The sequence below is a fragment of the Kitasatospora sp. NPDC002227 genome (assembly GCF_040296285.1).
In the GTDB taxonomy this organism is placed as follows: domain Bacteria; phylum Actinomycetota; class Actinomycetes; order Streptomycetales; family Streptomycetaceae; genus Kitasatospora.
In genome coordinates, this window is the sequence record NZ_JBEOWY010000003.1 from 170,012 (window position 1) to 224,661 (window position 54,650).

Here is a 54,650-nt window from a genome sequence, read left to right on the forward strand (position 1 = left end):
TGCGGCGGGTCGAAGCGGTGCTCCACCGACAGGTCCGGCTGGTCGGCGGGCGGCACCAGGGGCCGCGAGCGCAGCCCCCGGGCCCGCCGGTGCGCGGCCGCCCCGACCGGCCCGAACCGGTCCGCCACGGCCCGGCCGGGCAGCGCGGCGAACTCGCCGACCGTCGCCAGCCCGAGCCTGGTCAGCAGCTGGGCCAGCGGCTCGTCCCCGAGCGCCGCGACCGGGTACGGCGCCAGGAACTCCGGCGTCCGGCCGGCCGGCACCAACACCCCGGCGCGGGCCGCCAGCACCGCGGCGAACAGCCCGTCCGCCACCCCGACCTGCCCGTGTGCGACGGCCCGCCCGGGCGTGGGGGCCTGGCCGGATGCGGGAGTCTGGCCGTGCTCAGGGAGCCGCCCGAGCACAGCGTCCCGTCCGGGCGCGGGAGTCCGTCCGGGCGCGGGAGTCCGCCCGTGCCCGGCGGCCCGTGCGGACGCACCGACCCGCCCGGGTGCACCGGCCTGCCCGGGTGCACCGACCCACCCAGGCGCACTGGTCGGCCCAGGCACACCGGTCGGCCCAGGCGCTCCGGTCTCCCGGGCCAGCACCTGCGCGACCGCCGCGTGCACCTGCGCCGCCAGCGCCTCCTCGCCGCCGAAGTACCGGCTCGGCCCCTTCACCGGGATGGCGCACATGCCGGGCCGCAGCACCTCCACCCGGGGCGTGAACGCGGCCACCGCCGCGACCACCGGTTCGAACAGCCGGGTCTCCGCCTCCTCCTCGCGTTCGCGCAGCTCGAGCTGCGGGCAGAGCCGCTGCGCCAACCGCAGCAACTGCCCGCGCCGCACCCCGGCCGCCCGGGCCGCCGCCGAACCGGCCAGCACCCGGCCCTCCGCCGCGACCGCCACCGCCGCCTCGGCGTCGGCACCCACCGCGACCACCGGCCAGTCCGGGCACCACACCACCAGGACCCGGGCCGGCCCCGTCTCCCGCTCCGTCTCCGTCATCGCCGCTCACCGCCGCCCGTCTCAGACCGCCGCCAGCCGCACGGCCGGCTCGTCCCGTCCGACTGCGGCCGACTCGTCCCGTCCGACGCCTGCGGCCGCTTCGACCGGGCGGGCCTCGCCGTGCTCGTCCGGGAGCCAGAGCCGCGCCGTCCGGGGGCGGGTCGCCGCGCCACGGCCCTGGGCCATGACCTCGACCTGCCGCCCCTGGAGCTGCCCGTGCCCGGCCCCCAGCCCGAACCACCGGGCGGAGCCGACCTGCAGCCGCAGCACCGCCCCGGGCCAGGGCCCGGCGACCAGCAGCGCGCAGCCGCCGCGCCGCAGCACGGCGGTGAGGCGGGCGGCCAGCTGCGGCGGCACCGGCGCGTCGGGGCGCAGCAGGATCAGGCCGACCGCTCCGGCCAGCGCGGAGACCACCTCCGGCCAGTGCGGCCCGGGGGCGTCGACCAGCAGCAGCCGGCGCAGGTCCAGCCCGTACCCGGCCGCCGCGCCCAGCCCCAGCTCGGGCAGCCCGACGGCCGCCACCCACTCCCCCGCACTCCCGCCCGCCAGCGCCAGCAGCAGACCGACGTCCCCGACCACCGACACCGCCGCCCCGCGCCGCAGCCCACCTTCGGGCAGCAGGCTCTCGAACACGGGCAGCACCGGCACCGGCCCCGGTTCCTCCCGGTGCCCCAGAAGCGCGACGGGGCCCCCGGCGGCGGGCCGGAGCACGGACCGGAGCGGCGACACGGATTCGGAAGTGGACACACCCCCAGCATCGAACATTCGTTCGGAAATATTCAAGTCCGAATCCGCCCAGCTCAACGCCGGGACGCGACTGGGCACGGCTGGGCCCGACCGGGCACGACCGGGCACGACTGGGCACGGCAGATGTCACCAGGGTGTGCGATTTGCCGTCGGCAAGATCACCCGGCAGGGGGCGCTGCGCCCCGGCGCGCCGCTGGGCGGACGGACGGGCGGACGCGCCGACGGGCGGACCGGCGAAACCGCTCGGGCTATCCGCCGGCGCGGTAGCGGCCCGGGGTCGTGCCGACGAGGTCGGTGAACGCCGTGATGAAGCTGCTGGGGTTGGCCCAGCCGCAGGCGTGCGCGGTGTGGGTGGTGTCATGGCCCTCGGCCAGGAGTACCAGTGCGTGGTGCACGCGCAGTTGCGTGCGCCACTCGTAGAACGTCATGCCGAGCTCGTCGCGCAGCAGCCGGCTCAGGGTGCGGGCGCCGGCCCCGACCTGCCGGCCGAGCCCGGCCAGCGTGGTCGTGTCGGCCGGCGTACCGGACAGGATCCGCTCGACCGCCCGCAGCCGGTCGTCTCGCGGGTGCGGCAGGTGCAGGGGCTGTTCGTCGGCCTCGCGAAGCTCCTCGACCAGCACCCGCAGCAGGCGCTGACGCGCGGCGCGGCCGTACCGGGGCACCGCCTCACCCCCGCCGCCCGCGTCGTCGTGGCCGTTGCGGCGCGGGTCGGTCAGGGCGAGCAGGACTTCCCGGGCCAGGCCGGAGACCCGGAACACCACCGGACGCTCCGGCACCAGCCGGGCCAAGGACGGCGACAGGAAGACGATGCGCATGTCCGTTTCCCCGTGGGCACGGTGACGGTGCGTGAACCCGGCCGGCGTCCACGCGACCCGGTTGGCCGGCACGATCGACGTCCCGCTCTCGGAGTGCAGCACCAGGACACCACTGGCCGCGTACACCAGGTGCCCGCGCGCGTGCACCCGCGCCTCGCTGCTGCCGCCCGAGGGCCACAGGTGGCGCCCGCCGGAGGGCCAGGTCAGCGACGTGGCGCCGGCGTCCGGGTGTGCTTGGCGGGGAACGGGCATCGGTTGGCATCCTATCGGTGGCCCGCCATGACGCGGGCCGATGAGACTCTCCGTCATGAGCGGTGGCCCGGTGCCACGGCCGAGCAGATGAGGGGGAAGTCCCATGGCAACGTTCGTTCTCGTACCCGGCGGCTGGCACGGCTCCTGGGCGTTCGAGCAGGTGGTCCCGCTGCTGGAGCGGGCCGGCCACACCGTCCACGCCCTGACCCTGACCGGCCTGCGCCCTCATGACGCCCCCGCCACGATCGCCGCCGCCAACCTCGACACCCACGCCGACGACGTGCTGCGCCTGTTGGAGGGCGACCGCCTCGACGACGTGACGCTGGTCGGTCACAGCTACGGCGGGATGGTGATCACCGCCGCCGCCGACCGCGCCGACGGCCGGATCGGCCGGCTGGTGTACCTGGACGCCTGCGTGCCGCGCGACGGCGATTCCTGCTGGTCCCTCATGAACGAGGGCTACCGGCAGTCGTTCGTAGCCGGTGCTGCCGGCACCGGCTACGCCGTCCGACCCCCGTGGCGGCCGGACGGCGACCCGCGCCGCCGCCCCCACCCGCTCGCCGCCCTCCTGCAGACGGTCCGCCTCACCGGCGCCCACGCAGACGTCCCCCGCCGGGAGTTCGTCTACTGCTCGGGCTGGGAGGACCGCACGCCGTTCGCCGCCCAGCGCGCCCGGCTGCTCGCCGACCCACGATGGACCGTCCACGACCTGCCGACCGGTCACAACGCGATGCGTGAGGCCCCCCGGGCGGTCGCCGCGCTGCTGCTCGCCGGAGCGGAAGCGCCCGGCGCGCACGTCACCGCGGGAAACCGTTGGCGGAGCACGGCCGGGCGGTGCTAACTTGCCGGTGGCCGTGCGAGAGAACGAGGAGGTGGTACCCGTGAACGCAGTACTGACATGGGTGCTCCCCTCCGGGGTCACGGTCGGGCGGTAGGTCGCCCGGGAGCGCCGTCACGAGCACTCCCGAAAGGCACCACCGTGCACTTCACCTCCGAGCAACGCCTCGAAAACGGCGTCCTCGAACGCGAATTCACCCTCGACGGCATCCCCGGCATCCTGTGGACGCCCCCGTCCGCAGCCGCGCCGGCACCAGCACCGCTGATCCTGCTCGGCCCGCCGCCCCTCGGACTGCGCAAGGCGTACCCCCGGCTGGCGGCCCGCGCCCGGCACGCGGCGGCGGACGGCTTCGCCACGGCCACCCTCGAACTTCCCGGCACCGGCGACCGGCCCCGGCTCCCCGAGCTCGAACAGGCCCGCGCCGACCTGCGCCGGGCGTTGGCGGCCGGCGAGCCGGTCGGCGACGAGATCACCGGGGCCCTCATCCTCCCCCTGGTGGACAGGGCCGTCCCGGAGTGGCGGGCCGCGCTGGACGCCCTGCTGGCCCTGCCCGGGATCGGCGGCCCGGTCGGGTACTCGGGAGGGGTGATCTCCATCGGCACCCGGCTGGCGGCGGTCGAGCCGCGCATCCGGGCCGCCGTCCTGTTCGCCGGCAGTTACGTGCCCCGCGTCATGTTCGAAGAAGCCCGCCAGGTCACCGTCCCGCTGCACGTCCTGCTGCAGTGGGACGACGAAGGGAACGACCGGCAGGCCGCCCTGGACCTGTTCGACGCCTTCGGCTCCGCCGAGAAGACGCTGCACGCCAACATGGGCGGGCACACCGGCGTCCCGCAGTTCGCGGGGGACGCCGCGGGCCAGTTCTTCCTCCGGCACCTGCGCTGAGCACGGCCGCCACCCCCGGACGCCCTCGGACGTCCGGGGGCGGCGGTTCAGCGGACGCGGTTCAGCGGACGCCGCGCGGTCGGAACTGGATGCTGATCCGCGGGCCGACCGGGCGGGAGCTCTTGGGGATCGCGTGCTCCCAGGTCCGCTGGCAGGAGCCGCCCATCACGATCAGGTCCCCGTGCCCCAGGGCGTGCCGCACGGTCGGGCCGCCGCCGAAGCGGGGCCGCAGCAGCAGCGGGCGCGGCTCCCCCACCGAGACGATGGCCACCATGGTGTCCTCGCGGTCGCCCCGGCCGATCCGGTCGCCGTGCCAGGCCACGCTGTCCCGCCCGTCGCGGTAGTAGCAGAGCCCCGCCGTGACGAACGGCTCGCCGAGCTCCTCCGCATAGTGCGCGCTCAGCTCCTCCCGGGCCCGCCCCAGCACCGGCTCCGGCAGCGCCTCACCCTCCCCGTAGTACGCGAGCAGCCGGGGCACGTCCACCACCCGGTCGTACATCTCCCGCCGCTCCGCCCGCCACGGCACCTCCCCGACCAACCGCTCGAACACCGCATCGGCCCCCGCCAGCCACCCGGGCAGCACGTCGATCCAGGCCCCGCTCCCCAGCACCGTCCGCCGCACCTCCCCGAGCGGCCCGAGCCCGACCGTGTCCACCGCCCCGAACAGCGAGCCCTGCAGTTGGAAGTCCATGCCTCCACCATAGGCGCTGTTCGAATATTAGTTCGAGTCGATTCGACTGCCGACGCCTCGCCCGGCACGGGCATGCAGCTCAGCCGCGCCCGGAGGACGAGAAGCTGTGCCGCTCGAAGTGCCGGGCGACCGAGAACGGGTGCCGGTCATCGGTGAGGACTCGATGGACGAACTCCGTGGTCGAGCCCTCGAACCACGCCCAAATGTCACCGTCGTCGTTGCAGGCGACGACCGGCCACCGATCGGGGTCAGCGTTGCCGGTGAGCCAGAAGAACTGGTCCCCCTGGACGGAGTCGGCCCACTGCAGCAGTCCGCCCGGCGCAGGGAAGAGCCGGTACGGGCTGTGGAGATCCCTGCTGCCGGGATCCGCCGAGGCGAGCTCCCCGGCCTTCAGGGCCCGCGTGACCAGATCGTGCCGGCCGGCCGGGGAGTCCGGTGTGCAGAGGCCGAGGAAACCGTCGAACTCGCCGGAGCCGAATCTCTCCGCCAGGCGCTGGTAGTCGGTGGGCAGCGGGCTGCCGAGTCTTGCCTCCACCGACGGCCAGTCGATGGACCGGGCCTGAGGGGTCTCCCAACCGGTCACCGCGGCGAGTCTCTCCAGCCACGTCGTGCCCGCCCAGTCACGGCCGTCATCCGGCAGGCAGCGGAGCGCCGGGTCGACGCGATCGCCGACCACTGCGACCAGGCGCAGCTGCGAGCCGGCTTCGTCGCGGGCGATTCCGCATCCGACCCAGCGCCTCCGGACCGCCCAGCCACACATCTCGAGCAGGAGACCGCCGAACGGGGTCACCAGCGACAGGCCGCGGTCCTCGTCGAGCGACGGGTCGGCGAAGCCTCCCAGCACCAGGGTCCGCGGGTCGCCCCAGCGCTCCCGCAGGGCGTCGACCAGGCCGCGCAGCCCTTCGGCGAGCGCCTCGTCGGCCATGCCCGCGGGCCCCGTCTCCAGTTCCACGACGGCGGGGCCACGGCCAGGGGCCGCAGGCGACGACGTCGCGTTCGGACGGGCGAGGAGCTCATCGACCTCGCGGAGACGGACGGCGGTGTGCATGGCAGGGAGTAGACCGCAGGGCGCTGACAAGCCGGCCGACGGCCCTCAGAACGATCGCCGCCGACCGATCGACTTGGCCTGGGCGAATGGTTAGAGTGCGGTGAAGTCACCAGCTTTCTCGGGGGGTTGAGTTCGATGACTGTTGCGCGCAGGTCTGTCCTCAAGGGGTCGGCGGCGGCCGGTGCCGCATTGATCGCGGGGAGTGCTTCGCCCGCTCGGGCCGAAGAAGCCTTACCCGGTGCCGGGCCGCTGCTCCAAAGCACGCCCCACCGGCTCGGCGCGCCGAGCGTGAGCGGGCTGCACCTGCAGTTCGGTACGGACGCGTCGTCGGAGGTGGTCGTCTCGTGGATCACCCCGCAGTCGGTGCGCCGCCCGCACGTGCGGCTCGGCAGCCCGGACGGCGGGCTCGGCCGGGTGGTGGAGGCCCAGACCCGGACCTACCGGGACGCGCTCTCCAAGGAGGAGGTGTACGTCCACCACGCCCGGCTGACCGGACTGCGCCCGGCGACCACCTACCTCTACGCGGCGGGCCACGACGGGGCGACCCCCGAGACGGGCTCGCTGACCACCGCCCCGCGCGGCCGGGCCCCCTTCACCTTCACCAGCTTCGGCGACCAGGCCGCCCCCAACCTGCGGCGCCAGGTCACCTTCCCCGACGGATTCCCCGGACCGCTGGGTCAGTACCCGGTGTTCACCAGCAGCCAGGTCGGCACCGCGCACTCCGCCGACATCGTGGCGGCGGTCGAGCGGGTCGGCCCGCTCTTCAACCTGGTCAACGGCGACCTCTGCTACGCCTCCTACAGCGGCCGCCACGGCCAGAGCCGCACCGCCACCTGGGCGGACTGGTTCATCAGCAACAGCCGCTCGACCCGGCTGCGGCCCTGGATGCCCTGTGTCGGCAACCACGAGAACGAAGGCGGCAACGGCCCGCTCGGCACCCTCGGCTACCAGGCCTACTTCACCCTGCCCGACTCGGCGGCCTCCTCCGACGAGGAGACCCGGGGCATGTGGTACGCCTTCACCGCCGGTTCGGTACGGGTCATCAGCCTCGCGAACGATGACGTGGCGATCCAGAACAGTGGTGACACCTACCTGCGCGGCTACTCCGGCGGGGCCCAGCAGCGCTGGCTGGAGCGGGAGTTGAGGGCGGCCCGGGGCAGCCGGGAGATCGACTGGATCGTGGTCTGCATGCACCAGCCGATGATCTCCAGCTCCATGCACGGCAGCGGCAGCGACCTGGGCATCCGCGAGGCCTGGGGCCCGCTGTTCGACGCCTACGGGGTCGACCTGGTGCTCAGCGGCCACGAGCACTACTACGAGCGCTCCCACCCCGTCCGCGGCACCCTGCCGAACGACACCCGCACCCCGGTGCCCACCAGCACCGACAAGGACCTGGTCGACACCGGCCGGGGCACCGTCCACATGATCATCGGCGCGGGCGGCAACGCCGCGACCACCCAGGACGACCTGTTCGAGCGGCCCTTGGGCCGGGTGGTCGTCGGCCTGGAGGCCGTCAAGAACCCGCCCGGGCCCTACCGGGAGTCGGTCTGGGTCACCGAGGACGCACCCTGGGCCGCCGTCCAGGACCGCAAGCACACCCACGGCTTCGCCGCCTTCGACGTCGACCCGGGCGACCGCCGGAGCGGGCGCACCCGGATGCGGGTCACCTACTACACCTTCGACGGACCGCACGGCGACCTCACCCCGGTGGACACCTTCACCCTCGAACGCGACCGCTCCGACCGCTGGGGCTGACACCGCGTCCGGCTGCCGCAGCAGCTCTGGCGGCAGCCGGACGCGGCTGCCAAGATGCGCGCGGGGTGACGTTCCACCCCGAAACGAGCACAACTGACCTGAGGAGACAACGTGTTCATGGCACTGAAGGGCCACGGCCGCCTGCTCGCAGCCGGTCTTGCTCTCTCCGCCGCAGCGGTGGCGTTCCCGGCCTCCGCCTCCGCCGCACCGCAGACCACGACCAAGTCCGGCTCCGCGCAGCCCATGACCAACTACTGCTGGCGCACTTCGGCCATACCGGGCTCGACCTTCATCGACTCGTTCGACTCCTGCAGCGGCTGCCACGACGAGGCCAACTGGAAGGCCCTGTGGGACGGCAACACGTACTACTTCTACTGCACGTACAACCCGAGCAACGGGCTGTTCGATCTGCAGAGGATCCCCTGGTGACGGAGGCGGCACAAGAGCCGTAACGGTCTCGCCACCCGGCCGGTTCAGCCGGCCAGGTGGCGGCGCAGGCCGCGTTCGCCGCTGCGCGCGGCCAAGGCGTGGTTGGCCAGGAACAGCGGGCGCGCCAGCGGGGCCAGGCGGCGCAGCAGGGGGCGGCCGGCCCGTACTTCCTCCTCGAGGAGCACCCGGGTGCCGGGGCCGTGGGCGGTCGTGGTCCACCGGGACCACCCGTCGAGATCCCCGTGCAGGGTGGCTTCGAGCACCCCGGCCGCCTGGTCCTCGCGGCTGCGCCGCAGGGCGAACGTGAGCGAGTACGGCAGGCGGGAGCGGATCACGACGGCGCTGACGTCACCCCCGACCGGCCGGACGCTGCGGACCTCCCGCCACCAGAGCGGATAGGAGCCGACGTCCCGGAGCGCCGCGTAGACCGCGGCGGCGGGCGCGTCCAGCTCCCAGACATGCCGGAAGCGGTAGTGGTTCAGGTCCATGGCCAGGCCCATCCTAGGAGTGACCCCCCGGCTCCGGAGTGCAACCGTCACCGACAAGTCGAATCGCCTTGACAAATTTTCTTGTCGGCCGGACACTGAAGGGGTGCTGGAGATCGCCGTGATCGAAGAACCCGCCGCGGCCGAGGCCTCCCTGGATCCGATCCGGTCCGGGATCCTCGCCGCCCTGGCCGAGCCGGGCTCGGCCGCGATGCTGGCCGGGCGGCTGGGGCTGCCCCGGCAGAAGGTCAACTACCACTTGAAGGAGCTGGAGCGGCACGGACTGGTCGAGCTCGCCGAGGAGCGCCGCAAGGGCAACGTGACCGAGCGGATCTACCGCGCCTGCGCCGCCTCCTACGTGATCTCCCCGGCCGTGCTCGCCGCCGTCGGCCCGGACCCGGCCCGCTCTCCCGACCAGCTGTCGGCCCGCTGGCTGCTGGCCCTGGCGGCGCGGCTGGTGCAGGAGGTCGGCCAGCTGGTGACCGGCGCCGCGCGCGCCGGGAAGCGGGTGGCCAGCTACGGCATCGACGCGGAGGTGCGGTTCGCCTCCGCCGCCGACCGCGCCGCCTTCGCCGACGAACTCGCCCAGGCGGTGGCCGCGTTGGTCAGCCGCTACCACGACGAGACCGCGCCCGGCGGCCGCACCCACCGGGTGGTGGTCGGCCTGCACCAGAAGCCCGCCCCGCACGCCACCTCGCAAGCCGAGCAGGAGAGCCCGCGATGACCCACCCGTTCGAGATCGAGCTGGAGACCAGCCTGCCGGCCACCCCGGACCAGGTCTGGGAGGCGATCGCCACCGGGCCGGGCCTGGACTCCTGGTTCATGGGCCGCAACGAGGTGGACCCGCGCGAGGGCGGCACCGCAGCGATGGAGACCGGCGGCCACCGGCAGGAGGCCCTGATCACCGGGTACGAACCCGGCAAGCGGTTCGCCACCCGCACCCCGACCGGCCCGGACGGGCGGTTCATGGCCTTCGAGTACCTGATCGAGGGCCGCGACGGCGGCAGCACCGTGCTGCGCGTGGTGCACAGCGGGATGCTCGGCGACGACTGGCAGGACGAGTACGACGCGCTGCGCCGCGGCTGGCCGTTCCACCTGGGCACGCTGCGCCAGTACCTGGCCCACTTCGCCGGCCGCACCGCCGTCCCGGTCTTCGCCGTGGCGCCGACCGGCGGACGGCCCGACCCGGAGGTCCGCACCGTCCTCGCCGACGCGCTCCGGATCGCCGCGCCGGTGCGCCAGGGCACCCGGGTGCACGCCGAGCCGGACGGTCTGCCGCCGCTGGACGGCGAGGTGGCCTGGGCCGACGACGAGCGGTTCGAGCTCCGTACCGCCGACGGGCTCTACACCTTCCACCACGGCCGCGGGGTCGCCCTGCTCTTCCACCACCTCTTCGGAGCCGGCCCCGACGGGGCCGAGACCGCCTGGCAGCAGTGGCTGTCCGGTCTGCTCACCTGATCCACCGACCAACCACCCCACACACCCTTGGGACCAACGATGCGCACTCTCATCAGCACCGCCTTCATCTCCCTCGACGGCGTCGTCGAGGCCCCGGGCGGCGAGCCCGGCTACCGCAACTCCGGCTGGACCTTCAAGGAGGTCGAGTTCCTCCCCGAGGCCTTCGAGATCAAGGGCCGCGAGCAGGAGGAGTCGACCGCGATGCTGCTCGGCCGGGTCAGCTACCAGTCCTTCTCGCCCGTCTGGCCGGACATGCCGGAGTTCGCGCACTACAAGGCGCTGCCCAAGTACGTCGTCTCCACCACTCTCACCGAGGACGACCTGGTGTCGAACTGGGGCGAGACGGCCATCCTGCGCACCCTCGACGAGGTCGCCGCGCTCAAGGAGACCGAGGGCGGCCCGATCATCGTGCACGGCAGCGCCGCGCTCAACCAAGCCCTCTCGGACGCCGGGCTGATCGACCGCTACCACCTGCTGGTCTTCCCCCTGCTGCTCGGCGCCGGCAAGCGCCTGTTCAGCAGCACCGACAAGGACACCCAGAAGCTCGAGCTGGTCGAGCACGCGGTCTACGCCAACGGCCTGCAGAAGCAGGTCTTCGACGTGGTCCGCTGACCGCGCGGAGAACGGCGAGGGCCCCGGTCGCCCGGGGCCCGCACGCTGTGGTGTGCCGTCAGTCGATCCAGCGGACCACCAGCACCGCGGCCAGCGCCACCGCGACGGCGACCACCCGGAAGCCGGAGTCCATGGCCGCGCTGAGAGCCGCCGCCGAGGCGCCCGTACCGGCCGCCGTGGTGCCCAGCGCCGTACCCATGGCGGCCACGCCGAGGGCCGAACCGACCTCGCGGGCCGCGCCGTTGAGGCCGGAGCCCATGCCCGCGCGGTCCGGCGGCAGGGCCGTCATGATGCCGCCGGACAGCGGGGGCAGCGCCAGGCCGAGCCCGGCCAGCGCCAGCGAGGGGCAGAGGATGTACAGCGGGTACGGGGTGTGCGAGTCCACCACGGAGAAGGCGGCGAGGCCGCCGACCAGGGCGGTGAAGCCCATGGCGACCACCCGCTTGGCGCCCAGGCGGCGCACCAGCGCGGTGGAGCGCCGGGAGGCCACCGTCATCGCGACGGCGATCGGCGCGATCGCGCAGCCCGCGAGCGCCAGCGAGTAGCCGTGCGCGACGGTCAGGTACTGGGCGTTGACGTAGAACATCGCGAACGCCCCGGCGAAGGCCACCGTCACACCGAGCGTCCCGGCCCGGACCGGGCGCAGCGCGAACACCCGGGGGTCGAGCAGCGGGTGGCGCCGGCGCAGCCCGACCAGCACGTACACCACCGTGATCAGGGCGGCCGCGGCGAAGGAGCCGAGCACCCAGAGGGAGGTCCAGCCGCGCTCGCGGCCCTCGATCAGCCCGTTGAGCAGCGCCACGATCGCGGCGGCGAGCAGCACCGAGCCGGGGGCGTCCAGCGGGGTCGGGCGGCGGGGAGTGCGGGGTGCCCGCAGCGCGGTGAGCGCCAGCAGCAGCGCGCCCGCCGTGCCGAACACCCAGAACAGCCCCTGCCAGGGCAGGAATTGGAGCACCAGACCGCCGACCACGTTGCCGAGGATGCCGCCGACCGCGAGCGAGGAGGTCCAGGTGGCGACCGCCTGCGGGCGGGCGGGCGGTGCGATGACCAGCATCAGCAGCCCCAGGGTGACCGGCAGGGCGAGTGCGGCGCCGGCGCCGGCCACCAGCCGCCCGGCGATCAGCACCGGCACGCTCCCGCCCAGGGCCGCGACCAGGCTGCCCGCCGCGAACAGGCCGAGGCCGGTGAGCAGGACGCCCTTGCGGCCGAACCGGTCGGCCAGCGCGCCGCCCGGGATCAGCAGGCAGGCGAAGGCGATCAGGTAGGCGTCCACGATCCACACCAGGGCGGTCGGGCTCGGGTGCAGCGTGCTGTGCGCGATCGAGGGCACCGCGAGGTTCATCGCGGCCGCCATCGCCTGAAGTGTCCCCGCGCACAGGGACATCAGGACGAGCACCTCCCGGCCGCGCGGGTGGCTCTCCGGCGTGGCCGGCGGTGCGGTGACGGCCTCCCGTTTCACTGAGTGCCTCGTCTCCATGGCGTCCCCTCCAGTGTCGAATCAGAACGCGACCGACGCTAGGAGAGGCATGGCATAACATCAAATGCAGTCATCTGAAGAATAAGTTGCATCGAACGCAATGATGCAGGTGGGAGGCCATTCCGTGAGCGCCACGGCCCGGGACATCGATCTGAATCTCCTCGTCGCCCTCGATGTGCTGCTCGACGAGTCCTCGGTGACGGCCGCCGCCGACCGGCTCGGCCTGTCCGCGCCCGCGATGAGCCGCACGCTGGCGCGGATCCGCACCGCGTTCGCCGATCCGATCCTGGTGCGGTCCGGGCGGACGATGGTGGCGACCCCGCGGGCGGAGGCGGTGCACCCGGAGGTCAAGGCGCTGCTCGACCGCTCGCGCGCGCTGTTCGCCGAGGGGCGGCCCCTGGACCCGGCCCGGCTGGAGCGGACCTTCACCGTCATCAGCAACGACCTGCTCTCGCCCGCCCTCGCCACCGGACTGCTGCCCCGGCTGCGGGAGCAGGCACCGAGGGTGACCGTCGTGCTGCTGTCCGAGGGGCACCACCCGGACGACCTGGTGCTGCGGGACGGGCGGGCGGACCTGGAGGTACGGGTGATCACCGCACCCGCACCCGAGACCCGGGTCGAGCCGCTGCTCACCGACGCGATGGTCGCCGTGGTCCGGCGCGGCCACCCCCTCACCCGGGCCCCGCTCACCCCGGCCGCGCTGGCCGGCGCCCCGCACGTGATCACCTCCCGGCGCGGCCGTCTGCGCGGCCCGCTGGACGAGGCACTGGCGGGGGCCGGCCTGAAGCGCCGGGTGGTCGCCACCATGCCGACCTTCGCCGCCGCGCTCCAACTCGTCGCCACCACCGACCTGGTGAGCCAGGTGCCGGACCTGACCGGCCGCCCGCTCACCTCCGCCCTCGGCCTGACCACGCTGCCGATCCCGCTGCCGCTGCCGCCGATCGAGATCGCGATGGCCTGGCACCCCCGCCACGACAACGACCCGGCCCAGCGCTGGTTCCGGGCCCAGGTCCGGTCGGCACTGGACCTGCGGAATCAGGCCGGGCGCAGCGTGCAGGGGTAGGTCAGGTACGGGCCCAGCCAGCCCTCCTGGTCGCCGCTCTTGAAGGCGACGGCCCGGCCGGTGAGCCGGCCGTCCTGCTCGGCCCGCACCGCGAGAGCGAAGCTCGGGCTGTTCAAGCGGGCGTCGGCGGTGGGCAGTTGGAGCGGGGCGCTGACGACCAAGTCCCACTGCCGGGTGGCGAAGGCGGCGGTGGTGACCGGCGGATGGTCGGCGAGGCGCAGCTCTGCCTGACCATCCGTCATGACCACTGTGGTCACCGGGATTTGGCCGTCCGCCGTGTCGATCCACCCGGCCCACTCGCCCGGGGCCTGCTCCATCGGGCGGACCGGGTCGCTGTCCGGGGTGACCAGGCCGGCGTGGAAGCCGGGGGCCAGCGCGCCCACCAGGTGGTCCACGACGGCGTCCCGGGCTGCCTTGTCGGTGGAGTTGGCCAGCACCGCCACCGCGAGCTCCCGCTCGGGGATCTCGATCATCATGGTGGCGACGCCGCCCATCCCGCCGCCGTGACTGCGGACCACCGGGCCCTCGCCGTGCGAGACGATCCGGCCGAAGCCGTATCCGAGCAACTCGCCGATGGGCAGCGCGTCGTGCATCGCCGCCTCGGTGGCGGGCTTCAGCAGCCGGTGGCCGCCCCGGGCGAAGCGCGCGATGTCCGCCGCCGTCGCCCAGCCGGCTCCGGCGGCGGGGTGGCCGCTGTGACAGGTGGCGTAGCGGCGGCCGTCGGCGGTGTACCGCTCGGCGACGGGGCCCGGGCCGGAGTAGGCCGAGCCGAGGCCGAAGCCCGTCAGGCCGAGCGGCTCGGCGATCCGCTCGCGCAGGTGGTCGGCCAGGCCCTGCCCGGTCGCCGACTCCAGCAGCCTGCCCAGCTCGTGGTAGCCGAGGTTGGAGTACTCGAACCCGGTGCCCGGCTCGCGGACCAGCGTGCGGTAGCGGTCGATGTCGATCGGCAGCGTGCCGTCGTCGCCGTAGTGGAAGTTGTAGAACGCTGGGAAGCCGCCCCGGTGCTGGAGCAGCTGACGCGGCGTCGGCGCGGTCCACGGGTGATCGCCCGGGACGGGGGCGTCCAGGTCGATCAGCCCCTCGTCGGCCGCCAGGCAGACGGCGGTGGCGGTGAACGCCTTGGTGACGGAGGCCAGCCCGTACACCGTCTCCGGCGTGGCCGGCCGGCCGCTCTCCCGGTCCGCCAGGCCGTAGGCCCGGGCCAGCACCAGTTCGTCCCGCTCGACCACCGCGACCGAGACCGACGCACAGCCGTGCTCGGCCAGCGCCTGCTCGCAGACTTCGTCCAACCCGTCCACCATGCGGTCGACCTCCCCTGTCGGTTCTGCTGTCCGGTCGGACGATAGCGCTCCGCTCCCGAACAACCGTCAGCGGGGGCGGCCGGTCATCTGGGCAGGCATGGGACAGGGGTCAACACCGGCACGAAGCGGAGAGGGTGTCCGCCACTTGCACCTCGGCCCTTTCCGATGGCGACACGGGTTCCTATCGTTGAGGGCATGACAACTTTACGTCTGGCCATGGCCGCTGCCCTCACCGCCCTCACGCTCGCGGCCCCGGTGACCGCCGCCCATGCCGGTGACACCGCCACCGGCGCGGCTGCCGCCGTCACCGCCCAGCAAGCCCTGGCCCAGGTCCAGGCAGCCGCCACCGCCCACCAGGGACAGCGCACCGCCACCGGGGTCACCGCCCACGACTCCGCGCCGTTCTTCTTCCACGTCCGGGCCTACGGCGACGGGTACTGCCTCGACAACTTCGCCAGCGGCGGCGGCGCGAACAACTCACCCGTCGGGTTCTGGGCCTGCAACGGCGGCCCCACCGAGCTGTGGCGCTGGCGGCAGTACAACTCGGGCACCTTCTACGGCTGGGAGCTCGTCAACAACGCCTCCGGCCGCTGCCTCGACTACCCCGAGTCGTGGGGCAACACCGTGGGCGGGCAGTTCAACGTCTACGACTGCAAGGACGGCGCCGCCCCCGGACAGACCTTCCATGCCTACGTCAGCGGCAGCAACATCTCTCTCACCTCCCCCAAGACCCCCAGCGTCGTCGCCCTCGACGGGTACTCCTCCTACTGGCACGGCAACGGGAGCCCGGTGGGCCTGTGGTACGCCGACACCGGCAACTTCAACGCCTGGCAGACCTGGTACTGAGCGGCCCCGGCCCGGTACGGCGCACCGCTCAGCGCCTGCGGGCCAGGAAGAGGTCGCTGACGTGCAGCAGGTCGATGCCGCCGCCGCGGGCGTCGAGCAGTCGGGCGGTCTCGGCCATCACCGCCTCGCGGGCCTCGGGCGCGAGCACCCGGTAGGTGGAGATGGAGGAGAGGAAGCCGAGGTAGCGCTCGGTGTCGTAGTGGACCTGCCGGCGGAAGCGGTGGCTGCGCAGGTCGGTGAAGCGGCCGTCCCGGCCGGCCTCGGCCGCCGGCCAGTTCTCCGCGTCCGCAGCCGAGCCGGTGCCGGGCGCGCCGTCGTACCAGTGGGCCAGCTGACCGTGCGGCGAACCGGCCACGCCGTGGCGCCGGTCGATCTCGCCGAGCCGGCGGAACAGCTCCTCGTCGAGCACACCGTGCGGGTTCCAGAACAGGGCGACGGCGCCGCCCGGCCGCAGGCGCTCGTGCACCAACTCCCAGCGCCGGTCGGGGTCGAACCAGTGCCAGGCCGTGGCGGCGTAGAGCAGGCCGAAGCTCCGCCCGCCCGGCTGCCACTCCTCGAACCCGCCGACCTCCACCCGGACCTGCCCGTACCCCTCGGTGTTGCGGCGCAGCACCTCGGCCATCCGCGCGTCCGGCTCCACACAGACCAACGGCACACCGCGCGCGGCGAACAGCGTGCTGGCCTTGCCGGTGCCCGCGCCGAACTCCACTGCCGAACTCCCGCCCAGTCGCGCGTAGTCCAGCACCTCGGCCACCAACTCGTCCGCATACCCGGGCCGGTTGGCGTCGTACACCTCGGCGACCTCGCCGAACACCCTGGCCGGAACCACCTCGGCACGCTCCGCAGAACTCATGGACCCCCGCTTCCTCGCTCGAAACCGGTGGGCACCGTACTGGGCCCGCACCGGCCCGGGCCACCGGATTTCTCCGCGGCCCCCGGCGGTGCGCAACCTCCGCCGCCCGGCACACGTCTCAAGCTGCGCCAGCCCCGCCACCGCCGCCCGAGGAGCACCGTGCACCGGACCGCGCTCACCGCCGTCACCGCCCTGGCCCTGCTCAGCACCGCCGGCTGCGCCGCCACCCCGGCCACGGCGCACCCGGCGCCACCGGCACCCCCGGCCACCTTGGCGCTCTCGGCGACCTCGGCGCCTTCGGCCGCGAAGACGGTCTGGACCGGGCAGTTCACCGGCTACGGCACGGCCCAGTGGCGGCAGAAGTGGGGCGTGGCCACCCAAGGCAGCTGGGGCGAGCCGGACTTGAGCCTGGTGAACGACCCGGGTGCGCCGGGCGGCGGGGCGGCGCTCCAGGTGACGTACGGCACCGGGTCCTCCTCGAACCAGTGCACCGACTGCCCGCACCCCGGCGGCGGCCAGTTCTACACCGACCTGGCCTCGCTCGGCCTCGGCCCGGTGGCGAAGAGCACCACGCTCGACCTGAAGTACCACCTGAAGTTCCCCGCCGGGCGGGACTGGGGCAAGGCCGGCAAGCTGCCCGGACTGTACGGCGGGCGGATCGGCGAGGAGTCCGGCGGCAACCACGGGCAGGGGTGGTCGACCCGGTACATGTGGCGCGGCGCGAACGGCTCCCCCGACAACGGCGAGGTCTACCTCTACACCCCCACCGACTCCGGCCCGACCGGCTACGGCGTGGACGAAGGCCTGGGCACCTGGCACTTCCAGGGCGACGGCCGCTGGCACAGCATCGAGCAGCTGGTCGACCGCGCCAAGGGCAGCGTCACCGTCTGGTACGACGGCCGCCAGGTGTACTCCGCCCCGGCCGTGGCCTCCGGCATCGCGGACATCCCCTTCTCCGGCCTCCTCTTCTCCACCTTCTACGGCGGCCACGACACCAGCTGGGGCCCGAGGACCACCCAGCACGCCTGGTTCGCCGACTTCTCCCTCGCCACCGGGCCCCAGCACTGATTCTGGCCCGATCGGGTGGTCCTCGGGCCCGGGCCGAGCGCCTGCCCGCTGTCGGTGGGGGCGGCCATGATGCTGTCAGTCGACAACCTCCGGAGGTGCTCATCATGCCCCAGCCGCCCCGACCGCAGGTCTGGCCCAGCCTGCGGGCCCATGACGCCCGCGCGCTGATCCGCTTCCTGGTCGACGCCTTCGGCTTCGAGGAGACCGTCGTCTACGGCGAGGGCGAGCGGGTGGATCACGCCCAGCTCGACTGGCCGCTCGGCGGCGGCATCATGCTCGGCTCCGCCCGCCCGGCGGACGACCCCGACGACCCCTGGCCGCTGCGCCCCGGCACCTTCGGCGCCTACGTCGTCACCGACGCCCCCGACGAACTGCACGCCCGCGCCCTCGCCGCCGGAGCCGAGATCACCGCTCCCCCGCACGACACCGACTACGGCTCCCGCGACTTCACCGCCCGCGACCCCGAGGGCAACCGCTGGTCCTTCGGCACCTACCCGGGCGCGCCCCGCGGCGGCTCCGGGAGCTGACAGTCGATCATTGACCACCCTCCGTGCCGCCGCCTACAGTCTGGACGACCCCGGCAAGAAGGACAGCTCCCCCATGAACCGGCACGCCTGGCTGGACCGCATCCACGCGCTCGATCCCGAGACCGAGTACACCGAGATCTACCGGATCAGCAGCCTGCACGAGTTCCCCTGGGACACCAACCAGTCGCTGGGCTTCGCGCTCTACCGCACCTACGCGGTGCCCAGCATCGGCCGGCTGCTGGCCCGGACGGGCGAGTTCACCGGCCGCACCCAGAAGCGGTACGACGACACCGTGCTGATCCTGGAGGCGGTGCTCGAGCACGGCTTCGACTCGCCGCAGGGGCGCGAGGCGATCCGCCGGATGAACCAGATGCACCAGCGGTACGAGATCAGCGACGAGGACTTCCGGTACGTGCTGGCCACCTTCGTGGTGGTGCCCAAGCGCTGGCTGGACGACTACGGCTGGCGGCCGTACTCGGCGGCCGAGGTGCGGGCCAGTGTCAACTACTACCGGGAGCTCGGCCGGCACATGGGGCTGCGCGACCTGCCGGAGAGCTTCGGGGAGTTCGAGCGGCTGCTGGACGAGTACGAGCGGGCCAACTTCGCCTTCGACCAGGGCGGCCGGAGCGTCTCGGACTCCACCCTGGACCTGATGGCCTCCTGGTACCCCGCGCTCACCCGTCCCGCGATGCGGCTCTCCAGCATCTGCCTCCTCGACGACCCGCTGCGCGAGGCCTTCGCCTACCCGGCGCCACCGGCTCTGCTGCGCAAGGCCGTTCGGGCCGGGATGCGGCTGCGCGGGCGGTTCGTCCGGCTGCTGCCCCCACGCAGGGAGCCGCACTACGCGCGGGACGGCCGCCAGGTCCGCGGCTACCCGAACGGGTACGAGATCTCCGAGCTGGGCACCTTCGGACCGGCCGCGAGGCCGTCCGCCTGTCCGTTCGGGGCCGCGGCACCGGAGACTGCCGCGCAGAAGGCGCCCGGCACGGCGTCTTGACGCAAAGCGATCAAGCGTCGACGCTTGGTGCGCACCGAGCGGCCTCGCCCGGTACGCCCAACGGCACCCGCACCGACGGAGGTTGAGCACGTGACCGCGCCCCAGCAGCTCTCCCACACCCCGGGCAGCACGGACGAACCACTGCTGACCTGCACCATCGGCGAGCGGCTGCGCCAGGTGGCCGCGGCCTGGCCGGGCCGCGAGGCCCTGGTGGACGTACCGAGCGGGCGCCGCTGGACGTACGCCGAACTCGACCGGGACGTGGACGAGTTGGCCCGCGATCTGCGGGCCCGCGGAGTGGCCAAGGGTGACCGGGTCGGCATCTGGGCACCGAACTGCCCGGAGTGGGTGCTCGTGCAGTACGCCACCGCCCGGCTCGGCGCGATCCTGGTCAACATCAACCCCGCCTACCGCACCCACGAGTTGGGGTACGTGCTGAACCAGGCCGGGATCAGCCTGCTGATCTCGGCCACCAGCCACAAGGACAGCGACTACCGGGCCATGGTGGCCGCCGCCCGGACCGACTGCCCGGCGCTGCGCGAAACGCTCTGGATCGGCGACCCGCAGTGGCAACTGATGGACAGTGACGCCGAGTTCGAGCACCTGGACTGCCACGATCCGATCAACATCCAGTACACCTCGGGCACCACCGGCTTCCCCAAGGGCGCCACCCTCTCGCACCACAACATCCTCAACAACGCGCACGGCGTTGGCGCCCTGCTCGGCTACACCGAGCAGGACCGGATCTGCGTGCCGGTGCCCTTCTACCACTGCTTCGGGATGGTGCTCGGCAACCTCGCCGCGCTCAGCCACGGCGCCTGCGTGATCATCCCCGCCGCCGGCTTCGACCCGGCCGCCACCCTGCGCGCCGTCGCCGCCGAGCGGGCCACCTCGCTCTACGGCGTGCCGACGATGTTCATCGCCGAGCTGGCCCTGCCCGGCTTCGACGGCTACGACCTCTCCTCGCTGCGCACCGGCCTGATGGGCGGATCGCCCTGCCCGGTCGAGGTGATGAAGCGGGTCACCGTGGACATGCGGATGGCCGGGGTGGCCATCGCGTACGGGATGACCGAGACCTCCCCGGTCTCCACCCTGACCAGGCACGACGACGACCTGGAGCACCGCACCGGCACGGTGGGCCGGGTCATGCCGCACGTCGAGGTCAAGATCGTCGACCCGGTCGGCGGGCGCACCGTGCCGCGCGGCACCCCGGGCGAACTCTGCACCAAGGGCTACTCGGTGATGCTCGGCTACTGGGACGAGCCCGAGCGCACCGCCGAGGTGGTCGACGCCGAGGGGTGGATGCACACCGGGGACCTCGCGGTGATGCACGAGGACGGCTACGTCGGCATCGTCGGCCGGATCAAGGACATGATCATCCGGGGTGGTGAGAACGTGTACCCGCGCGAGATCGAGGAGTTCCTGCACAGCCACCCCGAGATCGTGGACGTGCAGGTGGTCGGTGTCCCCGACGAGCACTACGGCGAGGAGATCTGCGCCTTCGTCATCCTCCGCGACCCGGCCGCCGACCTCAGCCAGCCCGAACTCGCCGAGTACTGCCGGGGCCGGCTGGCCCACTTCAAGACCCCGCGCCACGTCCGGGTGGTCAGCTCGTTCCCGATGACGGTGAGCGGCAAGGTCCGCAAGACCGAACTGCGCGACCTGGCCGCCCGGTCACTGGCGCAGGACTGACCGGCGGTCAGTGCAGCGGGAGGGCGTAGACCGGCTCCGGTCCGAACGGGGTGAAGCCCACCTTGCGCAGGATCGGGCCGGAGGTGGTCTCGTTGGCCTTGACCAGGGCCATCGCGGCGCCGTGCGTCGCCGCGTAGGACAGCCGGGCGTCGAGCAGCGCCCGGTACACGCCCCGGCCCCGCCAGTCCTCGGCCACCACACCGCCGGTCAGGCGGGCCACTCCGTCCACCAGTACGACGCCGCCGGCCCCGACCGGCTCGCCGTCGACGTAGGCGACCACCCGGCCGCCCTCGCCGGCCGGGAAGGCCTTCGCGTCGCGGCCCGCGGCCGCCTCGATCCGCTCCTCGGGCGGGAGCGCGCCGCCGAAGCCGGCGGACTCGACCGCGATGCCGTCCCGGGTGGTGGCCAGGTCGGTGGCCCAGCGCAGCGAGACGTCCACCGCCGGGGGCTTCAGCCGGGGCGCGCCCTGGCTCAGGTCCGCCGCCAGCACCTCCAGGCCGAGCTTCACCCGGCCGCCGCGGGCCGTCAGTTCGTCCGCGAGCCCGGCCGGGTGGCCGATCAGCACCTGCCAGTCGAGCACCGGCGGCCCGCAGGCCTTGGCCCGCTCCAGCACCGCGTCGACGGCCGCCGGGAGCGGGCGGTTCGGCGTGAAGGAGACCACCGAGAGGTCGAAGGAGTAGTACTCGGGCAGCCGCAGGATCGTGTACTGGTCGTCGGCGACGACCTCGGCGTCCGGCGGCAGCCAGACCCAGGCGGCACTGGCGGCGGCGACGGCAGAAGGTGACAGGCTCATAACGCCCAGCCTAGGAGCGGCCCCGGAGCGCCTGACAGGCAACCGAAGCCGCTGTTACAAGATCAAGACGTCAACGGGCCAGGCGCCGGGCCAGCGCAGTCAGGCCGATGGTGGCCACCGTCAGCGCGGCAGCGACCAGCAGCGTCGTCCGCAGGCCCAGCAGGGAGCCGCCGAGACCGCCCGCGAGGGCGCCGGCCGCGGCGGCAGCCTGCATGGCGGTGTTGGCGAGGCTTCTCCCCGAGAGCGGGTGCGCCCGGGGGCGGACTACGCTGGTGTGGTGGCCTTCCGCCCTCCTCCGGAGGGCACCGGACTCCCTTCGGACACTCCCATGACGAAGCCTTCCGCCGGCCGGCTCACCGGCCTTCCCGTGGTCGACCTCTCGCTCGCCGACGGCTCGCCCGCCGACCGGGCCCGGCTGCACGAGACCCTGCGGCACGCCGCCACCGAGGTCGGTTTCTTCCAGCTGACCGGCCACGGCGTGCCCCCGGCCGAGACGGCCGCCCTGACCGAGGCGATGCGCGCCTTCTTCGCCCTCCCCGAGCCCGACCGGCTGGCGGTGAGCAACCTCAACTCCCCGCACTACCGCGGCTACACCCGCACCGGCGACGAACGCACCGGCGGCAGCCAGGACTGGCGCGACCAGCTGGACATCGGCGCCGAACTCCCGCCGCACGTGCCCGGCCCGCAGGAGCCCCCGTACTGGTGGCTGGAGGGCCCCAACCAGTGGCCCAGCGCCCTGCCGGAACTCCGGCCGGCCGCGCTCGGCTGGATCGGCAGCCTGGGGGCCGTCGCCGAGAAGCTGCTGCACGAGCTGCTCACCGCGATCGGGGCCGACCCGGGCTTCTACGACTACGCCTTCGCGGGCCATCCGCACCTGCGACTCAAGCTGGTCCGCTACCCGGGCACCGCGCCGGACGGCGCCGGGCAGGGGGTGGGCTCGCACAAGGACTACGGCTTCATCACCCTGCTGCTGCAGGACACCGTGGGCGGCCTGCAGGTCGAGCGGCCGGACGGCAGCTTCCTGGAGGTGCCGCCGGTGGAAGGTGCCTTCGTGGTCAACCTCGGCGAACTGCTCGAGGTCGCCACCGACGGGTACCTGAAGGCCACCAGGCACCGGGTGATCAGCCCGCCGGGGGCTCGCGAGCGGTACTCGGTGCCGTTCTTCTACAACCCGCGCCTGGACGCGCACATCGAGCCGCTGGACTTCCCGCTCGCCCACCACGCGCCCGGCGCGACCCAGGACCCGGCCAACCCGCTGTTCGCCGAGTTCGGCCGCAACGAGCTCAAGGGGTACGTCCGGGCCCACCCCGAGGTCACCCGGCGGCACCACCCGGAGCTGGCCGCGGCCTGAGCCCCTAGTGGCCCCGGCCGCCGAGGAAGAAGAGCAGCATCACGAAGCCGGCGAAGAGGTGGGTGCCGGCGATGTAGATCGACGCCCGGACCAGCATCGCCTTGCGCCGGGATTTCTCGTCGCTGGTGGCCGCGCCGCCGCTGCTCATGGGTACCGCTCTCCTGTCGTGGGCTCCCACCGAGTGTAGGCGGCCCGGAAAACAGGGCGTCGGGAAGGCGTCGCTGGCCTATCCTGCCGAAATGATCAAGCCGATAGAACTCGTGATCTTCGACTGTGACGGCGTCCTGGTGGACAGCGAGAAGATCGCCGTCCGGGTGCAGGTGGAGCTGGGGGCCGAGTTCGGCTGGCCGCTCACCGAGCAGGAGGTGATGGAGCGGTTCATCGGCTGCTCCGGCCCGACCATCTGCGCCCAGATCGCCGAACGGCTGGGCGAGGAGACGGCCGCCCGGTGGTGGGAGCGCTTCACCGTCCGCCACGTCGAGGAGGTGGACGCCGGCATCGAACCGGTGGACGGCCTGCCCGAGGCGCTGGCCGCGCTCTCCCTGCCCAGCTGCGTCGCCTCCAGCGGCGCGCACGAGAAGATGCGGCACACCCTCGGCCTCACCGGCCTCTACCAGCACTTCGAAGGCCGGATCTTCAGCGCGAGCGAGGTGCCCCGCGGCAAGCCCGCCCCGGACCTCTTCCTGCACGCCGCCGCCCGGATGGGCGTGGACCCCGCCGCCTGCGTGGTGGTCGAGGACAGCCGGTACGGGGTGCAGGCCGCCCGTGCGGCGGGCATGCGCGCGTTCGGCTACGCCGGCGGGCTCACCCCCGCGGAGTGGCTGACCGGGCCGGGCACGGTGGTCTTCGAGGACATGCGGGAGCTGCCGAAGCTGCTCGCTGCCGCTGACGCCCAGGTCACCGCATGATCGGGTTGCTGACGCCCGATCCACTCCGACGGTAGGTTGGGGCCAGGCGGAGACACCGTCAGTTCCGGGTGGCGGCAGGGGTGACGGGGAGTGCGGTGGAACAGCTGATTCGCGTCCCGGTCGGGCCGGAGGCGGCCGACTGGGCCACCCGGGCGGGGTGCCGCCGCATCCTGCTGGTGGTCCACAACGTCACCTCCGCCACCCGGCTGCTCGACGTGCTCCCGCTCTTCCGCGACGACCTGCGCGTCCAGCTGCTCGCCACCTGTACCGGCTCCTCGCCCTTCCAGCACGGCGTCCCCGAACTCCTCGCCTCGCTCGGCCTGCCGGTCCTACCCTGGCGCCAGGCCGTCGAGACCCCGGTCGACCTCGCCATCGCGGCCAGCCTTGGCGGTGAACTCCACCTGCTGCAGGGCAAGTTGGCGATACTGTCGCACGGCGTTGGCTACAATAAGAAGCTACGACGGACGACGGACGACGGACGACGGACGACGGACGACGGACGACGGACGACGGACGACGGACGACGGACGCGGAGTCGGTGTTCGGGCTCTCGGGCGAGTGGCTGCTGCACGACGGGGTGCCGGTCGCGGACGCGATGGTGCTCTCCCACCCCGAACAGTTGGACCGGCTGCGGGCCTCCTGCCCGCCCGCCGCGCCGACCGCCGTCCTGGCGGGCGACCCGTGCTACGACCGGATCCTCGCCGCCCGCGGCGAGCGTGAGCGCTACCGCCGGGCCCTCGGCGTCCGGGCCGGCCAGCGGCTGCTGGTGCTGAACTCGACCTGGAACGGCGACTCCCTGTTCGGTGACGCGGGCGAGCAGGACATCCTCCCGCTGCTGCTCCCCCGGCTCGCCGAACTGCCCCAGGACGAGTACCGGCCGGCCGCCGTGCTGCACCCCAACATCGGCCACGGCCACGGCCCGGGGCAGGTCCGGCTCTGGCTCGACCGGGCCCGCCGGGCCGGGCTGCTGCTCGTCGACCCGCTGGACGGCTGGCGGCAGGCCCTGATCGCGGCGGACGCCGTACTCGGCGACTTCGGCTCGGTCAGCTACTACGCGGCCGCGCTCGGCACCCCCGTGCTGCTCGGCTCGGCCTCACTGGCCGCCCTCGGCGCGGACTCCCCCGTCGCCGCCTTCGTCCGCTCGGCGCCCCGCCTGGACCCGCACGCCCCGCTCGCGCCCCAGCTCGACCGGCTGCTCGCCGGGCACCGGCCGCTGCCCGGCCCGGCCGAGTGCACCAGCTCCGACCCGGGCAAGGCGGCGCCGCTGCTGCGGTCCCTCTGCTACGGCCTGGCCGGACTGCCCGAGCCCGACTGGCCCGCCCTGCTCGACCCGCTGCCGCTGCCGCCCTACCAGCCCGTCGAACTCACCGCTCCGGTAAGGGTGTTCAGCCGTACCACCACCGACGGGGAGGTCGAGCTGCGGCGGCAGGCGGCGGGCGAACCCGCCGGGGATTGGACGGGCCACCTGTCCGTCCACGAGGAGACCCTCGACCCCGGGGTGCTCGCCCTCGCCGACCTGATCTGGCGCTCGGGCCCGCCGTACGACCCCCGGCTCGGCCACCCGGCCACCTGGGCCGCCGAGGTGCTGGCCCGGCACCCGGGGTGCGCCATGGCGGCCTACCTGACCGGGCCGGACACGGCCGTCGTGGCCACCCGCCACGGGCTCCGGACCCTGACCACCGGGCCCGGCGGCCTCCACCCCGCCGCCGCGGCCTCCGCCCTGCTCGCCGCCGGGCCGGGCCTGCCCGCCCGGCTGACCGTACGGACGGGTGGCCAACGGCACACCGTCCAGCTCGGTGGCCTGGCGGCGCCGGACTAAAGTGGGGACTTCCCATACCTGTCGTGCCCGAGGAGCAAGCGTGACCGACCTGGCGTCCACGTCCACCCAGCAGGAGATCGCCCGGGATCTCCAGGTGACCACGGACTTCGACCCCCGGCAGGAGATCGAGCGGCGGGTGGCCTTCCTGGCCGAGCGGCTGACCTCCTCCGGGCTGCGGTCGCTGGTGCTGGGCATCAGCGGCGGGGTGGACTCCACCACCGCCGGGCGGCTGTGCCAGCTCGCGGTCGAGCGGGTGCGGGCCGGCGGGCAGGAGGCCACCTTCTACGCGATGCGGCTGCCGTACGGCACCCAGGCCGACGAGAAGGACGCCCAGCTCGCGCTGGACACCATCAAGGCCGACCAGGTCCTGACCGTGGACGTGAAGCCCGCCAGCGACGCGGCGCTGGACGCCGCCCTGGCCGCCGGCCTCACCTTCCGGGACGCGCACCACCAGGACTTCGTGCACGGCAACATCAAGGCCCGCCAGCGCATGGTCGCCCAGTACGCGGTGGCCGGTGCGCAGGACGGCCTGGTGGTGGGCACCGACCACGCCGCCGAGGCGGTCTCCGGCTTCTTCACCAAGTTCGGCGACGGCGCGGCCGACGTGGTGCCGCTGACCGGACTGACCAAGCGCCGGGTGCGCGCCGTCGCGGCGGAGCTGGGCGCCCCGGCCGAGCTGGTCTGGAAGACGCCGACCGCCGACCTGGAGACCCTCGACCCGGGCAAGCCCGACGAGGACGCCCTGGGCGTGACCTACGACCAGATCGACGACTTCCTCGAGGGCAAGCCGGTCGGCGAGGAGGCCTTCGCGGCCATCGTCCGCCGCTACCGCCTCACCGAGCACAAGCGCCAGCTGCCGATCGCTCCCTGAGTCTGCCGCACCGCCTCAGCCCCCGGCCGGCGCCTGGCCGGGGGCTGAGGCGTCCCGGTAGACGATGCGCTCCACCGGTTCGGCATGCGGGAAGTACTTCGGCACGCCGGGCGGCAGGACCGGGGCGAGCGCACGGAACACCGCCGTCCAGGCCTCCGGGCCGTAGTCGCGGTAGTGATCGGTGGCCTGCAGGCGGAGGGCACCCGAGGGCAGCTCGGTCACCTCGTGGAACGCACCCGTGACCCGCAGGGCGTCCGCCCCGCCGAGCCGCCCGGCGAGTTCCTTCGGGCAGAGGGTCCACCAGTCGTACCCGCGCAGCGCCTGACGGCTGGTCGGGACCGTCTCGTACGGGAACCGCCACGGCGGGCCCAGGGTGCGCTCGAGACCGGTCTTGCCCAGGCCGTCACGGTAGGTGATGTTGCCGTAGGAGGGGTCGAGCCCGTCGGTGATGCCGTGCAGGAAGCCGAGCACCGCCTCCTGCCGCCCGGGGTCGAGCAGGTCCGCCTCGGGGATCTCGAAAGACAGCACCGTCCAGTCGATCGCCTCGCGGGGGTCGAGCAGCTCCGGGTGGTCGACGGTGATCCGCAGCGGGCTCGGGCCCGGGTACCCGTGCTCGTCGAGCACGGAGAGCCCGATCGTCGCCGTCCGGGGCGGGTCGGCCAGTTGGCGCAGGAACCAGGCCGTGCTCCGGTCCGAGATCACCCGGCCCGAGCTGCGCAGCCGCCGCCCGTCGTGGCGGGCGACCGAGACGAAGCCCCAGGCGGCGTGCGGCGGCCCGCAGGGCATGCTGCGGCGCATCGCCTCCGGCGGCAGCGCCGGCCCGGCCGCCAGCGCCTGCCGGTGCGCGCCCGCGAGCGCGGTGAAGCCGCCGTCCAGCCAGCTCCGGGCCAGCTGCTCGAAGGCGGCCGGCTCGGGGCGCTCCACGTTGATCTCGGCGTACAGGGTGCGGCGTCTCATGCGGGCATCTCAGCACGGGCCGCCGACAGGGGCGTACACCGAGCTCAGGCGCAGCGGGCGAGCAGCGACTCCAGGTGGGCGAGGTGACCCGTGGCCTGCTCGGCCCGCAGCAGGGTGGCCGCCTGGTCGATCAGCGGGCGGGCGGCGGCCGGGGAGCCGGCCAGCAGGTGGGTCTCGGCGAGGTCGGTGAGAGTGCGGGCCGCGTTGTAGTTCTCGTGGTTCTTCTCGAAGTACTCCAAGGCGGTGGCGAGTTGGGTCTGCGCCTCGGCGAAGTGGCCGAGGCCCCGGTGGGCCCGGGCCTGGTGGCGCTCCAGCAGGGCCAGGGCACGCGGCACGTCCTGGTCGCCGTCCTCGCCCGGGGTGATCTCCCGTAGGAGGGCCACCGCCTGCTCGAAGCACTCCAGCGCCTCGGTGTAGCGCCACTGGCGCAGCCGCAGCAGGCCCAGCGACTCCACCGCGGTGGCCTGCCCCCGGCGGTGGCCGGCCTGCCGGTCCGCCTCGGCGGCGGCCCGCAGCTCGGCCTCGGCCTCGGTGTCGAGCTGCAGGTCCATCAGGGCGAAGGCGAGCTGGGTGTGCATCCGGCCCGCGATCCGGCTGCCGGGGTGGTGGGCCTCGGCGGCGCGGACGCCGATCCGCAGGGCGGGCAGCAGCACCTCGTTGTGGCCGGCCTTGAGCTGGAGCGCCCAGAGTGCCTCCACGCACTGCCAGACCGTCTCCGGGTCGTCGAACTCCTCAGCGGTGCGCACGGTTTCGACCAGGTTCCCGAGCTCCTGGGCGAGCGCCGCGACGGCCTCGCCCGCCGTCTCGGCCGGCCCCGGCGTCAGCTCCGCGTACCGGGGGCCGAGGTGCCACCGCTGCCGGAGTGCGGTCAGGTCGGCCTGCACGGCGAAGCCCAACTGCCGTGCCAGCGCCCGCCGGACGGCGGCCGCGCAGCCGCCGAGCCCCTCCTCGGCCTGGGCGGCAGCCTCGGCGTGGGCGCGGACGCTCTCCCGGTAGCGGTAGCGGCCGGTGCCGTCGGGTTCGAGCAGCTGGGCCTCGGCGAGCTCCTCGAGCAGCCGGGCGGCCTCCTCGGTCTCGATCCCGGCCAGGGCGGCGGCGAGTTCGGGGCCGAGGGCGGGCCAGGGCCGCAGCCCGGCCAGCCGGTGGAGCCGCGCTGCGTCCGGGGCGAGCCGACGGTAGGCGGCGTCCACGGCGGCGGTGACCGGAGACCACTCGGGCCGGGCCACCGGGGCGGTGCCCAGGTGGGGAGCGGCGGCGCGCAGCGCGTACGGGGAGCCGGCGCAGTGTTCGAGGACGGCGGGCAGGGTGGCCCGGGCGGCCTTGACCGCGTGCTTGCCCACCAGGTCGGTGAGCAGCCGCACCGCGTCCTTGTCGGCCAGCGGGCCGACCGGGATGCGCACGGCGTCCAGGCCGCTGAACGGGCGGCGGGCGATCACCACGGTGAACACCCCGGGTGCGCCGCTGATCAGCGGGGCGACCTGGGCGGCGCTCTGCGCGTGGTCGAGCACGACCAGCATCCTGCGCTCGGCGAGCAGCTCGCGGTAGCGGTCCTGCCGGCCCGCCAGGCCGGAGGGCACCTCGTCGGCGGGCACGCCGAGGCGGCACAGGAAGTGGCCGAGCACGGCGGTGGGGTCGGGGCTGGTGGTGAGCGAGGGGCCGCGCAGGTCGTAGTAGAGCTGGCCGTCGGGGTGGCGGTGGGCCTCGCGGTGGCCCCAGTGCAGCACCACGGCGCTGGTGCCGATGCCGGGCTCGCCGTGCACGACGGCGATCCGGGGGCGGCCGTCGGCCTTGCGGGCGGCCTCCTCGGTGAGCGCCTTGAGCGCGCCGTCCCGGTCGGTGAAGTGGCGGGCGCCGGCGGGCAGCAGGGACGGGACGGCGGTGGCGGGCCCGACTCGACGGCTCATCAGCGCGGCGAGCCCGGCCGCGAGGGCGGTGTCCCGCCCGGCCGCGCGGACCAGTACCTCGGCGACGGCCCGCCGTTCGGCCTCCCCGGTCGGCGCCGGGGTCTCCCGGCCCGCTACCCGGCGGACCACCCCGCCGACGGACTCCCAGGCGAGCTTGCCCGCCTCGCTCGCCATCGACGTCCCGGCGGCGGTGAGGAACGCCGTGACCGCCGTGACGGAGAGTGGATCGAACACGCCGTACCCCCGGGATCAGCCACCTGCCAGTGTCCGCACCACCGTAGCCTGCCGCACCCGGCGGGCCACGGCCTTTCGGGCAAGCGGCCGTGCTGGACCGGCCGTGGGCGGCGCTGTCACACTGGTGGTGTCACAGCGGTACTGCGACGGCAGGGCACGGCGGAGAGGCGAGGGCGGCAGCATGACAGCGACACCGGGGGCGCCGCTGCGGCTCACCGTCGACGAGTTGGCGGCGCGGGCCGGGGTCACGGTCCGGACGCTGCGGTTCTACGCGACCAAGGGGCTGCTGCCGCCGCCGGAGCTGGGGCCGCGGCGGGTCGGGCTGTACGGGCCGCTGCACCTGGAGCGGCTGGAGCTGATCGAGGAGTTGCAGCGGCAGGGGCTGACGCTGGCGGCGATCGAGCGGTACCTGGCCCAGCTGCCGGGGGACATCAGCTCGCTGGACCTGGCGATCCACCGGGCGCTGGTGGCCTCCTGGGCGCCGGAGAGCGAGGAGGAGCTGACCTGGGCCCAGTTGGAGCGCCGGGCCGGGCGCGCGCTGACCGATCCGGACGTGGACCGCCTGGTGGCGATGGGCGCGCTGCACCGCACCGAGGACGCGGAGGTGTTCCGGATCGAGCCCGGGCTGCTGCCGCTGGGGATCAGGATCGTGGACGTGCCGATCCCGCTGGAGACGCTGATCGCCACCCGCGCGGTGGTGCGCCACCACAGCCAGGCGACGGCGCACGACCTGCAGCACCTGTTCCTGGAGACGGTCTGGAAGCCCTACCGGGAGAGCAACCCGGCACCGGCGGACCTGGAGCGGATGAAGGAGCTCACCGACCAGATCCAGCCGATGCTGGTGCAGGCCCTGGTGACGGCCTTCCAGCGTTCGCTCGCCGAGGAGCTGGCCCGGGGCGCCACCCGCCCCGGGCCCGCCGACTAGAAGGTGCCGCCCTCTTCACTCATGCGCACCAGCAGGGCCGGCGGCTCGAACCGCTCACCGTACTTGCCGGCCAACTCCCGGGCACGGGCGGTGAATCCGGGCAGGCCGCCCTGGTACCCGCTGATGTACTGCAGCACACCGCCGGTCCAGGCCGGGAAGCCGATGCCGAGGATGGAGCCGACGTTGGCGTCGGCCACCGAGGTGAGCACGGACTCGTCCAGGCAGCGGACGGAGTCCAGCGCCTCGGCGAAGAGCATGCGCTCCTTCATGTCCTCGAACGGGATCTGCGCCTCGGGCTTGGTGAAGTGCTCGCGCAGGCCCGGCCACAGGCGCGTGCGCTGCCCGTTCTCGTACTCGTAGAAGCCGGCTCCGGCGCTGCGGCCCTCGCGGCCGAACTCGTCCAGCATCCGGTCCATCACCGCGTCGCCCGGGTGCTCGGGCCAGGCCTGGCCGGCCTCCTCGGCCGCCCGGCGGGTCTCGTTGCGGATCTTGCGGGGCAGGGTGAGGGTGAGCTCGTCCAGCAGCGAGAGCACCTTGGCGGGGTAGCCGGCCTGGGCGGCGGCCTGCTCGACCGAGACCGGGTCGACGCCCTCGCCGACCATCGCCACGCCCTCGTTGATGAACTGGCCGATCACCCGCGAGGTGAAGAAGCCGCGCGAGTCGTTGACCACGATCGGGGTCTTGGCGATCTGGCGGCACAGGTCGAAGGCGCGGGCCAGCGCCTCGTCCCCCGTCTCCGGGCCACGGATGATCTCGACCAGCGGCATCTTGTCGACCGGCGAGAAGAAGTGCAGGCCGATGAAGTCGGCCCGACGCTCGACGCCTTCGGCCAGCAGGCCGATCGGCAGGGTGGAGGTGTTGGAGCAGAGCAGCGCGTCCGGCGCCACCACGGCCTGCACCTCCTGGAACACCTTGTGCTTGAGCTCGGGGTTCTCGAACACGGCCTCGATCACCGCGTCACAGCCCGCCAGGTCGGCCGCGTCGGCGGTCGGGGTGATCCGGGCCAGCAGCTCGTCGCGCTTGGCCTCGGTGGAGCGGCCGCGGGCCACCGCCTTCTCCAACAGGCCGGCGCTGTAGGCTTTTCCGCGCTCGGCGGCCTCCAGGGTGACGTCCTTGAGCAGCACCTCGAGACCGGCCTTGGCGCAGGAGTACGCGATGCCCGCGCCCATCATGCCCGCGCCGAGCACGGCCACCTTGCGGACCTTGCGGGCGGGCACGTCCTTCGGGCGGCCCGCACCGGAGTTGACGGCGTTCATGTCGAAGAAGAGCGCCTTGATCATGTTCTTGGCGGTCTGCCCGCAGGCCAGCTCGGTGAAGTACCGGGCCTCGATGACCATCGCGGTGTCCACGTCGACCTGGGAGCTCTCCACCGCCGCCGCCAGGATGTTGCGCGGGGCCGGGTAGGGGGCGCCGTTCAGCTGCTTGCTGAGGTTGGCCGGGAAGGCGGGCAGGTTGGCCGCGAAGGCCGGGTGCGCGGGGGTGCCGCCGGGGATCTTGTGACCCTTGACGTCCCAGGGCTGCTGGGCGCTCTCGTTGGCCGCGATGAAGGCCCGCGCCTTGGCCAGCAACTCGTCGCCGTCGGCGGCGAGTTCGTGCACCAGGCCGTGCTCCATCGCCTGCGCCGGGCGGTACTGGCGGCCCTGCAGCAGCCACTTGAGCAGCGCGTCGGTGATGCCGAGCAGGCGCACGGTGCGGACCACACCGCCGCCGCCGGGCAGCAGGCCGAGGGTGACCTCCGGGAAGCCGAGCTTGCTGCCCGGGGTGTCGAGCGCGATCCGGTGGTGGCAGGCCAGCGCGAGCTCCAGGCCGCCGCCCAGCGCGCTGCCGTTGATCGCCGCGACCACCGGCTTGCCGAGCTGCTCCAGGGCGCGCAGGTCGCGCTTGAGCTCCAGCGAGGCGTTGAAGAACTCCTCGGCGTCCTCGGGCCGGACGGCCGAGAGCAGCTTGAGGTCACCGCCCGCGAAGAAGGTCTTCTTGGCGGATGTGATGATCACGCCGCGCAGACCCTCGAAGGCCCGCAGGCGGGCCACCGTCTCGTGGAAGGAGTCACGGAAGGCGGCGTTCATGGTGTTGACGGACTGCGCCGGGTCGTCGAGGACGAGGGTGACCACGCCGTCCTGGTCCTGCTCCCAGCGGATCACGGAAGTGTTGTCAGACATGAGTTCAGATCTCCGAGGTGGGGTGGTCAGATGCGCTCGATGATGGTGGCGACGCCCATGCCGCCGCCGACGCACAGGGTGGCCAGGCCGTAGCGCAGGTCGCGCCGCTCCAGCTCGTCGACCAGGGTGCCGATCAGCATCGCGCCGGTGGCGCCGAGCGGGTGGCCGAGCGCGATCGCGCCGCCGTTCACGTTCACCTTCTCGTGCGGGAAGTCGAGTTCGCGCATGAAGCGCAGCGCGACGGCCGCGAAGGCCTCGTTGATCTCGACCAGGTCGATGTCCTCGGCGGTGAGCCCGGCCTTGGCGAGCGCCTTGCGGGTGGCCGGGGCGGGGCCGGTCAGCATGATGGTCGGCTCGGAGCCGGAGACGGCGGCCGAGACGATCCGGGCGCGCGGGCGCAGCCCGTACCGCTCGCCGATCTCCTTGTTGCCGATGGCGACCAGCGCGGCGCCGTCCACGATGCCGGAGGAGTTGCCCGCGTGGTGGACGTGGTCGATCTTCTCCACCCAGTGGTACTTCTGCAGCACGACGGCGTCGAAGCCGCCCATCTCGCCGATCGCGGCGAAGGAGGGCTTGAGGCCGGCCAGCGTCTCCACCGTGGTGCCGGGGCGGACGAACTCGTCCCGGTCGAGCACGACCAGCCCGTTGCGGTCCTTGACCGGCACCACCGAGCGGTCGAAGTACCCACCGGCCAGCGCCTTGGCGGCGCGGGCCTGGGATTCGGCGGCGAAGGCGTCCACGTCGGTGCGGGACAGGCCCTCGAGGGTGGCGATCAGGTCGGCGCCGATGCCCTGCGGTGCGAAGCCGACCTGGAAGCTGGTCATCGGGTCGGCGAACCAGGCGCCGCCGTCGGAGCCCATCTTGACCCGGGACATCGACTCGACGCCGCCGGCCAGGATCAGGTCCTCCCAGCCCGAACGGACCTTCGCGGCAGCGAGGTTGACGGCCTCCAGGCCGGAGGCGCAGAAGCGGTTCTCCTGCACGCCGGCCACGGTGTCGGGCAGCCCGGCGGCGACGGCGGCGATCCGGGCGATGTCGGAGCCCTGGTCGCCGACCGGGCTGACCACGCCGAGCACGATGTCGTCGATCGCGGCCGGGTCCAGGGTCGGGAAGCGGCGGCGCAGCTCGTGGATCAGGCCGACGACCAGGTCGATCGGCTTGGTGCCGTGCAGGCTCCCGTTCGGCTTGCCCTTGCCGCGCGGGGTGCGGATAGCGTCGTAGACGTACGCTTCGGTGGTCACGTGGATGCCTTTCGGATTTGACGGGGTCAGCCGAGGAGGGCGCGACCGATGATCTCCTTCATGATCTCGGTCGTCCCGCCGTAGATGGTCGTGATGCGGCCGTCGGTGAACGCCTTGGCCACCGGGTACTCGCTCATGTAGCCGTAGCCGCCGTGCAGTTGGAGGCAGCGGTCGGCGGTGCGCTTGTGCAGCTCGGTGGCCCACCACTTGGCCATCGAGGCGTCGGAGGGGGTCAGGGCGTAGCGGCCGAGCTCGGTGATGCAGCGGTCCACGAAGGTGCGGGTGACGGCGCACTCGGTGGCGATCTCGGCCAACTCGAAGCGCACGTGCTGGAGTTTGGCCAGCGGCTTGCCGAAGGCCTCGCGCTGCTTGACGTACTCGGTGGTGAGCTCCAGCAGGTGCTCGGCCCCGGCGATGGCGGAGACGGCGATGGCCAGCCGCTCCTGGGCGAGGTTCTGCATCAGGTGCAGGAAGGCGCCGTGCTCGGTGCCGAGCAGGTTCTCCTTGGGCACCCGCACGTCGTTGAAGAACAACTCGGCGGTGTCCTGGGCCTTCTGGCCGATCTTGTCCAGGTTCTTGCCGCGCTCGAAGCCGGGCATGCCGCGCTCGACCACCAGCAGGCTCAGGCCCCGCGCGCCGCCCTCGGGGGTGGTCCTGGCCACCACGATCACCAGATCGGCCAGGATGCCGTTGGAGATGAAGGTCTTGGCGCCGTTCAGCAGGTAGTGGTCGCCCATGTCGACCGCGTGGGTGCGGATGCCCTGCAGGTCCGAGCCCGCGCCGGGCTCGGTCATCGCGATCGCGCTGATCAGCTCGCCGCTGCAGAAGCCGGGCAGCCAGCGGCGCTTCTGCTCCTCGGTGGCGAAGGCGGTGAAGTACGGCCCGATCACATCGTTGTGCAGCCCGAAGGCGGGCCCGGTCGCCCCGGCCCGGGTGAACTCCTCGGCCAGCACGGCCGCGTGGCGGAAGTCCGGCACCCCGCCGCCGCCGAACTCCTCCGGCACCGCGAGCCCGAGCAGGCCCTGCTTGCCGGCCGCGAGCCAGGCGCTGCGGTCGACGATGCCCTGCTGCTCCCAGCGCTCGTGGTGCGGCAGCACCTCGCGGGCCAGGAACTCCCGGACGACGGCCCGGAAGTCCTCGTGCTCCTGGGTGTAGAGCTCACGCTCCAACGTGCGTCTCCTTTGCTAGGCCTTGAGGCCCGGTACGCCCCAGTCGGCGGCGACCTCGGCGGTGTGGGCGCCCGGCAGGGCGGGCGGGCGGCGCAGGGTGCCCGGGGTGGCGGACAGCCGGGGCGCCGGGGCGGGCTGGGTGATCCCCTGGTACGCGGTGTAGGTGCCGCGGGCGGTCAGGTGCGGGTGCTCGGCGGCCTCGCCGAGGGTGAGCACGGGGGCGGTGCAGGCGTCCGTCCCCTCGAAGACCTCGGCCCACTCGGCCTGGGTGCGGGTGGCGAACCGCGCGGCGATCTTCTCCCGCAGCTCGGGCCAGCGGGCCAGGTCGTACTGCTCGGGCGCGCCCTCGAGGCCGAGCAACTGCACGAACTGCGTGTAGAACTGCGGTTCCAGGGCGCCGACCGCCATGTGGCGGCCGTCGGCGGTCTCGTAGACGGAGTAGTGCGGGGCGCCGCCGTCGAGCAGGTTGCCGCCGCGGCGGTCCTGCCAGAGGCCGGTGGCGCGCAGGCCCCAGAGCATCGAGGTGAGGTGGGCGGCGCCGTCCACGATCGCGGCGTCCACCACCTGGCCGGTGCCGGTGGCGCGGGCGTGGTGCAGCGCGGCCAGCAGGCCGACCACCAGGTAGAGCGAGCCGCCCGCGTAGTCGCCGAGCAGGTTGGCCGGGATGGCCGGGGGTCCGTCGGCCGGGCCGATCAGGCCGAGCACCCCGGCGGTGGCGGCGTACCCGATGTCGTGCCCGGCGGCGCCGGCCAGCGGTCCGTCCTGGCCCCAGCCGGTCATCCGGCCGTAGACCAGCGCCGGATTGCGGGCCAGGCACTCCTCGGGGCCGACGCCCAGGCGCTCGGCGACGCCGGGGCGGTAGCCCTCGATCAGGAGGTCCGCGCGGGCCACCAGGTCGAGCAGCAGGCCCGGGCCCTCGGCGCTGCGGAGGTCGATCACCACCGAGCGCTTGTTGCGGTTGGTCACGTCGTGCGCGGGGTCGGCCCCCAGCGCCGGGGGTGTCGGCCGGTCCACCCGGACGACGTCGGCACCCAGGTCGGCCAGGAGCATCGCGGCGAACGGGCCGGGCCCGATCCCGGCCAGTTCCACCACCCGCACTCCGGCCAGCGGCCCGGTGGTCTCGGTCATCTGCTGCCCTCGCCTGAGGTTTGACAGTAGAGCTGTAACACCCGAGATGATAGAGAAGCGACCGGCCGGTAACAAGAAGCCGGCGGCCACCACTCCCCCGCGCGAGGGAGACGCCTGGGCCCCGGGGAGGATGCGCGGCGGGGCGGCCGGGCGAGAGGCTCTCCGCATGAGGGAGCGCCCTGGAACTGACGTAGGGTCGGTGCGATGAGCACACTGACCGGGCGGCGAGTGGCCCGGCGCTGGGTGCACCTGGTGCTCGGCGGCGCGCTGCTGATGCCGTACTGGTTCCTCAGCGAGGCGCTGCTGCGCGGGCTCGACCCGCGCACCGGGGCGATCGGCTCACTGCTGCTGCAGTTGCTCGGCCTGCCCGTCGGGCTGGTGCTCGCGGCGGTCACCGCGCTGGTGCCGATGGTCCGGGCGCTGGAGGGCACCGCCGCGCGGGCGCTGTGCCTCGCGGCCGGGGCCGCCGACCTGGCCACCACGCCCGCCCAGTCCTGGGACGCCCGGCGCCGCACCGCGCTCTGGTACGTGCTGCACCTGGGGCTCGGCGGCATCGTCAGCGGGCTCTCGCTGGCCGTGCCGCCGCTGGCAGTGGTGCTGCTCTTCTCCGGGTTCGGCGTGTTCGGACCGCCGGGGCGGCAGCTGATGGACACCCTCTTCGGCGGCTGGCACCCGCCCGGGGTGCTCCTCGGCCCCCTGCTGCTGCTCGGCCTGCTGGCCGTGGTCGCGGGCGCGGGCGGTCTGCTGGCCCGCTGCGCACCCGCCCTGCTCGGACCCACCCCGGCCGAGCGGCTCGCCGCCGCCGAGCAGCGCGCCGTCGAGCTCGCCCGGCGCAACCGGCTGGCCCGCGAACTGCACGACTCCGTCGGCCACGCCCTCAGCGCCGTCACCATCCAGGCCGCCGCGGCCGGCCGCGTCCTCACCACCGACCCGGCCTTCGCCGCCGAGGCGCTGGCCGCCATCGAGGAGACCGCCCGGGCGGCGGTGGCCGAGCTCGACGCCGTGCTCGGGCTGCTCAGGGAGGACGGGGAGGAGAGCGGGGCCGGGCCGGCAGGCGGGGGAGGCACGACCGGGAAGAGGCGCGGCGACGGACTGCCCGCCCCGAGCCCTGGCCTGCTGGGACTGCACCGCACAGGCGACGACGCTGAACGTCGGACCGGCACTGGCATCGTCCAAGGGGCCCGTGCCGGGGGTGCGGATCCGGGTACCGGCCCCGGCGGGCTGGCTCTCGCGGGGCCGACGCTGGCCGGGCTGGAGACCCTCCTGCGGCAGGTGCGGCTGGCCGGCGTCCCGGTGGAACTCACCGCCCGGGTGGCCGACCTGCCGGAGGCGGTGTCGCGGGAGGCGTACCGGATCGTGCAGGAGGGGCTGACCAATGTGCTGCGGCACGCCGGGCCGGTGGCGGTGGAGCTTCGGCTCGAGCTGGTGGCCGGGTGGCTGGAGATCGGGCTGGACAGCCCGCTCGGGGCCGGGCGGCCGAGCCGGCCCGGCGGCGGGCGCGGGCTGCGCGGCATCGCCGAACGGGCCGCCGCACTGCGCGGCAGCTGCGCGTGGGGAGCCGTGGACGGGCGGTGGCAGCTGGCCGTCCGGCTGCCGGTGCCGGAGCCGGTACGGACGGAACTCACCGAGCCAGCACGGGGGCGGCTCGCGCTACGAAGGGGGCGGGGATGACTGACGGGACGACCATCAGCGTGGTGATCGCGGACGACGAGCGGCTGGTCCGCAGCGGCCTGCGGGCGGTACTGAACGCCGAGCCGGACCTCACCGTTGTCGGCGAGGCCGCCGACGGTGCGCAGGCGCTCGAGCTGGCCCGGCTGCACCGGCCGGACGTGCTGCTGATGGACGTCCGGATGCCCGGCCTGGACGGCATCGCCGCCACCGAGCGGCTGGCGGCCGAGCCGGGAGCGCCCCGGGTGCTGGTGGTGACCACCTTCGAGAACGACGACTACGTCTACGACGCGCTGCGCGCGGGGGCGGCGGGCTTCCTGCTCAAGCGGGCCCGGGCGGAGGAGGTGGTGCAGGCGGTGCGGCTGGTGGCGCGCGGGGAGTCGCTGCTCTTCCCGGACACCCTGCGGGAGCTGGCGCTGCGCGGGGCGGCGCGGGAGCCGGAAGGCCCGGCCCCGGTCCTCCCCCGGCTGACCGAGCGCGAGGGCGAGGTGCTGCGGCTGATGGCCGAGGGGCTGACCAACCGGGAGATCGCCCGGCGGCTGGTGGTGACGGTCGAGACCACCAAGAGCCACGTGGGCAGCGTGCTCGCCAAACTGGGGGTGCGCGACCGCACCCAGGCGGTCATCGCGGCCTACGAAGCGGGCTTCGTCCGGCCCGGGAACCGCTGAGACACGCTCGGTGACCTGCGGCGTTCCGGCTTTCTCCGGCAGGCTACCGGTAGGTAGAGTGCGTCGGTCGTCAGGCGCCGAGAACGAATAGCTGGTGAACGCATGTCGTCGGTCTGGACCCGCCCCGCCATCTGGTGGCGCCTCGCCATCGCTCTCGCGGCCGGACTCGGTCTGATCACCGGCCAGGGCTCGCTGGTGTACTTCACCGTCGAGAGCAACGTCATCGTGCTCGGCTACTTCGCCGGCGCCGTCTACTGGATGGCCAGGCGCGGCACCGTCGAGGCCCCGGCGCCCCGGCTGCGCGGGGCGGCGACGCTCTACATCACCATCACCGGCATCGTCGCGCACGTGATCCTCAACCACGGCGCCAACCCGCTGCCCGGCCTGGTCAGCGGCTCCGGGCCGGACCGGCTGCAGCACTGGTCGGCCTTCTTCCTGCACTACGTGACGCCGGTCATGGTGATGCTCGACTGGCTCTGCCTCAAGCCCCGCAACGCCTCGCGCTGGCGCGACCTGCCGCTCTGGCTGTCCTTCCCGCTCGGCTTCGCCGCACTCACCGAGCTGCGCGGCGCGCTCTTCCCGTACTTCGAGAACGCCTACCCGTACTTCTTCCTGGACCCGACCACCAAGGGCTACGCCTGGGTCGGCGGCCAGATCGCCCAGCTGACCGTCGAGTTCGTCCTGCTCGCGGCCGCCGTGGTCGGCCTGGACCGCCTCGGCACCGCCGTCAACCGGAGGCTGAAGGGCGCCGCCGAGGAGGCCGTCGCCGGCGAGGCCAAGTCCTGAGGCCGCCGGGCAGCGGTCGGTCCGGGACTCTCGCGGCCGACTCGGCGAGCCGCTCGGCGAAGGCCGCGACCAGCGTCCGGAGCTCCGGCGGCTGCTCGATGGCGAACGGCGCGTCCAGCGAGGCGAGCACCGGCGGCAACCAGTCCAGCCGGTCCGCCCGGAGCTCCACCCGGCTCCACGGCACGGCCTCCGGCTCCGCCGCCGCGAGCTCCTGCACCACGGCGACGCTCGCGGGCAGCCGCAGGTGGATCCGCTCGGCCGTCTCCCGGACCCGCAGCACCACCCGGTACCGGTACGGGGCCGTGGCGAGCCCGTGCAGGACGCGCTCCGCCGGGTCGACGGCGGCCGGGGGCTCGAAGGCGCCCGGCAGGGCCCGCGTACCCGCGATGCGATCCAGGCGCAGGGTGCGGTCCTCCCCCACGGCGGGATCCACACCGGTCACGTACCAGCGGCCCTCGTGCGCCACGAGCCCGTACGGGTGCAGCGTGCGCTCGCTGCGCCGTCCGTCCGCCGCGGTGTACCGGACCGCGAGCGGCCGGTGGCCGCGCACCGCGTCCGCGACCGTGAGCAGCACCTGGGCGTCGGGCACCAGCGCGGCACGGTGCCCGGGCGCGGCGGTGCGGGTGAGCGTGTCCAGCACGGCGTCGAGCCGCTGCCGGAGCCGCTCGGGCAGCACTCGGCGGATCTTGGCCGCCGCCGTCTCGCCGGCCGTCCCGCCGGCGGCTTCCGTTGCCGCGGTCAGGCCGGTCTCGCGCCCGGCGACCAGTCCGAGCAGGACGGCGAGGGCCTCGTCGTCGGTCAGCATCAGCGGGGGCAGCCGGTAGCCGGCCCGGAGCCGGTAGCCGCCGTAGCGACCGCGCACCGACTCGACGGGCACGTCGAGGTCGAGCAGGTGGTCGACGTACCGGCGCACCGTGCGCTCGTCGACACCCAGGCGGTCGGCGAGCTCGGCCACGGTGCGGACGCCGCCGGACTGCAGCAGCTCCAGCAGCGCGAGGACGCGGGCGGTGGGTCGGGGCATACGGAAAGTCTCCCAGCGATACCGGGCGGATTGTGTCCGGTACCGGTCCTAGCTTCGTTCCGGAAGCACCGCACGACCGAACCGCAGGAGACAGCCATGGACTTCCTCTCGATCCGCATCATCACCGCCGACGTCGCCCGCCTCGTGGGCTTCTACGAGCGCGCCACCGGCGTCGACGCCGACTGGGCCACCCCGGACTTCGCCGAGCTCCGGACGGCCTCGGCGACCCTGGCCGTCGCCGGCACCCGCACCGTCCCGCTGTTCGCGCCGGGATCCGCCGAGCCGGCCGCCAACCGCAGCGTGGTGCTGGAGTTCCTCGTCGAGGACGTGGACGGCGCCTACCGGCGGCTGCGCGCCGACCTGCCGGAGTTCGTGGCCGAGCCCACCACGATGCCCTGGGGCAACCGCTCGCTGCTCTTCCGGGATCCGGACGGCAACCTGGTCAACTTCTTCACCCCGGTCACCGAGGCCGCGAAGGCGCGGTTCGCCCGCTGAGGCCGCGCCTCGACGAGCGGGGGAACGGCTCGGCTCAGATCCGCCAGGAGCGGATCCGGTCGGCGGCCACGAACACGTCCGCCTTGGACTCGGCGACGTCCCGGGCCAGTTCGACCAGGGCGCCGTACGGCGGGTCGATGCCCTCCTCGGCGGCGTGCATGTAGGCGGCCGTGGCCATGCAGGCGTAGAGGTTGTTGCGCACCGGCAGCGGGCGCAGCTGGACGATGGTGTGCATCAGGGCGGCGGCGCACCAGGACGGGTCGGCGTCGTGGCCCAGTTGGGCGGTGTTGACCCGGTGCCGGGCCACGGCGGCCTGCAGCGCCGAGTAGTCGCGCACCGTCAAGTCCTCCGGGGAGGCCTGCTCCTGGACGTCGAGGAGCCAGCGGATGTCGACGTGCAGGAGCATCACGCGGCGGTCGTGCGGCGCTTGCCGGCAGGCGTGTCCTCGGGGAACGCCGCGTCGAACTCCTCGAGGTGCTCGTTCCAGAACGCGACGGCGTGGCGCACGAACGTGCGCCGCTTCTGCTCGCGCACGCTCAGGTCGTGGACGTAGGCCTTCACACTCTTGCCGTCCGCGGCTGCAGCCTCGCGGATCGCGGCGAGTTCGAGCTCGGTGTACTCAATGTTGAGTGCTGGCATGGCCCGATGGTACCGACCGGTCACCTCGCTGGGTACCCGGCCGGTACCTGGAGCCGATGCCGGGCTTCGTCACATCGGGCTCACCTGCTTCAGCTTGCCGTCGAGCTCCAGCCAGCGCGTCAGGCCGAGCCCGCGCAGGAAGGTGACGTCGTGGCTGACCACGACGAGTGCTCCCTGGTAGGAGGCGAGGGCCTGGGTGAGCTGGCGGACGCTGGCGATGTCGAGGTTGTTGGTCGGCTCGTCCAGCAGGAGCAGTTGGGGGGCCGGATCCGCCAGCAGCAGCGCCGCCAGGGTGGCCCGGAAGCGCTCGCCGCCGGAGAGGGTGGCGGCGCTCTGGTCGGCCCGGCCGCCGCGGAACTGGAAGCGGGCCAGCCGGGCGCGGATGGTGTTGTCCTGCGCCTGGGGCGCGAACCGCTTGACGTTGCCGGCCACGGAGAGCTGGTCGTCCAGCAGGTCGAGCCGCTGGGGCAGGTAGCGCATCGGCACCGGGGTGGTGATCTCGCCCTCGACCGGGGTGAGTTCGCCCGCGACGGCCCGCAGCAGCGTGGACTTGCCCGCGCCGTTGCGGCCCACCAGCGCGACCCGCTCGGGCCCGCGCAGCTCCAGCTCCGCGCTCAGCCCGTACGGCAGCCGCACCTGGTCGAGCCTGAGCACCGTCCGCCCCTGGGGCACGGCGGTGTGCGGGAGGTCGATGCGGATCTGGGCATCGTCCCGGACCGCCTCCTCCGCGGCCGTCAGGCGGTCCTTGGCCTCGGCGAGCCGGTCGGCGTGGATGCCGCGCACCCGGCCGGCCGTCTCCTGGGCCTGGCGTTTGAGCTTGCTGGTGATGATCTTCGGATCGTTGCGCACCTCCGCCTTGCGCTTGCCGTAGCTGGCGCTGCGCTCCAGCTTGATCCGGGCGTCCGCCAGATCCCGCTTCTGGCGCTGGACTTCGGCCTCGGCCGAGCGCACCAGCCGCTCCGCCGTCTCCTGCTGGGCGGCCAGCGCGCGCTCGTAGTCGCGATAGGTGCCGCCGTAGAACGTGACCGCGCCGTCCCGGAAGTCGGCGATCTGGTCGACGTGCTCGAGCAGCTCGCGGTCGTGGCTGACCACGACCAGCACGCCGCTCCAGCCCGCGATCGCCTCGTACAGCAGCCCCCGCGCCCGGCGGTCCAGATTGTTGGTCGGCTCGTCCAGCAGCAGCACGTCGGGCCGGCGGAGCAGCAGGGCGGCCAGGTGCAGCAGCACGGCCTCGCCGCCGGAGAGCTCGCCGGTGGTGCGGTCGAGCTCGAGCCGCTCCAGGCCGAGCTTGGCGAGCACGGCGTGGGCGCGCTCCTCCACGTCCCAGTCGTCGCCGACGGTGGTGAAGTGCCGCTCGTCCACATCGCCGGACTCGATGGCGTGCAGGGCCTCGCGGGCGGCCCGGATGCCGAGCGCCTCGTCGACCCGGTGCTCGGTGTCGTAGGTGAGGCCCTGGGGCAGGTAACCCAGCTCGCCGCCGATCCGGACGGTGCCGGAGGCGGGGGTGAGCTCACCGGCGAGCAGCTTCAGCAGTGTGGACTTGCCGGCGCCGTTGAGGCCGATCAGGCCGGTGCGGCCGGGGCCGACCGCGAGGTGGAAGCCGTCGAGCACGGTGGTGCCGTCGGGCCACTCGAAGGCCAGGTCGGTGCAGAGGATCGAGGTGGTCGGTGATGCCATGGTGGCCTCCCGTGGATGGTTGCTGTTGGGGTGAGGAGCAACACGGGGAGACACCGCTGGTGCGGCGGACAGCTGGGAGCGAAGGCTCGCGCTGAGGTCGGCACGCTCACTCGCCGCGGTTCACCGACAACACAGGTGAGCGCGGGGGGCGGTGTCTCATGACCTCAGTAGAGCAACGGCCTTCTCCAGACGTGTGGTTGGAACAAGCCCTGCTTGCCTGCGGGGCTGATCATGAAGATAGCGAGGCCCGGCGGGGGCCGCAAGCGATTTATCGCGACCGGCCGCTCGGTAGGATCGACGGCATCATGAGTGCCACTCTCGTTGTCAAGGATCTCAGCGCCGGCCACGGCGACCGCACCCTCTTCTCCGGGCTGGACCTGGTGGTCGCGCCGGGCGACGTGATCGGCCTGGTCGGCGTCAACGGCGCCGGCAAGTCGACCCTGCTGCGGCTGCTGGCCGGGCTGGACACGCCCGAGGGCGGCTCGCTCAAGCTCAGCCCGCCGACCGCCAACGTCGGCCACCTGCCGCAGGAGCCCGAGCGCCGCGAGGGCGAGACCGTCCGCGACTTCCTCGGCCGCCGCACCGGCGTGGCCGAGGCGCAGGCCGCGCTCGACCTGGCCACCGAGGGCCTGGTCGAGAGCCGCCCCGGCGCCGACGACGCGTACGCGGAGAGCCTGGACCGCTGGCTGGAGCTGGGCGGCGCGGACCTGGACGAGCGGGCCGAGGAGGTGGCCGAGCAGCTCGGCCTCAAGGTGAGCCTCGACCTGCCGATGACCGCGCTCTCCGGCGGCCAGGCCGCCCGGGCCGGCCTCGCCTCGCTGCTGCTCTCCCGCTACGACGTCTTCCTGCTCGACGAGCCCACCAACGACCTCGACCTGGACGGCCTGGAGCGGCTGGAGTCCTTCGTCAAGGGCCTGCGCGCGGGCACCGTACTGATCAGCCACGACCGCGAGTTCCTGGCCCGCACCGTCACCAAGGTGCTCGAGCTGGACCTCGCCCAGCAGCAGGTCAACCTCTTCGGCGGCGGCTACGAGTCGTACCTGGAGGAGCGGGCCACCGCCCGCCGGCACGCCCGGGAGGAGTACGAGGAGTACGCCGACACCAAGGCCGGCCTGGAGGCGCGGGCCCGGATGCAGCGCGGCTGGATGGAGAACGGCGTGCGCAACGCGCGCCGCAAGGGCGGCGACAACGACAAGATGGCGCGCGCGACGCGCCAGGAGTCGACCGAGAAGCAGGCCGCCAAGGCCCGGCAGACCCAGCGGATGATCGAGCGCCTGGACGTGGTCGAGGAGCCGCGCAAGGAGTGGGAGCTGCGGATGGAGATCGCCACCGCGCCCCGCTCCGGCTCGGTGGTCGCCACCCTGCGGGCCGCCACCGCCAAGCGCGGCGACTTCGCCTTCGGCCCGGTCGACCTGCAGTTGGACTGGGCGGACCGGGTCGCCATCACCGGGGCGAACGGCGCCGGCAAGTCCACCCTGCTGGCCGCGCTGCTCGGGCGGCTCGAGCTCGACAGCGGCAGCGCGAACCTGGGCTCGGGCGTGGTGGTCGGCGAGGTCGACCAGGCGCGCGGGCTCTTCCTCGGCGACGAGCCGCTGGCGGCGGCCTTCGGGGCGGCCGTGCCCGAGCTCTCCGAGGAGGAGGTGCGCACCCTGCTGGCCAAGTTCGGCCTCAAGGCCGCGCACGTGCTGCGCCCGGCGGGCACCCTCTCCCCCGGCGAGCGCACCCGGGCCGCGCTGGCCCTGCTGCAGGCACGCGGGGTGAACCTGCTGGTCCTGGACGAGCCGACCAACCACCTGGATCTGCCGGCCATCGAGCAGTTGGAGTCGGCGCTCTCCTCGTACACCGGCACCCTGCTGCTGGTCACCCACGACCGCCGGATGCTGGACACCGTCTCGGTGAACCGGCGCTGGGAGGTCGCGGACGGCACCGTCCGGCAGAGCTGAGCTCGCGGGCGGCGGCCCAGTGGTCTGATCCAATCGGGCCATTGAGCCGGGCCGCCGCCGTGTGCTCTGCTGTCGGCCATGAGTGCAACCGACAGCACGGCCTACCCGACCGTGCCGCTCCAGCCCATGGCCGTGCCCGCCCATGAGGCGCTGGCCCGCAGCGAGGCCTTCCACCAGGTGATGGACCGGCGCCGCACCGTCCGCGACTACTCCACCGCCCCGCTGCCCGAGGGGGTGGTCGAGAGCGCGATCCGTACCGCGGCCACCGCGCCCAGCGGCGCGCACGTCCAGCCCTGGCGGTTCGTGGTGATCACCGACCCCGAGCGCAAGCGGCGGCTGCGGGAGGCCGCCGAGACGGAGGAGCGGGAGTTCTACGCGCACCGGGCCTCGGCCGAGTGGCTGGCCGCGCTGGCGCCGATCGGCACCGACTGGCGCAAGCCCTTCCTGGAGGACGCGCCCGCCGTGATCGTGGTCTTCGAGGTGCACAAGGGGCCGGACTCGCCGCGCCCGTACTACACCAAGGAGTCGGTCGGCATCGCCGTCGGCCTGCTGCTCGCCTCGCTCCACCAGGCCGGGCTCGCCACCCTCACCCACACCCCGAGCCCGATGAAGTTCCTCAACGAGGTGTGCGACCGCCCGCAGGAGGAGCGCGCCGCCTACGTCATCCCGGTGGGATACCCGGCGGACGGCGCCCGGGTGCCTGATCTGCACCGGAAGGGGCTGGACGAGGTGTTGGTCCGGCTCTGACAGCGTCTGCCCCGAGTTGGCGGGCCGACGGCGGAAAGGCAGTGGCCAGGCGGCTGACCAGCGACGATAATCCCAGTCATGAGTCAGACCGCCGAAGAACCTGTCACCGTCGTCCGCCCGCCCGAGCAGTTCTCGCTGCCGGGGGGTGTCTCGCTCCGCCGCCGCGCGGTCGAGGACGCCGTACCGCTCAACAACGCCGTCGCCGGCAACCTCGAACACCTGCGCCCGTGGATGCCCTGGGCCACCTCGAAGCCGGCCCTCGAGCGCACGGAGGCGATGATCCAGGCCGGCATCGACGCCTGGGAGGCGGGTACGGACTTCATGTACCTGGTCTGGGCCGAGGACGCCCCCGGCGAGGTGATCGGCGCGTTCGGTCTGCACGGGCGGGTCGGCGCGGGCGCGCTGGAGATCGGCTACTGGATGGCCGCCTCGCACACCGGCCGGGGCATCGCCACCGACTGCTCCCGGGTGCTGACCGAGGCCGCGCTGGCCCTGCCGCACATCGAGCGGGTCGAGATCCACACCGACAGCGCCAACCTGGCCAGCTCGGCCGTGCCGCGCAAGCTCGGCTACCGGCTGGCCGAGGTCCGCGAGCAGGAGCCGACCGCGCCCGGCGAGAGCGGCTCGCTGCAGATCTGGACCCAGCAGCAGTAACCACCGGGGGTGGTGCGGCAGTTCACGCCGCACCACCCCCTTTCGGACGGCTCAGTACCGGCCGCCCACCGGCGCCGGGAGCGCGTCCAGCTCCGCCAGGTCGGCCGCCGAGAGCACCAGCTCGGCCGAACCGGCGTTCTCCACCAGGTACTTGGGCGTCTTGGTGCCCGGGATCGGCACCACGTACCGGCCCTGCGCCAGCACCCAGGCCAGCGCGACCTGCGCCGGGGTCGCCCCGAGGCGCTCCGCGATCTCCCGCACCTTGGCCACGATCACCAGGTTGGCCTGGAGCGCCTCCTCCTGGAAGCGCGGCAGGGTCGAGCGCCAGTCATCGGCCGGCAGGTCGGCCGCCGAGGTGATGCTCCCGGTCAGGAAGCCCCGGCCGAGCGGCGAGAACGGCAGGAAGGCGATGCCGTGACGCTCGGTGTACGGCACCACCTCGGCCAGCGCGTCCCGCGTCCAGAGCGAGAGTTCGGACTGCACCGAGGCCACCGGGTGCACGGCCTGGGCCCGCTCGATCTGCTCCACCGTCACCTCCGAGAGGCCGATGGCCCGCGCCTTGCCCGCCCGCACCGCCTCGGCCAGCGCACCCCAGGTCTCCTCGACCGGCACCTGCGGGTCCACCCGGTGCAGCTGGTACAGGTCGACGTACTCGACCCCGAGCCGCCGCAGGCTGGCGTCGATCGCGGCGCGCACGTGCTCGGGCCGCCCGTTGTTGACCGCCCGGACCCCCTCGCCGCCCGGCACCAGCCCGACCTTGGTGGCCAGCACCGCCCGCTCCCGGTACCCGCCGGCGAGCCCGCGCCCGACCAACTCCTCGTTGTCGTACGGCCCGTAGATGTCCGCCGTGTCGATCAGCGTCACCCCGAGGTCCAGCGCCGTGCGCAGCACCTCCACCGAGGCCTCGTCGTTGCGCCCGGCCGGGTCGTACGCCCAGGTCATCCCCATGCATCCGAGCCCGACCACGCCGACCTCGGGACCGTTCGCGCCAAGTGTGGTGGTACGCATCGCTGCTGTTCTCCGCTCGCTCCGTCGGCCGTTGCCGGTACCCACTGTGCCGCTTGGAGTGCACTCCAAGGCAAGGCCGACCGAGCGAACGGGTGTCAGTGCCCCGGGGTCGGGTACAGGCTCGCCAGCGGGTTGACGAACTCCTCTCCCGCCATGCAGGCGGGGGCGGGCAGCGTCATCAGGCCCGCGTGGAGATTCCTGAAGCTGTTGGCCGGGCTGGTGCGGGCGAGCGGGAAGTTGATGAACAGCTGCTGGCCCGCCCGGATGGCCTTGGGCCGCACCGTGAGGACAGTCTTGTTGTGAGCTGTCTCCATGTCCCAGCCGTCCCGCGCGACCCGGTTGGCGGGCGTGTCCGCCGCGCCCTCCAGCGGGGTGCCCCCGTTGTCGGGATAGTTCGGCTCCGGGGCGCGGCAGCCCGGGTCGCCCGCGTAGACCCGGCTGGGCACCCCGAGCCGGTCCAGGTCGCGCTGGAGCTGCTCGACGTCGACCGTCTTCGCGTACTCGAGGACGGTCAGGGTCACCTGGTCGTCGGCGGTGCTCTCCAGCGTGTACGCCACCGTCGAGATGGTGCCCGGCCGGGCGCCACCGGCGGTGGCGGGCTGCCCGCCCGGCCCGCTGTTGGCCGCCAGGGTGACGGCCGCCAGACCGGCGGCCACCAGCGCCGGGAGGGCGACCTTCAGCGCCAGGCTGCGACGCCTGCGGGCGGGGGCGGGGGTGTGCTGCTCGGTCACGGTGTCCATCAGGTGTTCCTTCAGCAGGAGGTGACGGCTCGGGGAGAGGTCCGGGGCCGCCGCGGCCGGCAGCAGCCGGGCCAGCTCCGCGCGCTCGGCCTCCTCGGACCGGGGGCGGGGGGTGGCAGTCATCGGATCGTCTCCTTGCTCGGCCGGACCGCGAAGGTGCGGTCACCTGGTACCTGTCCGTAGGCCCTGCCGCGTTGCAGGTCCCTTTCGGCGCTGCGTGCCTTCCGGGCCGCCGCGAGCTCCCTCTCGGTCAGCTCGCGCAGCCGGGCGCGGGCGCGCGAGAGCCGCGAGCGGACGGTGCCGACCGGCTTGCCGAGCGCCTCCGCGACGGCCGCATGGTCCAGCCCCTCCCAGACGCAGAGCGCGAACACCTCCCGCTCGGCCGGCCGCAGCCGCTCCAACGCGGCCTTGGCCGCGGCCAGTTGCTCGGCATCGGCGATCCGCCCGGTCAGCTCGACGGCGATGTCGGGCAGGCTCTCGCGCGGCGGCAGCTTGGCGAGCGCCTTCTGGTGCCGGCGGGCGGCCCGGCGGGTGTTGCGGATGACGTTGGTCGCGATGCCGAGCAGCCAGGGCCGCAGGCTCTCGCCCTCCGGCTCGACCTTGGCGCGCAGGCGCCAGGCCTCCAGGAAGGTCAGCGAGACCACGTCCTCGGCCACCGCCCACTCGCCGGTCATCCGCAGGGCATGCCGGTGCACGGCCTGGGCGTGCTCCTCGAAGAGCTGCCCGTAGGCCGCCGCGTCCCCGGCCCGGATCCGGGCTCGTATCGATGTCTCCACGTCTGTACCTGTCCGGCCGCACCCGGCCGTTGCCGTGACCCGCCTCACATCCGCCCGGTCAGCCGGGCGGCAAGCTCCTCGGCCAGCCGGGCGGTGCGCCCGCGCCGGCGGCGGGCGAGCGCCAGCCCCAGGTGGCGGCGCGGGGCGGGCTCGGCCAGCGGAAGGTCCACCAGCGCCGGGTGCCGGGCCAGGCCGATCTCGGGGATCAGTGCGATGCCGATGCCCGCGTGGACCAGGGACTGCGCGAAGTCGTAGTCCGTCGCGGTGCAGGAGATCCGCAGCTCGACCCCGGCCAGGGCGGCGAACCGGACCAGCTGCCCGGCGGACTTGTGGCAGCCCAGGATCCAGCGCTGGTCGGTCAGTTCGGCCAGGTGCAGGGGTTCGGTCCGGGCCGCGGCGGGGTGGTGGCGCGGCAGCACCACGCGCAGCGGATCCTCCCCGAGCGGCGTCCAGTCCAGGCCGGAGCGGTCGCCGGGGCGGGCGGGCGGCGGGCCGTCCAGGTGGTAGGCGAGGGCGAGGTCGGCCCGGCCCTCGCGGACGGCGGGCAGGCTCTCCTCGGGCTCCGCCTCCAGGACGGTCAGCTCCACCTCCGGGTGGTCGGCGGCGAAGGCGCCCAGCGCCTCGGGCAGCAGCCGTCGGCCGCCGCTGGCGAAGGTGGCCACGGTGAGCGCCGTCCGCTCCGCGGTCAGCCGCTCCACCCGCCGCTCGGTGTCGGCGAGTTCGGCCGCGATCGCCTCGGCGGCCTCCACCAGCAGCCGGCCGGCGTCCGTCAACAGGACACCCCGGGTGGAGCGTTCGACGGCGGGTGCGCCGAGGCTGCGCTCCAGCGCGGCGATCTGCTGCGAGACGGCGGACGGGGTGCAGTGCAGCACCTGGGCCGCCTGGTTGAAGCTGCCGCACCGGGCGACCTCCCGCAGCACCGCGAGACGCTGGACGTCGATCAACAGTTCTCCTAATGACGAGACATTCAGGTCGACACTACCGCTGCCGACCGCCGTCCGACAGGCTGGTCACCAGGAACAGACCGGAAGGGAAGCGTTGACATGGACGTATGCGTGATCGGCGGGAGCCGCTACTTCGGCAGGCGGCTGATCGAAGGCCTGCGGGACGCGGGTGCGGCGGTGACGGTGGTCAACCGCGGCTCGATCCCGGCGCCGGAGGGCGTGACCCACCTGCGCGCCGACCGCGACGACGAGGCCGCGCTGCGCGCCGCACTCGGCGACCGGCGCTTCGATGCGGTGATCGACCAGGTCTGCTACACACCGGTGCAGGCGGCGATCGCCGCCCGGGTCTTCGCCGACCGCACCCCCCGCTACCTGCTGACCTCCACCGTCGAGGTCTACGCCGAACTCGCCCGCCCCGGCGGGCCCGCGCTCGCCGAGTCCGCCTTCGACCCCGCCACCCACCCGGTGGACCTGAGCCTGCCCTGGGCGAGCCAGGAGTTCCGGTCCGACCACTACGGCGAGGGCAAGCGCCAGGCGGAGGCCCTGCTCACCCGCGAGGCTCCGTTCGAGCTGGTCACCGTCCGCACCGCCCACGTGCTCGGCGGCGCCGACTTCACCGGGCGCCTGGCCCACTACGTCGAGCGGATCGGCCAGGGCCGCCCGGTGGGCGTCCACGCCGACCCGCAGCCCGCCTCCTTCGTCCAGGAGGCGGAGATCGCCCGGTTCCTGGCCTGGGCCGCCACCGCGGAGTTCACCGGCCCGGTCAACGCGGCCTCCCAGGGAGCCCTGGACGTACGCGAGTTGTGCGCGGCGGTCGGCCGGGTGCTCGGCGCCGAGCCCCGCCTCGCCGTCGGGGCCGGCTCCCCCTTCTCCTTCGCGGGCTGCTACGCGGTCGACACCACCCGGGCCGCCGCCCTGGGCTTCGGCTTCTCCACCGTCGCCGACTGGCTGCCGCAGGCCGTCGAAGAGGCCCGCTCATGATGACCCGGAACATCGGGGGCGTCCCGGTCGGTGCCGTCGGCCTCGGCGCGATGCCGCTCTCCGTCGAGGGCCGCCCCGCCGAGGCCCAGGCGATCGCCACCGTCCACGCCGCGCTCGACGCGGGTGTCCGGCTGATCGACACCGCCGACTCCTACCACTGGCACGCCGGCGAACTCGGCCACAACGAACGGCTGGTCGCCTGGGCGCTCGCCACCTACGGCCCCGGCGCCGACGACGTACTGGTGGCCACCAAGGGCGGCCGGGGCCGGCCCGGCGACGGATCCTGGACGGTGGACGGCCGGCCGGAGCACCTGCGCCGCGCGGCCGAGGCCTCGGCGGCCCGGCTCGGCGTGGCCGCGATCGGCCTCTACCAGCTGCACAAGCCGGACCCGGCCGTCCCCTTCACCGAATCGGTCGGCGCCCTGCGGGACTTGGCCGACGCCGGCACCGTCCGGGCGGTCGGGCTCTCCAATGTGAGCTGCGCGCAGATCCGTACCGCGCGGGAGATCCTCGGTGACCGGCTGGTCTCGGTCCAGAACCGCTTCTCCCCGGCCCACCTCGCCACCCGCGACACCCTCGACCTGTGCACCGAGCTCGGTCTGGCCTTCCTGCCCTGGAGCCCGCTCGGCGGCATCTCGCCCAGCGCGGTGGACGATCCGGGCACCGCCGCCCCGCCCTCGGACAGCCCGTTCCACACGCTGGCCCGCGCCCACGGCGTCAGCCCGCAACAGGTCTGTCTGGCCTGGCACTTGGCGCAGTCCCCGGCGGTGATCCCGATCCCCGGCGCGCGGCGCCCGGCCTCCGTCCGCGACTCGGCGGCGGCAGCCGCGCTCACTCTCGCAGCCGAGGAGCTGGCGGCGCTCGGCGGCTGAGCAAGATCAAGGGTCGGGCAAGGGTGGCCAACCTTAACCGGGGCCTAAACCGCGGCGGAGTGCTTGACGTGAACAGTTGGTCTAGTCCATTTTGAAGTCACGGCAGCGCGGCCGGACCTGACGCCTGATCATCCGGGCTGCGCCGTCGCCTCCCCCACGGCACGTCCCGAAAGGCACCCCACATGCCACGCGCCCACCACCGCCCGCCTGCCCCCGCCCGGGCCAAGCTGCTCCCCCTGCTCTGCGCCGCCACCCTGGCCGTCGGCGGCCTGACCACCCTCGCGGTCACCGCCCAGGCCGACACCGTCACCGGCAACCTGCTGGCCAACCCCGGCCTGGAGACCGGCTCGCTCAGCCCCTGGAGCTGCTCGGCCGGCGCCGGCTCGGTGGTCAACTCCGGTGCGCACAGCGGCACGTACGCGCTCAAGGGCGCCGTGGGCAACAGCGACACCGCGCAGTGCACGCAGACCGTCACCGTGCAGCCGAGCACCAAGTACTCGCTCAGCGCCTGGGTCCAGGGCAACTACGTCTACCTCGGCGCGACCGGCGCGGGCGTCACCGACCCCGCCACCTGGACGCCCGGCGGCAGCGGCTGGCAGCAGCTCAGCACCAGCTTCACCACCGGTCCCAGCACCACCAGCGTGAACATCTACCTGCACGGCTGGTACGGCCAGGGCGCCTACCTCGCCGACGACCTGGTGCTCAGCGGCCCCGGCGGCACCCCGCCCTCCAGCCCGCCGCCGAGCTCCCCCAGCTCCTCGCCGTCCCCGTCCTCCTCCCCCACCGGCTCGCCGTCCTCGCCGCCCCCGAACGTGGCGGTCCCGGTCGCGCCGTACGTGGACATGGGGGCCTGGCCGGTGCCGGTCCTCAAGGACATGGCCGCGGGCGGCAACCTCAAGTCCTTCACGCTGGCCTTCGTGACGGCCGTCGGCTGCAAGGCCAGCTGGTTCAACGCCTATGACCCGAAGGCGGGTTGGGCCAAGGATCAGATCGACGCCCTGCGCGCGGCGGGCGGGGACGTCAAGATCTCCTTCGGCGGCGAGGCCGGCACCGAGCTGGCCCAGGCCTGCACCGACGTCACCTCGCTGTTCAACGAGTACGACGCCGTGGTCAACGCCTACAACCTCAAGTACATAGACTTCGACATCGAGGGCGCGGCCGTCGCCGACCACGCCGCCAACGACCGCCGTTCGGCCGCGCTGGCCAAGCTGCAGGCCGCCCACCCCGGTCTGAAGGTCTCGCTCACGCTGCCGGTGCTGCCCGAGGGCCTGACCAGCGACGGCGTCTCCATCGTCCAGTCGGCCCGGAACGCCGGGGTGAACGTGGACGTGGTCAACGTGATGGCCATGGACTACGGCCGCCCGAACACCAACTACGGCGACGCGGCCGTCCAGGCGGCGCAGTCCACCCACGACCAGATCAAGGCGCTCTACCCGGCCAGGACCGACGCCCAGCTCTGGGCGATGACCGGTGTCACGCCGATGCTCGGCGAGAACGACGATCACCAGATCTACAACCAGGCCGCCGCCCAGCAGTTGGTCGCCTTCGCCAAGCAGCACCACCTCGGCGTGCTGGGCTTCTGGGAGGAGAGCCGGGACGCCAACGCGTGCACCGGTGCCCTGTTCAAGTGCACCAACATCCCGCAGACGCCGTACGAGTTCTCGAAGATCTTCGCGCAGTACACCGGCTGACGCCCGTGGTGGCGGACCGCTCCGGCGGCCCGCCACCCGTCACTACTCCACCGCGATCCGGACGGCGAAGCCCGCCAGCGCGGTGCCCATCGCATAGCGGTGCAGCCGCTGCCAGAGCGGGTGGCGGGCGAAGAAGCCGGCCACCGAGCCGGCCGTCACGATGAAGAACGCGTTGCCCGCCACCCCGACCGCGATCTGGGTCAGCCCCAGCAGCAGCCCCTGCACCGCGACATGGCCGCGCGACGGGTCGACGAACTGCGGCAGCAGCGAGATGTAGAGAATGGCCACCTTGGGGTTGAGCAGGCAGGTGAGGAAGCCCATCAGGAACAGCTTTCGCGGCCCGTCCTGCTCGAGCTCCTGGGCCTGGAAGGCCGACCTCCCGCCGGGCCGGACGGCCTTCCAGGCCAGCCACAGCAGGTAGCCCGCGCCGGCCAGCTTGATCGCCAGGTAGATCTCCGGCACCAGCGCGAAGACGGTGGCGATCCCGGCGGACACCGCGAACAGGTACACCAGGAAGCCCAGGAAGACCCCCGCCAGCGAGACCAGCCCCGCCCGCCGCCCCTGCGTGATCGACCGCGACACCAGGTAGATCATGTTCGGCCCCGGCGTCAGCACCATGCCGAGCGCCACCACCGCGATCCCCGCTATCGCTCCCAGCCCTATCACACCACTACCTCCGTACACCCGTCCGCTCCGCCGCAACCTAGCAGCTCACGCCTCCTCCCCGATGAGCTCCGCCATCCTCGCCAGACAGACGGCCGCTCCCCGGCGCAGGATCTCCCACTCCGGATCCGAGGGCCAGGGTGGCGATGGAGTTGATCGACCCGGCGGCGCTGGAGGTGCTGGCGCCCGTTGATGTCCAGGCTTCCCTGATGAGCTTGCGGGGCCCGGAGATGTGGACCCCGCGCCTGGTTGCCGGCCTCCTTCCGTAGGCGAGCTGCTCACCGGCGCTTCCCGCCATCAGTCCGAGCACCTCGACGGCCCAGATCCACGATGTACTGGGGTCAGGACTTCGTGCCCCTTCGTACCGGTCCCGATCCTCGACCGCCGGCTCAGGTG

The 54,650-nt window shown here is 73.6% G+C and carries 56 protein-coding genes (2 of these 56 running past the window's edge); 28 read left to right on the top strand and 28 right to left on the bottom strand.

Features of this window, described 5'->3' with window-relative positions; genetic code table 11:
• From ABT095_RS04405 to ABT095_RS04415, 3 genes are all read right to left on the bottom strand, one after another.
• Positions 1–986, bottom strand: the 5' portion of a protein-coding gene (locus tag ABT095_RS04405; protein WP_350527756.1) for a DNA polymerase Y family protein. It extends 874 nt beyond the left edge of the window; only the first 986 of its 1,860 coding nucleotides appear in the window; it begins with the start codon at positions 984–986; its stop codon lies beyond the left edge, outside the window.
• Positions 987–1,007: 21 nt separating this feature from the next.
• Positions 1,008–1,634: a DnaE2-dependent mutagenesis accessory factor ImuA' gene (gene imuA' / locus ABT095_RS04410; RefSeq protein WP_350527757.1), complete on the bottom strand. Its 627-nt coding sequence runs from the start codon at positions 1,632–1,634 to the stop codon at positions 1,008–1,010.
• Between the two features lie 347 nt (positions 1,635–1,981).
• The gene (locus ABT095_RS04415) at positions 1,982–2,800 is read right to left on the bottom strand and encodes an AraC family transcriptional regulator (RefSeq protein ID WP_350527758.1); all 819 of its coding nucleotides are present in this window, start codon (positions 2,798–2,800) and stop codon (positions 1,982–1,984) included.
• Positions 2,801–2,903: 103 nt separating this feature from the next.
• Between ABT095_RS04415 and ABT095_RS04420 the strand changes: the two genes are divergently transcribed.
• Positions 2,904–3,641 carry an alpha/beta fold hydrolase gene (locus ABT095_RS04420; protein ID WP_350527759.1) on the top strand — a complete coding sequence of 246 codons (738 nt, stop codon included), beginning with the start codon at positions 2,904–2,906 and terminating at the stop codon, positions 3,639–3,641.
• Positions 3,642–3,779: 138 nt separating this feature from the next.
• Entirely contained in the window at positions 3,780–4,520 is a 741-nt protein-coding gene (locus ABT095_RS04425) for a dienelactone hydrolase family protein (RefSeq protein WP_350527760.1), read from the top strand.
• A 61-nt stretch (positions 4,521–4,581) separates the two neighbouring features.
• Here the strand turns inward: ABT095_RS04425 and ABT095_RS04430 are convergent, their stop codons facing one another.
• Both ABT095_RS04430 and ABT095_RS04435 read right to left on the bottom strand, forming a co-directional pair.
• Positions 4,582–5,211, bottom strand: coding sequence for an alpha-ketoglutarate-dependent dioxygenase AlkB (locus ABT095_RS04430; RefSeq protein ID WP_350527761.1), 630 nt, complete (start codon positions 5,209–5,211; stop codon positions 4,582–4,584).
• 79 nt (positions 5,212–5,290) lie between these two features.
• Positions 5,291–6,163, bottom strand: a complete 873-nt coding sequence (locus ABT095_RS04435; protein ID WP_350527762.1) for an SMI1/KNR4 family protein — start codon at positions 6,161–6,163, stop codon at positions 5,291–5,293.
• A gap of 384 nt (positions 6,164–6,547) precedes the next feature.
• On the opposite strand from ABT095_RS04435, the gene ABT095_RS04440 reads away from it, so the two are divergent.
• Both ABT095_RS04440 and ABT095_RS04445 read left to right on the top strand, forming a co-directional pair.
• On the top strand, positions 6,548–8,014 hold the full coding sequence (locus ABT095_RS04440; RefSeq protein WP_350527763.1) for a purple acid phosphatase family protein: 1,467 nt from the start codon (positions 6,548–6,550) through the stop codon (positions 8,012–8,014).
• Between the two features lie 111 nt (positions 8,015–8,125).
• Positions 8,126–8,443, top strand: coding sequence for a hypothetical protein (locus ABT095_RS04445; protein WP_350527764.1), 318 nt, complete (start codon positions 8,126–8,128; stop codon positions 8,441–8,443).
• A 44-nt stretch (positions 8,444–8,487) separates the two neighbouring features.
• On the opposite strand, the gene ABT095_RS04450 is transcribed toward ABT095_RS04445, so the two are convergent.
• Positions 8,488–8,931, bottom strand: coding sequence for an SRPBCC family protein (locus ABT095_RS04450; RefSeq protein ID WP_350527765.1), 444 nt, complete (start codon positions 8,929–8,931; stop codon positions 8,488–8,490).
• 103 nt (positions 8,932–9,034) lie between these two features.
• Between ABT095_RS04450 and ABT095_RS04455 the strand changes: the two genes are divergently transcribed.
• The 3 genes from ABT095_RS04455 to ABT095_RS04465 are packed head-to-tail and all read left to right on the top strand — an operon-like array spanning position 9,035 to position 10,998.
• Positions 9,035–9,652 carry an ArsR/SmtB family transcription factor gene (locus ABT095_RS04455; RefSeq protein ID WP_350527766.1) on the top strand — a complete coding sequence of 206 codons (618 nt, stop codon included), beginning with the start codon at positions 9,035–9,037 and terminating at the stop codon, positions 9,650–9,652.
• Positions 9,649–10,386 carry an SRPBCC family protein gene (locus ABT095_RS04460; protein WP_350527767.1) on the top strand — a complete coding sequence of 246 codons (738 nt, stop codon included), beginning with the start codon at positions 9,649–9,651 and terminating at the stop codon, positions 10,384–10,386. The genes ABT095_RS04455 and ABT095_RS04460 overlap by 4 nt, the downstream gene beginning before the upstream one ends.
• Positions 10,387–10,425: 39 nt before the next feature.
• Positions 10,426–10,998 (top strand): dihydrofolate reductase family protein, encoded by a 573-nt coding sequence (locus tag ABT095_RS04465; RefSeq protein WP_350527768.1) that lies wholly within the window; start codon positions 10,426–10,428, stop codon positions 10,996–10,998.
• 58 nt (positions 10,999–11,056) lie between these two features.
• On the opposite strand, the gene ABT095_RS04470 is transcribed toward ABT095_RS04465, so the two are convergent.
• Entirely contained in the window at positions 11,057–12,457 is a 1,401-nt protein-coding gene (locus ABT095_RS04470) for an MFS transporter (protein WP_350527769.1), read from the bottom strand.
• Between the two features lie 142 nt (positions 12,458–12,599).
• Here ABT095_RS04470 and ABT095_RS04475 point away from each other — a divergent pair, with 142 nt between their 5' ends.
• Positions 12,600–13,538: a LysR family transcriptional regulator gene (locus tag ABT095_RS04475; RefSeq protein ID WP_350527770.1), complete on the top strand. Its 939-nt coding sequence runs from the start codon at positions 12,600–12,602 to the stop codon at positions 13,536–13,538.
• Here the strand turns inward: ABT095_RS04475 and ABT095_RS04480 are convergent.
• Positions 13,511–14,839 carry a serine hydrolase domain-containing protein gene (locus tag ABT095_RS04480; protein ID WP_350527771.1) on the bottom strand — a complete coding sequence of 443 codons (1,329 nt, stop codon included), beginning with the start codon at positions 14,837–14,839 and terminating at the stop codon, positions 13,511–13,513. The genes ABT095_RS04475 and ABT095_RS04480 overlap by 28 nt on opposite strands.
• A 195-nt stretch (positions 14,840–15,034) precedes the next feature.
• Between ABT095_RS04480 and ABT095_RS04485 the strand changes: the two genes are divergently transcribed.
• Positions 15,035–15,685, top strand: coding sequence for an RICIN domain-containing protein (locus ABT095_RS04485; RefSeq protein WP_350527772.1), 651 nt, complete (start codon positions 15,035–15,037; stop codon positions 15,683–15,685).
• A gap of 28 nt (positions 15,686–15,713) precedes the next feature.
• Here ABT095_RS04485 and ABT095_RS04490 read toward each other — a convergent pair whose 3' ends face one another.
• The gene (locus ABT095_RS04490) at positions 15,714–16,538 is read right to left on the bottom strand and encodes a class I SAM-dependent methyltransferase (RefSeq protein WP_350527773.1); all 825 of its coding nucleotides are present in this window, start codon (positions 16,536–16,538) and stop codon (positions 15,714–15,716) included.
• A gap of 159 nt (positions 16,539–16,697) precedes the next feature.
• On the opposite strand from ABT095_RS04490, the gene ABT095_RS04495 reads away from it, so the two are divergent.
• From ABT095_RS04495 to ABT095_RS04510, 4 genes are all read left to right on the top strand, one after another.
• On the top strand, positions 16,698–17,606 hold the full coding sequence (locus ABT095_RS04495) for a polysaccharide lyase (RefSeq protein ID WP_350527774.1): 909 nt from the start codon (positions 16,698–16,700) through the stop codon (positions 17,604–17,606).
• A gap of 104 nt (positions 17,607–17,710) precedes the next feature.
• Positions 17,711–18,133, top strand: a complete 423-nt coding sequence (locus ABT095_RS04500) for a VOC family protein (protein ID WP_350527775.1) — start codon at positions 17,711–17,713, stop codon at positions 18,131–18,133.
• Between the two features lie 73 nt (positions 18,134–18,206).
• A complete protein-coding gene (locus ABT095_RS04505) occupies positions 18,207–19,130 on the top strand; it encodes an oxygenase MpaB family protein (RefSeq protein WP_502884816.1) in 924 nt (307 codons plus the stop codon).
• 90 nt (positions 19,131–19,220) lie between these two features.
• A complete protein-coding gene (locus ABT095_RS04510; RefSeq protein ID WP_350527777.1) occupies positions 19,221–20,822 on the top strand; it encodes an AMP-binding protein in 1,602 nt (533 codons plus the stop codon).
• A 7-nt stretch (positions 20,823–20,829) separates the two neighbouring features.
• Here the strand turns inward: ABT095_RS04510 and ABT095_RS04515 are convergent, their stop codons facing one another.
• Together ABT095_RS04515 and ABT095_RS04520 are read right to left on the bottom strand one after the other, a co-directional pair.
• Positions 20,830–21,615: a GNAT family N-acetyltransferase gene (locus tag ABT095_RS04515; protein ID WP_350527778.1), complete on the bottom strand. Its 786-nt coding sequence runs from the start codon at positions 21,613–21,615 to the stop codon at positions 20,830–20,832.
• 70 nt (positions 21,616–21,685) lie between these two features.
• Positions 21,686–21,829, bottom strand: coding sequence for a hypothetical protein (locus ABT095_RS04520; RefSeq protein WP_350527779.1), 144 nt, complete (start codon positions 21,827–21,829; stop codon positions 21,686–21,688).
• A 114-nt stretch (positions 21,830–21,943) separates the two neighbouring features.
• Between ABT095_RS04520 and ABT095_RS04525 the strand changes: the two genes are divergently transcribed.
• Complete coding sequence (locus ABT095_RS04525) at positions 21,944–22,966, top strand: isopenicillin N synthase family dioxygenase (protein WP_350527780.1); 1,023 nt, start codon at positions 21,944–21,946, stop codon at positions 22,964–22,966.
• A gap of 4 nt (positions 22,967–22,970) precedes the next feature.
• Here ABT095_RS04525 and ABT095_RS04530 read toward each other — a convergent pair whose 3' ends face one another.
• Positions 22,971–23,114 (bottom strand): DUF6126 family protein, encoded by a 144-nt coding sequence (locus ABT095_RS04530; protein WP_350527781.1) that lies wholly within the window; start codon positions 23,112–23,114, stop codon positions 22,971–22,973.
• Positions 23,115–23,205: 91 nt separating this feature from the next.
• Between ABT095_RS04530 and ABT095_RS04535 the strand changes: the two genes are divergently transcribed.
• The 3 genes from ABT095_RS04535 to nadE all read left to right on the top strand — a co-directional run bounded on the left by ABT095_RS04535 (position 23,206) and on the right by nadE (position 26,564).
• Positions 23,206–23,874, top strand: a complete 669-nt coding sequence (locus ABT095_RS04535; protein ID WP_350527782.1) for an HAD family hydrolase — start codon at positions 23,206–23,208, stop codon at positions 23,872–23,874.
• Between the two features lie 538 nt (positions 23,875–24,412).
• Positions 24,413–25,693, top strand: coding sequence for a hypothetical protein (locus tag ABT095_RS04540; protein ID WP_350527783.1), 1,281 nt, complete (start codon positions 24,413–24,415; stop codon positions 25,691–25,693).
• 40 nt (positions 25,694–25,733) lie between these two features.
• Complete coding sequence (nadE, locus tag ABT095_RS04545; RefSeq protein WP_350527784.1) at positions 25,734–26,564, top strand: NAD(+) synthase; 831 nt, start codon at positions 25,734–25,736, stop codon at positions 26,562–26,564.
• Between the two features lie 15 nt (positions 26,565–26,579).
• Here the strand turns inward: nadE and ABT095_RS04550 are convergent, their stop codons facing one another.
• Both ABT095_RS04550 and ABT095_RS04555 read right to left on the bottom strand, forming a co-directional pair.
• On the bottom strand, positions 26,580–27,521 hold the full coding sequence (locus ABT095_RS04550; protein ID WP_350527785.1) for a hypothetical protein: 942 nt from the start codon (positions 27,519–27,521) through the stop codon (positions 26,580–26,582).
• Positions 27,522–27,565: 44 nt separating this feature from the next.
• A complete protein-coding gene (locus tag ABT095_RS04555) occupies positions 27,566–29,659 on the bottom strand; it encodes a tetratricopeptide repeat protein (RefSeq protein WP_350527786.1) in 2,094 nt (697 codons plus the stop codon).
• A gap of 181 nt (positions 29,660–29,840) precedes the next feature.
• On the opposite strand from ABT095_RS04555, the gene ABT095_RS04560 reads away from it, so the two are divergent.
• On the top strand, positions 29,841–30,584 hold the full coding sequence (locus tag ABT095_RS04560) for a MerR family transcriptional regulator (RefSeq protein WP_350527787.1): 744 nt from the start codon (positions 29,841–29,843) through the stop codon (positions 30,582–30,584).
• Here the strand turns inward: ABT095_RS04560 and ABT095_RS04565 are convergent.
• Genes ABT095_RS04565 through ABT095_RS04580 form a run of 4 tightly spaced genes read right to left on the bottom strand, consistent with a single transcriptional unit; the run spans position 30,581 to position 36,281 of the window.
• Entirely contained in the window at positions 30,581–32,743 is a 2,163-nt protein-coding gene (locus ABT095_RS04565; RefSeq protein WP_350527788.1) for a 3-hydroxyacyl-CoA dehydrogenase NAD-binding domain-containing protein, read from the bottom strand. The two genes, ABT095_RS04560 and ABT095_RS04565, sit on opposite strands and share 4 nt — an antisense overlap.
• Positions 32,744–32,769: 26 nt before the next feature.
• The gene (locus tag ABT095_RS04570; RefSeq protein WP_350527789.1) at positions 32,770–33,984 is read right to left on the bottom strand and encodes an acetyl-CoA C-acetyltransferase; all 1,215 of its coding nucleotides are present in this window, start codon (positions 33,982–33,984) and stop codon (positions 32,770–32,772) included.
• Between the two features lie 26 nt (positions 33,985–34,010).
• Positions 34,011–35,153 carry an acyl-CoA dehydrogenase family protein gene (locus tag ABT095_RS04575; protein WP_350527790.1) on the bottom strand — a complete coding sequence of 381 codons (1,143 nt, stop codon included), beginning with the start codon at positions 35,151–35,153 and terminating at the stop codon, positions 34,011–34,013.
• A gap of 15 nt (positions 35,154–35,168) precedes the next feature.
• Complete coding sequence (locus ABT095_RS04580; RefSeq protein WP_350527791.1) at positions 35,169–36,281, bottom strand: CaiB/BaiF CoA transferase family protein; 1,113 nt, start codon at positions 36,279–36,281, stop codon at positions 35,169–35,171.
• A gap of 204 nt (positions 36,282–36,485) precedes the next feature.
• Here ABT095_RS04580 and ABT095_RS04585 point away from each other — a divergent pair, with 204 nt between their 5' ends.
• From ABT095_RS04585 to ABT095_RS04595, 3 genes are all read left to right on the top strand, one after another.
• Positions 36,486–37,952 carry a sensor histidine kinase gene (locus tag ABT095_RS04585; protein WP_350527792.1) on the top strand — a complete coding sequence of 489 codons (1,467 nt, stop codon included), beginning with the start codon at positions 36,486–36,488 and terminating at the stop codon, positions 37,950–37,952.
• Entirely contained in the window at positions 37,949–38,617 is a 669-nt protein-coding gene (locus tag ABT095_RS04590) for a response regulator (RefSeq protein WP_350527793.1), read from the top strand. Before ABT095_RS04585 ends, ABT095_RS04590 begins: the two co-directional genes overlap by 4 nt.
• Before the next feature lie 102 nt (positions 38,618–38,719).
• Positions 38,720–39,403, top strand: coding sequence for a Pr6Pr family membrane protein (locus ABT095_RS04595; protein WP_350527794.1), 684 nt, complete (start codon positions 38,720–38,722; stop codon positions 39,401–39,403).
• On the opposite strand, the gene ABT095_RS04600 is transcribed toward ABT095_RS04595, so the two are convergent.
• On the bottom strand, positions 39,345–40,424 hold the full coding sequence (locus tag ABT095_RS04600) for a helix-turn-helix transcriptional regulator (protein WP_350527795.1): 1,080 nt from the start codon (positions 40,422–40,424) through the stop codon (positions 39,345–39,347). The two genes, ABT095_RS04595 and ABT095_RS04600, sit on opposite strands and share 59 nt — an antisense overlap.
• 96 nt (positions 40,425–40,520) lie before the next feature.
• Here ABT095_RS04600 and ABT095_RS04605 point away from each other — a divergent pair, with 96 nt between their 5' ends.
• Positions 40,521–40,919 (top strand): VOC family protein, encoded by a 399-nt coding sequence (locus ABT095_RS04605; protein ID WP_350527796.1) that lies wholly within the window; start codon positions 40,521–40,523, stop codon positions 40,917–40,919.
• A gap of 34 nt (positions 40,920–40,953) precedes the next feature.
• On the opposite strand, the gene ABT095_RS04610 is transcribed toward ABT095_RS04605, so the two are convergent.
• From ABT095_RS04610 to ABT095_RS04620, 3 genes are all read right to left on the bottom strand, one after another.
• The gene (locus ABT095_RS04610) at positions 40,954–41,325 is read right to left on the bottom strand and encodes a toxin Doc (RefSeq protein WP_350527863.1); all 372 of its coding nucleotides are present in this window, start codon (positions 41,323–41,325) and stop codon (positions 40,954–40,956) included.
• Positions 41,325–41,558, bottom strand: a complete 234-nt coding sequence (locus tag ABT095_RS04615; protein WP_350527797.1) for a hypothetical protein — start codon at positions 41,556–41,558, stop codon at positions 41,325–41,327. The genes ABT095_RS04610 and ABT095_RS04615 overlap by 1 nt, the downstream gene beginning before the upstream one ends.
• 69 nt (positions 41,559–41,627) lie before the next feature.
• Complete coding sequence (locus tag ABT095_RS04620; RefSeq protein ID WP_350527798.1) at positions 41,628–43,235, bottom strand: ABC-F family ATP-binding cassette domain-containing protein; 1,608 nt, start codon at positions 43,233–43,235, stop codon at positions 41,628–41,630.
• Positions 43,236–43,540: 305 nt separating this feature from the next.
• On the opposite strand from ABT095_RS04620, the gene ABT095_RS04625 reads away from it, so the two are divergent.
• From ABT095_RS04625 to ABT095_RS04635, 3 genes are all read left to right on the top strand, one after another.
• The gene (locus tag ABT095_RS04625; RefSeq protein WP_350527799.1) at positions 43,541–45,178 is read left to right on the top strand and encodes an ABC-F family ATP-binding cassette domain-containing protein; all 1,638 of its coding nucleotides are present in this window, start codon (positions 43,541–43,543) and stop codon (positions 45,176–45,178) included.
• Positions 45,179–45,256: 78 nt separating this feature from the next.
• Positions 45,257–45,925, top strand: coding sequence for a nitroreductase family protein (locus tag ABT095_RS04630; protein WP_350527800.1), 669 nt, complete (start codon positions 45,257–45,259; stop codon positions 45,923–45,925).
• A gap of 78 nt (positions 45,926–46,003) precedes the next feature.
• On the top strand, positions 46,004–46,579 hold the full coding sequence (locus ABT095_RS04635) for a GNAT family N-acetyltransferase (RefSeq protein ID WP_350527801.1): 576 nt from the start codon (positions 46,004–46,006) through the stop codon (positions 46,577–46,579).
• Between the two features lie 51 nt (positions 46,580–46,630).
• On the opposite strand, the gene ABT095_RS04640 is transcribed toward ABT095_RS04635, so the two are convergent.
• The 4 genes from ABT095_RS04640 to ABT095_RS04655 all read right to left on the bottom strand — a co-directional run bounded on the left by ABT095_RS04640 (position 46,631) and on the right by ABT095_RS04655 (position 50,047).
• Positions 46,631–47,587: an aldo/keto reductase gene (locus ABT095_RS04640; RefSeq protein ID WP_350527802.1), complete on the bottom strand. Its 957-nt coding sequence runs from the start codon at positions 47,585–47,587 to the stop codon at positions 46,631–46,633.
• Positions 47,588–47,682: 95 nt separating this feature from the next.
• Positions 47,683–48,450: a hypothetical protein gene (locus ABT095_RS04645; RefSeq protein WP_350527803.1), complete on the bottom strand. Its 768-nt coding sequence runs from the start codon at positions 48,448–48,450 to the stop codon at positions 47,683–47,685.
• Entirely contained in the window at positions 48,447–49,103 is a 657-nt protein-coding gene (locus tag ABT095_RS04650) for an RNA polymerase sigma factor (RefSeq protein ID WP_350527804.1), read from the bottom strand. Before ABT095_RS04650 ends, ABT095_RS04645 begins: the two co-directional genes overlap by 4 nt.
• 44 nt (positions 49,104–49,147) lie before the next feature.
• Positions 49,148–50,047, bottom strand: a complete 900-nt coding sequence (locus ABT095_RS04655; protein ID WP_350527805.1) for a LysR family transcriptional regulator — start codon at positions 50,045–50,047, stop codon at positions 49,148–49,150.
• A 99-nt stretch (positions 50,048–50,146) separates the two neighbouring features.
• On the opposite strand from ABT095_RS04655, the gene ABT095_RS04660 reads away from it, so the two are divergent.
• From ABT095_RS04660 to ABT095_RS04670, 3 genes are all read left to right on the top strand, one after another.
• Positions 50,147–51,028, top strand: a complete 882-nt coding sequence (locus ABT095_RS04660) for an NAD-dependent epimerase/dehydratase family protein (protein ID WP_350527806.1) — start codon at positions 50,147–50,149, stop codon at positions 51,026–51,028.
• Positions 51,025–51,900, top strand: a complete 876-nt coding sequence (locus tag ABT095_RS04665) for an aldo/keto reductase (protein ID WP_350527807.1) — start codon at positions 51,025–51,027, stop codon at positions 51,898–51,900. The genes ABT095_RS04660 and ABT095_RS04665 overlap by 4 nt, the downstream gene beginning before the upstream one ends.
• Positions 51,901–52,082: 182 nt before the next feature.
• Positions 52,083–53,591, top strand: coding sequence for a carbohydrate binding domain-containing protein (locus ABT095_RS04670; RefSeq protein ID WP_350527808.1), 1,509 nt, complete (start codon positions 52,083–52,085; stop codon positions 53,589–53,591).
• A gap of 42 nt (positions 53,592–53,633) precedes the next feature.
• On the opposite strand, the gene ABT095_RS04675 is transcribed toward ABT095_RS04670, so the two are convergent.
• Both ABT095_RS04675 and ABT095_RS04680 read right to left on the bottom strand, forming a co-directional pair.
• Positions 53,634–54,257, bottom strand: a complete 624-nt coding sequence (locus ABT095_RS04675) for a LysE family translocator (protein WP_350527809.1) — start codon at positions 54,255–54,257, stop codon at positions 53,634–53,636.
• 386 nt (positions 54,258–54,643) lie between these two features.
• Positions 54,644–54,650, bottom strand: partial view of a S1 RNA-binding domain-containing protein gene (locus ABT095_RS04680; protein ID WP_350527810.1) — the 3' portion only. The gene runs 551 nt beyond the window's last position; only the last 7 of its 558 coding nucleotides appear in the window; its start codon lies beyond the right edge, outside the window; its stop codon occupies positions 54,644–54,646.

What these genes read in the sequence shown, in the direction of transcription:
- ABT095_RS04415 (WP_350527758.1), bottom strand. Translation starts at nt 2,800, where the DNA reads ATGCCCGTTCCCCGCCAAGCACACCCGGACGCCGGCGCCACGTCGCTG.
- ABT095_RS04420 (WP_350527759.1), top strand. Translation starts at nt 2,904, where the DNA reads ATGGCAACGTTCGTTCTCGTACCCGGCGGCTGGCACGGCTCCTGGGCG.
- ABT095_RS04430 (WP_350527761.1), bottom strand. Translation starts at nt 5,211, where the DNA reads ATGGACTTCCAACTGCAGGGCTCGCTGTTCGGGGCGGTGGACACGGTC.
- ABT095_RS04450 (WP_350527765.1), bottom strand. Translation starts at nt 8,931, where the DNA reads ATGGACCTGAACCACTACCGCTTCCGGCATGTCTGGGAGCTGGACGCG.
- ABT095_RS04460 (WP_350527767.1), top strand. Translation starts at nt 9,649, where the DNA reads ATGACCCACCCGTTCGAGATCGAGCTGGAGACCAGCCTGCCGGCCACC.
- ABT095_RS04465 (WP_350527768.1), top strand. Translation starts at nt 10,426, where the DNA reads ATGCGCACTCTCATCAGCACCGCCTTCATCTCCCTCGACGGCGTCGTC.
- ABT095_RS04480 (WP_350527771.1), bottom strand. Translation starts at nt 14,839, where the DNA reads ATGGTGGACGGGTTGGACGAAGTCTGCGAGCAGGCGCTGGCCGAGCAC.
- ABT095_RS04485 (WP_350527772.1), top strand. Translation starts at nt 15,035, where the DNA reads ATGACAACTTTACGTCTGGCCATGGCCGCTGCCCTCACCGCCCTCACG.
- ABT095_RS04490 (WP_350527773.1), bottom strand. Translation starts at nt 16,538, where the DNA reads ATGAGTTCTGCGGAGCGTGCCGAGGTGGTTCCGGCCAGGGTGTTCGGC.
- ABT095_RS04500 (WP_350527775.1), top strand. Translation starts at nt 17,711, where the DNA reads ATGCCCCAGCCGCCCCGACCGCAGGTCTGGCCCAGCCTGCGGGCCCAT.
- ABT095_RS04505 (WP_502884816.1), top strand. Translation starts at nt 18,207, where the DNA reads ATGAACCGGCACGCCTGGCTGGACCGCATCCACGCGCTCGATCCCGAG.
- ABT095_RS04515 (WP_350527778.1), bottom strand. Translation starts at nt 21,615, where the DNA reads ATGAGCCTGTCACCTTCTGCCGTCGCCGCCGCCAGTGCCGCCTGGGTC.
- ABT095_RS04520 (WP_350527779.1), bottom strand. Translation starts at nt 21,829, where the DNA reads ATGCAGGCTGCCGCCGCGGCCGGCGCCCTCGCGGGCGGTCTCGGCGGC.
- ABT095_RS04525 (WP_350527780.1), top strand. Translation starts at nt 21,944, where the DNA reads ATGACGAAGCCTTCCGCCGGCCGGCTCACCGGCCTTCCCGTGGTCGAC.
- ABT095_RS04530 (WP_350527781.1), bottom strand. Translation starts at nt 23,114, where the DNA reads ATGAGCAGCGGCGGCGCGGCCACCAGCGACGAGAAATCCCGGCGCAAG.
- ABT095_RS04535 (WP_350527782.1), top strand. Translation starts at nt 23,206, where the DNA reads ATGATCAAGCCGATAGAACTCGTGATCTTCGACTGTGACGGCGTCCTG.
- ABT095_RS04550 (WP_350527785.1), bottom strand. Translation starts at nt 27,521, where the DNA reads ATGAGACGCCGCACCCTGTACGCCGAGATCAACGTGGAGCGCCCCGAG.
- ABT095_RS04560 (WP_350527787.1), top strand. Translation starts at nt 29,841, where the DNA reads ATGACAGCGACACCGGGGGCGCCGCTGCGGCTCACCGTCGACGAGTTG.
- ABT095_RS04565 (WP_350527788.1), bottom strand. Translation starts at nt 32,743, where the DNA reads ATGTCTGACAACACTTCCGTGATCCGCTGGGAGCAGGACCAGGACGGC.
- ABT095_RS04580 (WP_350527791.1), bottom strand. Translation starts at nt 36,281, where the DNA reads ATGACCGAGACCACCGGGCCGCTGGCCGGAGTGCGGGTGGTGGAACTG.
- ABT095_RS04585 (WP_350527792.1), top strand. Translation starts at nt 36,486, where the DNA reads ATGAGCACACTGACCGGGCGGCGAGTGGCCCGGCGCTGGGTGCACCTG.
- ABT095_RS04590 (WP_350527793.1), top strand. Translation starts at nt 37,949, where the DNA reads ATGACTGACGGGACGACCATCAGCGTGGTGATCGCGGACGACGAGCGG.
- ABT095_RS04595 (WP_350527794.1), top strand. Translation starts at nt 38,720, where the DNA reads ATGTCGTCGGTCTGGACCCGCCCCGCCATCTGGTGGCGCCTCGCCATC.
- ABT095_RS04600 (WP_350527795.1), bottom strand. Translation starts at nt 40,424, where the DNA reads ATGCCCCGACCCACCGCCCGCGTCCTCGCGCTGCTGGAGCTGCTGCAG.
- ABT095_RS04605 (WP_350527796.1), top strand. Translation starts at nt 40,521, where the DNA reads ATGGACTTCCTCTCGATCCGCATCATCACCGCCGACGTCGCCCGCCTC.
- ABT095_RS04610 (WP_350527863.1), bottom strand. Translation starts at nt 41,325, where the DNA reads ATGCTCCTGCACGTCGACATCCGCTGGCTCCTCGACGTCCAGGAGCAG.
- ABT095_RS04615 (WP_350527797.1), bottom strand. Translation starts at nt 41,558, where the DNA reads ATGCCAGCACTCAACATTGAGTACACCGAGCTCGAACTCGCCGCGATC.
- ABT095_RS04620 (WP_350527798.1), bottom strand. Translation starts at nt 43,235, where the DNA reads ATGGCATCACCGACCACCTCGATCCTCTGCACCGACCTGGCCTTCGAG.
- ABT095_RS04625 (WP_350527799.1), top strand. Translation starts at nt 43,541, where the DNA reads ATGAGTGCCACTCTCGTTGTCAAGGATCTCAGCGCCGGCCACGGCGAC.
- ABT095_RS04630 (WP_350527800.1), top strand. Translation starts at nt 45,257, where the DNA reads ATGAGTGCAACCGACAGCACGGCCTACCCGACCGTGCCGCTCCAGCCC.
- ABT095_RS04635 (WP_350527801.1), top strand. Translation starts at nt 46,004, where the DNA reads ATGAGTCAGACCGCCGAAGAACCTGTCACCGTCGTCCGCCCGCCCGAG.
- ABT095_RS04640 (WP_350527802.1), bottom strand. Translation starts at nt 47,587, where the DNA reads ATGCGTACCACCACACTTGGCGCGAACGGTCCCGAGGTCGGCGTGGTC.
- ABT095_RS04645 (WP_350527803.1), bottom strand. Translation starts at nt 48,450, where the DNA reads ATGACTGCCACCCCCCGCCCCCGGTCCGAGGAGGCCGAGCGCGCGGAG.
- ABT095_RS04660 (WP_350527806.1), top strand. Translation starts at nt 50,147, where the DNA reads ATGGACGTATGCGTGATCGGCGGGAGCCGCTACTTCGGCAGGCGGCTG.
- ABT095_RS04665 (WP_350527807.1), top strand. Translation starts at nt 51,025, where the DNA reads ATGATGACCCGGAACATCGGGGGCGTCCCGGTCGGTGCCGTCGGCCTC.
- ABT095_RS04670 (WP_350527808.1), top strand. Translation starts at nt 52,083, where the DNA reads ATGCCACGCGCCCACCACCGCCCGCCTGCCCCCGCCCGGGCCAAGCTG.